General features: G+C 44.7%; 40 protein-coding genes and 1 CRISPR repeat array (1 of these 41 running past the window's edge). Of the genes, 27 read left to right on the top strand and 13 right to left on the bottom strand.

All coding sequences use genetic code 11. The features are described from left to right. Positions 1-2077 carry the final stretch of an nSTAND1 domain-containing NTPase gene (locus QUB04_RS09800; RefSeq protein ID WP_333283735.1) on the top strand. 3110 nt of this gene lie to the left of the window's left edge, so only the last 2077 of its 5187 coding nucleotides appear in the window; its start codon lies off the left edge, out of view; it ends in the stop codon at positions 2075-2077. A gap of 466 nt (positions 2078-2543) precedes the next feature. On the opposite strand, the gene QUB04_RS09795 is transcribed toward QUB04_RS09800, so the two are convergent. After that, positions 2544-2756, bottom strand: a complete 213-nt coding sequence (locus QUB04_RS09795; RefSeq protein ID WP_333102025.1) for a hypothetical protein — start codon at positions 2754-2756, stop codon at positions 2544-2546. A gap of 158 nt (positions 2757-2914) precedes the next feature. Between QUB04_RS09795 and QUB04_RS09790 the strand changes: the two genes are divergently transcribed. Further along, positions 2915-5257 carry an FdhF/YdeP family oxidoreductase gene (locus QUB04_RS09790; protein ID WP_333283732.1) on the top strand — a complete coding sequence of 781 codons (2343 nt, stop codon included), beginning with the start codon at positions 2915-2917 and terminating at the stop codon, positions 5255-5257. A gap of 43 nt (positions 5258-5300) precedes the next feature. Here QUB04_RS09790 and QUB04_RS09785 read toward each other — a convergent pair whose 3' ends face one another. Together QUB04_RS09785 and QUB04_RS09780 are read right to left on the bottom strand one after the other, a co-directional pair. After that, complete coding sequence (locus tag QUB04_RS09785) at positions 5301-6872, bottom strand: M10 family metallopeptidase (RefSeq protein WP_333283730.1); 1572 nt, start codon at positions 6870-6872, stop codon at positions 5301-5303. Positions 6873-7040: 168 nt separating this feature from the next. Further along, the gene (locus QUB04_RS09780; protein WP_333283728.1) at positions 7041-8159 is read right to left on the bottom strand and encodes a glycosyltransferase; all 1119 of its coding nucleotides are present in this window, start codon (positions 8157-8159) and stop codon (positions 7041-7043) included. A 124-nt stretch (positions 8160-8283) separates the two neighbouring features. On the opposite strand from QUB04_RS09780, the gene QUB04_RS09775 reads away from it, so the two are divergent. The 4 genes from QUB04_RS09775 to QUB04_RS09760 all read left to right on the top strand — a co-directional run bounded on the left by QUB04_RS09775 (position 8284) and on the right by QUB04_RS09760 (position 13365). Continuing rightward, positions 8284-9558 (top strand): transposase, encoded by a 1275-nt coding sequence (locus QUB04_RS09775; protein ID WP_333283726.1) that lies wholly within the window; start codon positions 8284-8286, stop codon positions 9556-9558. 707 nt (positions 9559-10265) lie between these two features. Then, a complete protein-coding gene (locus tag QUB04_RS09770; protein ID WP_333283724.1) occupies positions 10266-10658 on the top strand; it encodes a hypothetical protein in 393 nt (130 codons plus the stop codon). Further along, positions 10652-13195: a protein kinase domain-containing protein gene (locus QUB04_RS09765; protein ID WP_333283722.1), complete on the top strand. Its 2544-nt coding sequence runs from the start codon at positions 10652-10654 to the stop codon at positions 13193-13195. The genes QUB04_RS09770 and QUB04_RS09765 overlap by 7 nt, the downstream gene beginning before the upstream one ends. Then, the gene (locus QUB04_RS09760; RefSeq protein ID WP_333283719.1) at positions 13183-13365 is read left to right on the top strand and encodes a hypothetical protein; all 183 of its coding nucleotides are present in this window, start codon (positions 13183-13185) and stop codon (positions 13363-13365) included. The genes QUB04_RS09765 and QUB04_RS09760 overlap by 13 nt, the downstream gene beginning before the upstream one ends. A 129-nt stretch (positions 13366-13494) precedes the next feature. On the opposite strand, the gene QUB04_RS09755 is transcribed toward QUB04_RS09760, so the two are convergent. Beyond that, positions 13495-14907 (bottom strand): hypothetical protein, encoded by a 1413-nt coding sequence (locus tag QUB04_RS09755; RefSeq protein WP_333283717.1) that lies wholly within the window; start codon positions 14905-14907, stop codon positions 13495-13497. Between the two features lie 181 nt (positions 14908-15088). Here QUB04_RS09755 and QUB04_RS09750 point away from each other — a divergent pair, with 181 nt between their 5' ends. Next, complete coding sequence (locus QUB04_RS09750) at positions 15089-16114, top strand: hypothetical protein (RefSeq protein ID WP_333283715.1); 1026 nt, start codon at positions 15089-15091, stop codon at positions 16112-16114. A gap of 195 nt (positions 16115-16309) precedes the next feature. Here QUB04_RS09750 and QUB04_RS09745 read toward each other — a convergent pair whose 3' ends face one another. After that, on the bottom strand, positions 16310-16633 hold the full coding sequence (locus QUB04_RS09745) for a TMEM14 family protein (RefSeq protein ID WP_333283713.1): 324 nt from the start codon (positions 16631-16633) through the stop codon (positions 16310-16312). Positions 16634-16758: 125 nt separating this feature from the next. Here QUB04_RS09745 and QUB04_RS09740 point away from each other — a divergent pair, with 125 nt between their 5' ends. From QUB04_RS09740 to QUB04_RS09725, 4 genes are all read left to right on the top strand, one after another. After that, positions 16759-18063: an ATP-binding protein gene (locus QUB04_RS09740; RefSeq protein ID WP_333283711.1), complete on the top strand. Its 1305-nt coding sequence runs from the start codon at positions 16759-16761 to the stop codon at positions 18061-18063. Between the two features lie 369 nt (positions 18064-18432). Continuing rightward, positions 18433-18879 (top strand): tellurite resistance TerB family protein, encoded by a 447-nt coding sequence (locus QUB04_RS09735; RefSeq protein ID WP_190739853.1) that lies wholly within the window; start codon positions 18433-18435, stop codon positions 18877-18879. Positions 18880-19031: 152 nt separating this feature from the next. Beyond that, the gene (locus QUB04_RS09730) at positions 19032-19445 is read left to right on the top strand and encodes a thioesterase family protein (RefSeq protein WP_333283709.1); all 414 of its coding nucleotides are present in this window, start codon (positions 19032-19034) and stop codon (positions 19443-19445) included. Positions 19446-19534: 89 nt separating this feature from the next. Next, on the top strand, positions 19535-20506 hold the full coding sequence (locus QUB04_RS09725; protein WP_333283707.1) for a putative 2-dehydropantoate 2-reductase: 972 nt from the start codon (positions 19535-19537) through the stop codon (positions 20504-20506). A 143-nt stretch (positions 20507-20649) separates the two neighbouring features. Here QUB04_RS09725 and QUB04_RS09720 read toward each other — a convergent pair whose 3' ends face one another. The 6 genes from QUB04_RS09720 to menA all read right to left on the bottom strand — a co-directional run bounded on the left by QUB04_RS09720 (position 20650) and on the right by menA (position 26017). Beyond that, positions 20650-22068, bottom strand: a complete 1419-nt coding sequence (locus QUB04_RS09720) for a 2-succinylbenzoate--CoA ligase (RefSeq protein ID WP_333283705.1) — start codon at positions 22066-22068, stop codon at positions 20650-20652. Between the two features lie 147 nt (positions 22069-22215). Beyond that, the gene (locus QUB04_RS09715; RefSeq protein ID WP_333283703.1) at positions 22216-23469 is read right to left on the bottom strand and encodes an o-succinylbenzoate synthase; all 1254 of its coding nucleotides are present in this window, start codon (positions 23467-23469) and stop codon (positions 22216-22218) included. Between the two features lie 11 nt (positions 23470-23480). After that, positions 23481-24281 carry a 2-succinyl-6-hydroxy-2,4-cyclohexadiene-1-carboxylate synthase gene (menH, locus tag QUB04_RS09710; RefSeq protein ID WP_333283701.1) on the bottom strand — a complete coding sequence of 267 codons (801 nt, stop codon included), beginning with the start codon at positions 24279-24281 and terminating at the stop codon, positions 23481-23483. A gap of 17 nt (positions 24282-24298) precedes the next feature. Continuing rightward, entirely contained in the window at positions 24299-24718 is a 420-nt protein-coding gene (locus QUB04_RS09705; RefSeq protein WP_333283699.1) for a retropepsin-like aspartic protease, read from the bottom strand. Between the two features lie 5 nt (positions 24719-24723). Beyond that, positions 24724-24969: a hypothetical protein gene (locus tag QUB04_RS09700; protein ID WP_333283696.1), complete on the bottom strand. Its 246-nt coding sequence runs from the start codon at positions 24967-24969 to the stop codon at positions 24724-24726. A 151-nt stretch (positions 24970-25120) separates the two neighbouring features. Next, complete coding sequence (gene menA / locus QUB04_RS09695) at positions 25121-26017, bottom strand: 2-carboxy-1,4-naphthoquinone phytyltransferase (protein ID WP_333283694.1); 897 nt, start codon at positions 26015-26017, stop codon at positions 25121-25123. A gap of 448 nt (positions 26018-26465) precedes the next feature. Between menA and QUB04_RS09690 the strand changes: the two genes are divergently transcribed. Together QUB04_RS09690 and menD are read left to right on the top strand one after the other, a co-directional pair. Next, the gene (locus tag QUB04_RS09690) at positions 26466-27899 is read left to right on the top strand and encodes an isochorismate synthase (protein ID WP_333283692.1); all 1434 of its coding nucleotides are present in this window, start codon (positions 26466-26468) and stop codon (positions 27897-27899) included. Positions 27900-27914: 15 nt separating this feature from the next. After that, positions 27915-29960: a 2-succinyl-5-enolpyruvyl-6-hydroxy-3-cyclohexene-1-carboxylic-acid synthase gene (gene menD / locus QUB04_RS09685; RefSeq protein WP_333283690.1), complete on the top strand. Its 2046-nt coding sequence runs from the start codon at positions 27915-27917 to the stop codon at positions 29958-29960. Positions 29961-30090: 130 nt separating this feature from the next. Here the strand turns inward: menD and grxC are convergent, their stop codons facing one another. Next, positions 30091-30405, bottom strand: coding sequence for a glutaredoxin 3 (gene grxC / locus QUB04_RS09680; RefSeq protein ID WP_333283810.1), 315 nt, complete (start codon positions 30403-30405; stop codon positions 30091-30093). A gap of 251 nt (positions 30406-30656) precedes the next feature. Between grxC and QUB04_RS09675 the strand changes: the two genes are divergently transcribed. Beyond that, positions 30657-30872: a hypothetical protein gene (locus QUB04_RS09675; RefSeq protein WP_333165316.1), complete on the top strand. Its 216-nt coding sequence runs from the start codon at positions 30657-30659 to the stop codon at positions 30870-30872. Positions 30873-31046: 174 nt separating this feature from the next. On the opposite strand, the gene QUB04_RS09670 is transcribed toward QUB04_RS09675, so the two are convergent. Then, complete coding sequence (locus QUB04_RS09670) at positions 31047-31898, bottom strand: WYL domain-containing protein (protein WP_333283688.1); 852 nt, start codon at positions 31896-31898, stop codon at positions 31047-31049. A 423-nt stretch (positions 31899-32321) separates the two neighbouring features. Here QUB04_RS09670 and mntA point away from each other — a divergent pair, with 423 nt between their 5' ends. The 13 genes from mntA to QUB04_RS09605 all read left to right on the top strand — a co-directional run bounded on the left by mntA (position 32322) and on the right by QUB04_RS09605 (position 57467). After that, positions 32322-32774, top strand: coding sequence for a type VII toxin-antitoxin system MntA family adenylyltransferase antitoxin (gene mntA, locus QUB04_RS09665; protein ID WP_333283686.1), 453 nt, complete (start codon positions 32322-32324; stop codon positions 32772-32774). Beyond that, the gene (gene hepT, locus QUB04_RS09660; protein WP_333283684.1) at positions 32771-33226 is read left to right on the top strand and encodes a type VII toxin-antitoxin system HepT family RNase toxin; all 456 of its coding nucleotides are present in this window, start codon (positions 32771-32773) and stop codon (positions 33224-33226) included. Before mntA ends, hepT begins: the two co-directional genes overlap by 4 nt. 2 nt (positions 33227-33228) lie before the next feature. Then, on the top strand, positions 33229-35334 hold the full coding sequence (gene cas3 / locus QUB04_RS09655; protein ID WP_333283682.1) for a type I-D CRISPR-associated helicase Cas3': 2106 nt from the start codon (positions 33229-33231) through the stop codon (positions 35332-35334). A 35-nt stretch (positions 35335-35369) separates the two neighbouring features. Next, on the top strand, positions 35370-38678 hold the full coding sequence (gene cas10d / locus QUB04_RS09650) for a type I-D CRISPR-associated protein Cas10d/Csc3 (protein ID WP_333283680.1): 3309 nt from the start codon (positions 35370-35372) through the stop codon (positions 38676-38678). Between the two features lie 43 nt (positions 38679-38721). Then, positions 38722-39735: a type I-D CRISPR-associated protein Cas7/Csc2 gene (gene cas7d, locus QUB04_RS09645; protein WP_333283678.1), complete on the top strand. Its 1014-nt coding sequence runs from the start codon at positions 38722-38724 to the stop codon at positions 39733-39735. Between the two features lie 5 nt (positions 39736-39740). Then, a complete protein-coding gene (cas5d, locus tag QUB04_RS09640) occupies positions 39741-40448 on the top strand; it encodes a type I-D CRISPR-associated protein Cas5/Csc1 (protein ID WP_333283676.1) in 708 nt (235 codons plus the stop codon). A gap of 343 nt (positions 40449-40791) precedes the next feature. Then, the gene (cas6, locus tag QUB04_RS09635; protein ID WP_333283674.1) at positions 40792-41634 is read left to right on the top strand and encodes a CRISPR-associated endoribonuclease Cas6; all 843 of its coding nucleotides are present in this window, start codon (positions 40792-40794) and stop codon (positions 41632-41634) included. Positions 41635-42074: 440 nt separating this feature from the next. After that, positions 42075-42668, top strand: a complete 594-nt coding sequence (cas4, locus tag QUB04_RS09630) for a CRISPR-associated protein Cas4 (RefSeq protein WP_333283672.1) — start codon at positions 42075-42077, stop codon at positions 42666-42668. A 22-nt stretch (positions 42669-42690) separates the two neighbouring features. Further along, the gene (gene cas1d, locus QUB04_RS09625) at positions 42691-43695 is read left to right on the top strand and encodes a type I-D CRISPR-associated endonuclease Cas1d (protein ID WP_333283669.1); all 1005 of its coding nucleotides are present in this window, start codon (positions 42691-42693) and stop codon (positions 43693-43695) included. 15 nt (positions 43696-43710) lie between these two features. Beyond that, on the top strand, positions 43711-43983 hold the full coding sequence (cas2, locus tag QUB04_RS09620; protein WP_333283667.1) for a CRISPR-associated endonuclease Cas2: 273 nt from the start codon (positions 43711-43713) through the stop codon (positions 43981-43983). A gap of 302 nt (positions 43984-44285) precedes the next feature. Then, positions 44286-54335: direct repeats of the CRISPR family, unit length 37 nt; unit sequence GCCGAAAACAACCTAAAACCCTATCAGGGATTGAAAC. A gap of 71 nt (positions 54336-54406) precedes the next feature. Next, the gene (locus QUB04_RS09615) at positions 54407-54562 is read left to right on the top strand and encodes a transposase (RefSeq protein WP_333283665.1); all 156 of its coding nucleotides are present in this window, start codon (positions 54407-54409) and stop codon (positions 54560-54562) included. 124 nt (positions 54563-54686) lie between these two features. Beyond that, the gene (locus QUB04_RS09610; protein WP_333283663.1) at positions 54687-55805 is read left to right on the top strand and encodes an alkene reductase; all 1119 of its coding nucleotides are present in this window, start codon (positions 54687-54689) and stop codon (positions 55803-55805) included. A gap of 654 nt (positions 55806-56459) precedes the next feature. After that, on the top strand, positions 56460-57467 hold the full coding sequence (locus QUB04_RS09605) for a protochlorophyllide reductase (protein ID WP_333099251.1): 1008 nt from the start codon (positions 56460-56462) through the stop codon (positions 57465-57467). Positions 57468-57671 lie beyond the last annotated feature (204 nt).

The following is a 57671-nucleotide window of genomic DNA, read 5'->3' as shown; positions in this document are numbered from 1 at the left end:
AAATCAATTAGGAGTGTTGGAAAATAGTATCAAAATTGGTCGTGATTCTCTTAAAAGTACAGCGCTGCCTGTGGACACTAAAACTCAAATTGCTGAAAGACTCCGACAAGCAGTTTCCGGGGTGCAAGAACGCAACCGTTTCGAGCAGCATAGCAAGTTTGTTTTGGATGTGAGTGTCAGTCCCGACGGCAATTCAGTTGCTTCGGCAAGTGCTGACAAAACTGTTAAATTGTGGAGCAAAGAAGGTAAGTTATTAAAAACTTTCAATCACCCGGATAGCGTGACGAGTGTTAGTTTTAGTCCCGATGGGAAAACGATCGCTACTGGTTGTGCCGATCGTACAATTAGAATTTGGCAAGTAAATAACGACAAAAGTGCGATCGTAATTTTATCCGGCCACCGCGATATCGTCACCAGCGTCAGTTTCAGTCCAGACGGCAAAACCCTAGCTTCCGCCAGTCACGACAACACCGTCAAAATCTGGAACCTTGCGAACAAAAAATTGCTGCAAACCTTAACCGGACACAAAGACTGGGTACTCAGCGTCACTTTCAGTCCCGACGGCCAAACAATTGCCTCAGCAAGTGTTGACAAAACTGTCAAACTTTGGAACCGAGAAAGTAAAACCCAGAAATTTAGAATTAATCCCAAAACATTAACCAAACATTCTGACATTGTTTACAGCATTAAGTTCAGTCCAAACAGTCAAGAACTCGTCTCGGCAAGTGCCGACACCACAGCCAAAGTTTGGAACCGAAACGGTGAGGAAATCAGAACTCTCAAAGGACACAACGATGAAGTTGTCAGCGCGAGTTTCAGTCGCGACGGCAAACAAATTGTCACCGGCAGTGCAGACGATACGGTAAAAATTTGGAGTCGCAGCGGCACTTTGCTCAACACTTTTCGAGGACATCAAGACGACGTGAGGGCCGTAAGTTTCAGCGGCGACGGCACTATTGCTTCCGCAAGTAAGGACAAAATAGTGAAAATTTGGAAACCGGACAGCACTCCGCTGAATAAGATTTTATCGGGACACGGAGACTGGGTTTACAAAGTCAGTTTTAGTGCTGACAGTAAAACAATTGCCTCTGCTAGCGGCGACAAAACCGTGAGACTTTGGCGGGCTGACGGCAGTTTATTCAAAACCTTAGAAGGTCACAAAGATTCTGTTACTTGGGTTAGCATTTCGCCTGATGATAAAACTGTTGCTTCTGCCAGCGATGACCAAACCGTGAAAGTCTGGAGTTTAAACGGCAAACTGTTAGATACTCTCAGCCACAGCGGCATTGTTAAAAGCGTGAGTTTTAGTCCAGACGGAAAGATAATTGCCGCCGCTAGTGCGGATCGCAAATTGTACCTCTGGCGCTGGAACGGTTCTAAAGCAACTTTGTTTGCAAAACTCGATCACAGCAATCCAGTAATTAGCGTTAGCTTCAGTCCCGACGGCAAAACTATTGCTACTGCTACCGCTGCTGAGGACAAGGCAAGCGGGAAGAAAAAGGCTTTTGAAATTACCGGAGAAAAGAGAGTTTACCTGTGGCAATTTAACGGTTCGTCGGCGAAGATTATGAAAACTCTCGACCACGAGGACAGCGTTAAAAATGTGAGTTTTAGTCCAGACGGCAAGACTATTGCTGCTGCTTGCGCTGACAAAAAAGTTTACTTGTGGGAGTTTGATGGAAAGGTGGCGAATTTAACTGAAAAACTCGACCACAGCGATACTGTAGAAAGCGTGAGTTTTAGTCCCGACGGCAAGTTGATTGCGGCGGCGAGTGGGGGAAATACTGTTAAGCTGTGGGATTTTGGCGGCAAGAAGGCTATTCTATCTAAGACTTTGGAATCGAGCGATCGCGTGTTGAGCGTTACTTTTAGTTCGGACAGCAAAACTCTGGCTTTTGCTAGCAGGGATAGAAGTGTAATTTTGTGGCCTGTGGAGAATTTGCAACTGAATAATATCATTGCTCGCAGTTGCGAATGGTTGGGAGATTATTTGCAGAATGACCCGAATGTTGCTGAGGGCGATCGACTGCTTTGTCTTGGATTTGGGAAGCAGGCTTTAAATAAGGGGAAGCGGTGAAATTGACAGCGGTAAGTTGCGGGCTCCACACCCTACATAATTATATTTTGCTAATTCTCATCAACATAATTTTATGGAAAAATTCTGTATATGTCTCGGCGGTGCGCTACTCGCTGACAAATTAAAGTTTTTGTCGGTGCATCAAGTGTGAGTCCAATACGGTAGTCACCAACACGAATTTTATATTTATAGCAATCCTAAATCAGTTGTACAAATATGTAGGGGTAGTGCTACCCCTACTCCCCGTGCCTACCCCCCACGGATCGGGGCAACCACGGGGGGTTTGCCCCTACAACAATTACACAATTCATTTAGAATCGCTATATCTGGATAACCTTTCATTTTTTCCAGATATCCTAATGCAAAGGGATTGTCGGATTCTAAGAATTGAAAAACTATAGGTTCTATCCTACTTCTAATTTCAGCAGGTAAAGCAGCTAGTTCTTTGAGGAACCGATTTGTATATTCAACTTGCCACATTATTTTGTTTGATTGAGTTATAATACTTTAGTGCTTGTTCTTTTGATAATATCTCATCACCTTCAGTTTCTTCTATAAGTTTAGCCAGACCATAGTTTTCCAAAATCTCCTCGATTTTCTCAAATTGTTCAAGGGGGATTTGAACAGCAATCGGCTGCTGATTTTCGTCGATTACATAACTTTTATGTAGTTCTAGCATTGTGTAGTGTTTATATCTGAGTATATAAATTATTATAATAGATACATTTTTTTTGTCAAGAGGCCATCGCGTCTGCCTGTCGAGTTGCTCAACCGATAGGTTAAACAAATCTATCTACTGGCTAATTGTGTTGGCAGTAAAATTGCGCTAAAATTCGAGTGACAAGCTTAACCTTTTTGGCAATTCCCCACCGAATTAACCAGCAATCAAAACCCGAGGTAAACCACATGGATGTCAACTCCCAAAATGTCCAACCAATCCCGCCATTCAACGAGACAAACGAGGATACACCAGAGATAGGTGGCGGTTTACCCGTAATTGAATATTGGGCAAAACATACATTGTCCCCGGAAGGGCCGAAACTTTGGAAAACTTTGCTGCACAAAAGTGCTTGTTTGTCCTGTTCTTGGGGCACTGGCGGGCAGAAAGGAGGTTTTACAAATGAAGATGGCGAAAAACTTCAGCGGTGCATGAAAAGCGTCGAAGCAATCTCCGCTGAAATCAAGCCGGCTATCTCAACTCAATTTTTTGAACAGCAGAGTATTGCACAACTTCAGCAATTAACTTCAATGGAAGCCGATAGGTTGGGAAGGCTGAGTTTTCCGATGATTTTGCGGGCTGGTTCATCTCATTACGATCGCATTTCTTGGGAAGAAGTTTATCAAATTGCCGAAGCTGCCTTTCGCAAAACCCCCGAACGAGTGGCATCTTACAGTTCTGGTCGCTCTTCCAACGAAGCGGCTTTTCTGTTGCAATTGATGATGCGGGCGATGGGTTCTAATAACTTAGCAGATTGTTCCGATCTGTGCCACGCTCCCTCGACAATCGGGTTAAGCGAAATGTTTGCCACCCGCACCTCGGTAGTGAGTCTAGAAAACTTGAAGGAAGCAGATTGCGTCGTGCTCGCGGGGAGCAATTCTTCCTACAACCATCCCCGCTTGATGAACGAATTGATTAAAATTCGCGACAAAGGCGGTAAAATAATTGTAATCAATCCGGTGATGGAAATCGGGTTAGTCAAGTTTGGTTCTCCCGCATTTCCCGTCAAGTCGCTCATCCCCGGTTCCGATATTTCGTCGCTATACTTGCAACCAATTCCGGGCAGCGATACGGCGCTATTTGTCGGCATTCAAAAGTCTTTAATCGAACAAGGTTTGCTGGACGAAAGCTATTTGCAAGCTCATACAGAAAGCTGGGAAGCTGTAGTACAGCACGCCCGCGAAACCGATTGGGAAACTATTACTAAAACCTGCGGAGTTTCCCAAGTAGAAATTGAGGCTGCAGCCAGAATTATTGGCACGTCCCAGCGAGTAGTCTTTGGTTGGGCGATGGGAATTACCCAACAGAATAACGGTGTAGATAACGTTTTCAGCATTGCCAATACTGCCTTAATGACAGGAAATGTCGGCAAAGAAGGGGCGGGATTAATGCCCGTGAGAGGACACTCAAACGTCCAAGGATTCGGCTCTATGGGCGTCACTGTGAAGCTAAAAAAAGAAATTCAACAAGCTTTAGAAAAGTTATTGAATCGTCCCCTCAGTCCTGTTAAGGGCTACGACACTCGATCGCTCATTGAAGCAGCAGATGCAGGCAAAGTCGATACGCTGATCTGTCTGGGCGGTAATTTGTATGGGGCGAATCCAGATTCAACTCAGGCAAAACGGGCTTTAAGCAATGTTGAAACCGTTATCTACCTCGCAACCAAACCGAATTTAGGGCATTTTCACGGATTGGCAAAGCACAATACAATTGTGATCCCCGTCCTGAATCGCTTTGAAAACCCCCACAAAACAACAGTGGAATCTGGGAATAACTTTGTGCGTTTAAATGATGAGGGCGAAACTCATCTCCAGAATTCGGATTTGATTCCTGAAGTGTATTTTTTGACGGAATTAGCCAGCCGGATTCACGGCGATTTTCCTGTTGATTGGCGCAAACTTCAAGACACAAAATACGTTCGCCAATTGATTGCTAAAACTATTCCGGGCTATGAAAAGATGGCGACAATTGATGAAACACAAGAGGAATTTACCATCAGCGGTCGCATTTTTACAGAACCTAAATTCCCTACAGAGTCTGGGAAAGCGAAGATGTTTGTCACGCCTTTACCTAAGCTGAAATTACCGGAAGCGAAAGAGTTTGGAGTATCGGAATCCACACAGGGTATTGTTGTGGCATTGATGACGGGACGCAGCTATTCTCAGCACAATACTGTGGTTTACAAAATTGATGACAAGTACCGGGGAATGCCGCACCGCAACTGCATTTTGATGAATCGTGCGGATGCAGAAAGCGCTGGTTTGCATGAACATCAGCGGGTTACGGTGCAGGGAAATGTGGGGAAAATGGAAAATGTCGAGGTGATTTATGGGGCGGTTCGTGAGGGTGCTGCTTTGATGTTTTATCCTGAAGTTAATGTGATTTTTCACCCGGAGATTGAAAAGCGATCTGGCACGCCTGCTTACAAGCGCGTACCTGCTTTTGTTTATGCACAAGCGTAATCAGAGTGGAAACGGCATTACCGTGTCCTCCGTTTCTATCACTTTAAACAACTAAAAAATCAGATTCCCCGATCGAACTTACCGCTATTCCCGGTAACAGCGCCAAGACTTGTCCGGTGCTGCCGATCCGAATTTCAGTATCGTTGCCTGAAGGTACGATCGACAGTTGCTCGAATTTCAAACCATCAACTAACACCAACCAATCCACACCAGGAGCAAAATCAACAATCGTATCCGTACCCCCATCCGGCTGCAACACAATGTCATCGAAACCGACACCGGTGATAATAGTATCGTTTGCCCGACCGCCCTGCAGCCAATCCCCCCCGCCCCCGCCAGTTAACAAGTCCATGCCTTTGTCGCCGTAAATATAGTCACCGCCTTCGCCACCCTCCAAACTATCGCTTTGCCGCCCCCCACTAATCGTGTCGATCCCCGCACTGCCTAGAATACTGTTAGCTAATTCATTTCCAAGTACCTGGTCATTTCCGGGCGAACCTACCAGATTTTCGATATCCGCGCCAAAAGCAATGTACGTGCCAAAGGTTTCAGTTGTATAAATGCGATCGCGATCAGTACCTAGGGCCCCCTGCGAAGGTTGTATATAGTAGCCCAGATATCCCAGAGCGCTCTGTGCCGTCAGCGGCTTACCCTGATTCATGTCCAAAGAATAAACGTTGTTGGCAGGCAGTGCTGAAAAGTCCAAAGTATCGCTGCCGCCGCCGTCCCAGATAGTTTGAACGGTATTGAAATTAGTGCTGTCGAATTTGTAAACATTATTGTCACCGTTAAAATCGCTGCGGGCGCCGTAGAGATACTGCAATGCCCGGATGTCATAAGCCATCAAACTCCGGGGATTTTCGCCGTTGGAATCGTTAAATGTATATGCGGCATTGTAGGACATGATCGTATTTCTCGTATTGTCCTTGTCAAACGGAAGATACGGAGCGTCTCCGGGGTTTCCTGTTAAGCCGCTGCCGAAGCTGTTGTAGTTGCCGGGGTGCTTCAAACCCATCGCGTGAGCGATTTCGTGCATTAAAATATAGTAGCCAAAACTGCCGGGGCCTGAGGAAAAAGCTGTTGCCGGATCGTTTTCATAGAGCTTTTGGAGGTGGATGGCGCCCCCGCGCCACACACCCGGCTGATAAGTGTAGGCACTGCTGTCAGCACCCGGCCCGTCAGAAAACATAATTCTGATGTTGCTTTGGGCCGAGTCTGGAACTTCTACAAAGTTGAGCGGCAAGACTGTGGCATAATTGTCCCGCAAGATTTGGCGGACATTCTGTTTGATCCGATCGTTAACTTCCTCAATATTGGTTTCCTCTCTATATGCAAAATAACTGGCCGCGCTGTCAGCAGTCACAAAACTGTAGGTGATGGTGCCGCCGGGAGCGACGTTCCATTTGGCTAGCTGTCCGGGGTTCGCTCTACTTATTCGGAGCAGAGCATCAATATCGTTAGAGTTGCTGAAGGCGGAAGCTTGAGCTGCCGATCGTTCGGCGCCCGAATCTGAGGTTTGAGCGCGACTGCTACAGATCGGGCAGCTATGTTCTGAAGCACCTTGCAACAAATCTGAATTGTTATTAGTTAAATCACTCAGAGTGTAAACAGACATGAGGTTCCTTCCAATTGGAGGCAAGAGGATGTTGATTAATATTATTAAATAAGCAGCTCTTAAAGTCAACTCATAAAATTCATAAGCTTGACTTCATAAAAATCATATTTATCAATAAATGTTACCAACAAACGATCGGTTGTCACGAATGATTTGAGCTTGCTGCTATTAACTCTTAATTTGCAAAGCTCTACCCCGCCAAGTCCATCCCCAGCCGGTTTCTGTTTTAATCGCAGAGGCGATCGCCATCGCCGCCACGAACGCACCTCCGAAACCTCCCAACCACCAGTATTTCGTCGGACATTCAGAAATCTCGGCACCCAAGCGGCGCAAAGTGTAATGCTGCCAAATTACGATTACGGATAAACAGATAGTTAACCAGGTAATTGGCAATGGGTAATTGGTAATTGGTAATTGGTAATTGGTGATTGTCAGAATTTCTGCGAAGTCCCCGTTTGCCAGCAAAATAGCTAATGCCAACCACGGCATAGGATAAAGAAAAAACATAATTGCAGCCATGTAAACCATCATGCCCCAACTGCGATTAGCGCCGAGATACAAATTCTTTGTCCAGCCTTCCCACAATGCGTTCCAAGACCGATACATCCGCACGGATGCCAAATTTGACCCGGAATAAAGTCCGAGCTTTAAACTCGCACGTTTGATGCGTCTAGCTAATTCCACATCTTCCACAATAACGCTTGCAACTGCTTCGTGACCGCCGATTTTTTCGTAGGCCGATCGCCTAAATAACATGAACGGGCCGGCGGCAAAAGCACTGTCTGTTTTCGAGGGATCGTTGACGGCGGTGAAGTCGAAGCAAACTGCTAAGTTATTGAACATTATCGGCTGCACTAACCACTCGGCAAAACACTCACAAACCAGCGCTGGCATACAGGTGAACAAGTCTATTTTCTCGGTTTCTGCTGTGGCGATAGCGTTTTCTATCGCCCCTGGTTTGAGTCGCACGTCGGCATCGATAAATAATAAGAAGTCTCCGGTTGCTATTTGAACAGCTTGGGCGCAGGCCCAGTTTTTGCCCGCCCAATATTGGTTGGTTGGTCGCGGCTGACCTGCTAATATTTTAAGCCGGGGGTCGTTGAGATCCTGTTGCAGGGTTTGCCCGATCGCCTTGGTGTCGTCTGTCGAGCGATCGTCTACAATCAAAACCTCTAAGTTGTCCACAGACAGCGGTGTACTCTCCAAAATGGCGATCGCGCAATCCCGAATATTCTCTGCCTCGTTGTATTGTAAAACTTCATTAAGTTTATAAGCATTAGTGGACAAAAGTAGTATCCTGTGGTCAGGAAGACCAAATGATACTACCTGACTAGGCCAAGGCAATAGGCATCACTCTACACAACCGCATGGCGAGTCGTGGAAAGCAAAATTAAGGAACCCAGACTCAACCATGCAACTAACAGAAAGGCACATTATTAAGCATACAGAACACCGTTTTGCAGAACTCGATAACGCTTCGTGGCAATCCAAAAATCTCTACAACGCTGCTAACTACGTCCTTCGCCAAAACTTCCTCTACGGCTGGGGATATCTCACTTACAATCAGATGGCTAATTTGATGAAATCCCATCCAGCATATCAGGCACTACCTGCCAAAGTCAGCCAACAAATTTTGATGATATTGGACAAAAACTGGCAAGCTTTTTTCGAGGCTCTCAAAGCTTACAACAAAGAACCGACAAAATTTACAGGACGCCCAAAACTACCGAAGTACAAAGATAAAGTTAAGGGGCGAAATATTCTCGTTTATACAGTGCAAGCAATTAGCAGCAAACAATTAAAAAAAGGAATTATCAAACTTTCAGGGACAGAAATATCGATTCAAACAACTGTCAAGCCCGATCGAATTTGTCAAGTAAGAGTAGTTCCCAAATGCAATTGTTACGTAATCGAGGTAATTTACCATGAACAGGAGCCCGCCCGATATCGAGAGAACTCTGCATCGGTAGCCAGTATCGATCTCGGACTGAATAACTTAGTAGCGCTAACATCAAATCAACCAGGCTTTATCCCCCTACTGATTAACGGGCGACCGCTAAAATCCATCAATCAGTTCTACAACAAGCGCAAATCCCAATTACAATCTCAATTGAAAGGCAATCTTAAAACCTCATCAAGAATTGTGCGCCTCACTCGCTGTCGCAATCAAAAAGTCGATAACTACTTACATCATACTAGCAGGCTGATTATCGATATTTTGAGCGAGCGTCAGATTGGGACATTAGTAATTGGGAAAAATGTGCAGTGGAAAAACTGCATTAACTTAGGCAAGCAGAACAATCAAAACTTGGTCAGCATTCCGCACGCTCGATTAATTCAGATGTTGGAATACAAAGCTGTTTTGGCGGGGATTGAAGTAATAATACAGGAAGAATCCTATACTTCAGCCTCCAACTTCCTTTCTTTAGATCCGATTCCTGTTTACGGCGAGAGCGATGCCAACAGCGTGGAATTTACTGGCAAACGCATCCACAGAGGTTTGTACAAAACGGCAGAGGGTTTGTTAATTAATGCTGATGTTAATGGGTCTTACAATATCATGCGAAAAGCACTCCCAAAAGCGTTGAGCAATGGGATAGGGAGCTGCGTAGTTCAGCCCAGGCGGGTTAATCCGCTCAAAGTAAAAGCGAAAGGGGAGGGGCACGATGCCTCCCATGTCATGTAATAGATGACTATACTTTTACCAGCTATGCTGGTACGATTACCGAAACTTTGGGGAACTGCGCGGCGGGTTCCGGTGAGGGCCTGGCGGAACTTCTGTCGGTTCGAGGCGCATTTTCGACTGATCGGCGCAAATTCTTACTGTAAGCTGTACTTACGATTAGAGAAAAAATTAGCAGGGTTAACAATATCAAAGCGAACTGACCTCAAAATTTCGGTAGAGGATTTGTCTCCCTAAATATTAAAAAATATTAAAACAAAAAGCTAGTCGATCGCCCGAAAAGTTATTTTGACCGAAAGCATCCAGGATACAAGCCCCCGGATTCATCTCGCGCAAGTCAATGCTTCAATCTCAAATCTAAAATCTCAAATCTAAAATCGATTGACCGAAAGCATCCAGGATACAAGCCCCCGGATTCATCTCGCGCAAGTCAATGCTTCAATCTCAAATCTAAAATCTCAAATCTAAAATCGATTGACCCCCTCTTTTGCTATAATTTGTGAGCATCTTTCGGCTCGCCCGCAGCGAGGGGCAAGACCCCTCACCCAGACAGCGACCGAAAAGCCGAGGATAGATATCAGTTTTCAGAGGAGATTGCAATGGGCGAATTTGTGACAGTCGATGTGTTGGCGAACACGATAGCGGTACTCGGCGCTTTGGGTTTTTTCTTTTTGGGATATCAAGCTTTGCAGATGTTGAAAAAATAAAGTATGTCAGAACACAGATGTTGCACCATTGTCAAGAACGGGCAAGATGCCCGTTCCACAAAGAATGATTTTTCTTGTGGAACAGGCATCTTGCCTGTTCCTAAACAAGTAATTGAGAATGGTGCAATATCTCAGTCAGAAGTCAGAAGTCAGAAGTCAGAAGGAAAGAAGTCCGAGGGAAGAAGTCCGATGGAAGTCGGAATAAGGAAAGAAAGAAGAAGGAAAGAAACAACTATTCCGAATACCCAATGCCCTGTTTTGCCAATGCCCAATGCCCTGTTTTGCCAATGCCCCGGAACACCTAATTTACCTGAAAAAGGCTATACAACTGACTCAACAGTGCAACTGTTTCTTGCGAAAATCAACCAAAAAAAGGCTGCGTTATTATCATGGTGAGCCAACTTTTAGATGGACGCTATCAAATCATTGAAGTCATAGAAACAGGAGAATTTGGGCAAACCTATCTGGCCAAAGATATTCGCCGTCCCGGAGAACCGCAGTGCTTTGTCAAGCACCTGCGTCCCGGTACCACCGAACCGAAATTAATTAATACTACGCGCCGTCTTTTTCAAAAAGAAGCAGAAGTTCTAGAAAAGCTCGGTCAACACGACCAAATTCCTCAGCTATTCGCTTATTTTGAAGAAAATGAAGAATTTTTCTTAGTTGAATCCTTTGTTGCCGGTCACTCGCTATCAACCGAGATTGTACCCGGAAAGCCCCTAAGCGAAGAAAAAATGATTGCTTTGCTGAAGGAACTGTTAGAAATTTTAGTGTTTGTACACGGACAGGGAGTAATTCACCGAGATATTAAACCGGCCAATTTAATTCGCCGCTATTCCGACAACAAGTTAGTTTTGATTGACTTTGGCTCGGTGAAAGAAATTCACATCGCTCAAAGACAAGCGCCGGTAACGGTGCGGATTGGCACTCTGGAATATATGCCGATCGAACAATTTCAATACAACCCGCAACTCAACAGCGATATCTACGCTTTGGGAATGATTGGCATCCAAGCAATGACGGGTTTGCCGGCTTACGATTTGCCGAAACTGCGGGATTTGAAAAATTCTAATAAAGGCGAAATTGTTTGGCGGCATTTAGCTACGTGTTCCCAAGCGCTGGCTGATGTTTTGGACAATATGGTGCGCTACGATTTTCGGGAGAGGTACCAGTCGGCGGCGGAAGCTTTAGCCGATTTGAGGAAAATTGGCGATCGCTCGCGGGCGCGGATTCCCAAGCTAACAATATATCGCGAAGAAGTCGATCGGCGCAGCAGCAGCCGGGGCGATATTACAGTGGTCGGTCGGAGAATATTAGATGAACTGCGCGTCAGTTTGGAATTGCTGCCAGAAGAAGCAGAGGCGATCGAAGATGAGGTATTGAACCCTTACCGGAAATACAGGGAAAAAGGCGAACGCTACGAACAATCACTGCAAGAAGCAATGCAGCAAGAATATCCTTTTTCTGTGGAAACTCGCGAGGAGTTAAAACGCTTGCAGCAAGTTTTAGGGCTTACTGACGAAGATGCCGCGACAATCGAAGAATTAGTCATTCCTAAATCTTTATTCGCTAAATTGTACAAGGCGATTACCACAGTTTTGGAGGGACACCGCAACCCCAATGGGCTACCACCGAGTAGCGCCCCTCACCTCGAATTGCAGGCAAGTCCGGCGGTATCCCCGCAGGTAAATCTGAACGGAAAAACCGATTTATCGTTAGCGCAGCCCGCCCCTACGGGGGCTACGCCAACGGAGAGGATCGCCAGCCCAGCAGCGATTGTCCCCAAAGAAACTCGCAAATTCAATCCTTATCTTGCTGGGGCAACAATTGCGGCTATCTTAGCTGCGATCGGCGGAGTTTACGGATATCTCAAGTGGCAAGAATGGCAGCAGCGAGTCCAGAAAGAATCCCAACAGATCACTCAAATTGAAGCTCTTTATAAAGCCAGCAATTATGAAGGCTGCATCAGTCAAATACCAACAATTGCCGACACTTCCAGCAGCTATTCGTCCGCTCAGGAGTTACAAGAACAGTGCCAAGCAGGTCTGCGGTGGAAGAACGCCAAAGTCAAAAATTTCGCTCAGCATTCAGATGCAGTTGGGTCTGTTGCTTTCAGTCCAGACGGCTTAATGTTAGCCAGCGGTTCTAAAGACAAAAGCATCCAAATTTGGGATTTAGCTACAGGCAAGTCGATCCGCACTTTTCCAGGAGATTCATCCACCGTTTGGTCGGTTGCTTTTGACTCAAACGGTACAAGACTGGCGACTGGAACCGGTTTTTGGCGAGTCATGCTGTGGGATTTGAAAACAGGGCAAGTGATTCGTAGTCTCGACCACACTGCTTCTGTTTGGTCTGTCGCCCTCAGCCCCGACGGACAGCTTGTGGCTAGTGCCAGCGGAGACAAAACCACGAAGATTTCGGATGCAACAACTGGCCGTTTGATTTACAATTTGCCAGACCATACAGATTTTGTTTATTCTGTTGCTTTCACTCCAGATGGAAAAAGTTTGATTAGCGCTTCTAAGGATAACAAAATTACAGTTGTTGATGTAGCAACGGGGAGGTTGCTCACAACTCTTGAGGGACACGGCGACGCGGTGAGGTCGGTGGCTGTTAGCCCGGACGGGAAGACAATTGTTAGCGGTTCCTATGATGAAAGTATTAAAATCTGGAATCTCGAAACAGGAGATTTAATTCGCTCTATCAAGGGACATTCTGATGATATTGTCTCGGTTGCTATCAGCCCGGACGGGCAGTTTATTGCCAGCGGGAGCAAGGATAAAACTATTAAAATTTGGGATTTTGCTACCGGAGAACTGCTGAATACTTTGACGGGACATTCCGATGAAGTTTATGTGGTGACTTTTAGTCCCGATGGCAAAACTATTGCTAGCGGTTCTAAAGACAATACTATTAAGTTGTGGTTGAGGTAATCAGAAGGAAGAAGGAAGAAGGAAGTTCGGCAACGGATTATGTAACGGATGTAACGGATGTAACGGATGTAACGGATGTAAAGGATAGAAGGAAGAAGGAAGAAGGAAGAAGGAAGAAGGAAGAAGGAAGAAGGAAGAAGGAAGAAGGAAGAAGGAAAAATAGTCCTTGACGGACAGACTATACTTGTAGGGTGGGCAGTGCACACCTTACTACTACCGATAGTGTAACAATTGAAAAGTTGTGTCTACGACTGAAGAAGTCAGTCAACAGTCAACAGTCTCCATTAGTCATTCGTCATTTAATTGCTATAATTCAGCTCGTTTTTTAAGGTTTGGGGAAAGTGCCAATAAGGCGTTTCTAATTCGTCCTCAGTTGGAGAATTTTCAGTTGAGTTTTCTCGGATTTGAAAAAAGTGGTAGAGGTTAGCGACAGTTAAATCGGATATTTCTTGCCAATTCGAGGCAGCTAAACCTTGATAGCCAGTAGCGATCGCCTGCTGGCTGACATAAAATTCGTATCTCCGGCGGATTTCCGGCGACACAGCGAAGGTTAACTGGTCGCGCAAGGATAGAAAGTGAGACTTTTGCTTTAAAGTTTCATAAAGTGAAGGTTCCGCAGCTAATACCGCGAATGTAGTGTACACGCTGCTTTTTAAACTATCGCCGGTGAGTTTATCTAAACTAGCTAACTGGTGCTGCTCTTTTAGAGACAAAGTTTGCATCCAATCCACCTCATTTTGCCAAAATTCTATTACACTTAAATCATGACCCAGAATCCTAGTAACTTCGGGAAATAAAAAATCTAGTTCGGGTTCGGATTCACATCCTTTAACAACAGTTAGAATATCTTGACAAATTTTTGATTCGAGTTCCAGCAGGCGATCGCTCACCATATCGTAGGCCCGCTGCAAGTGAAACGTCACCCCGATCGCCTGCTCGATCGCCCAAACACATTCCATTTGCCTGAGCTTTCCGGCAGAACACAGCCCATCCAACAAACTGGGATTGTCATAAATTTTTAAAGCCTCAAACAGCATATCCCGCCCGCCATTAATTTCGGAATTCCGAAGTTTAAGATCGGGCACTGTTAGGGCTGACTGACAGCGTTTGACAGCCTTAGAAAAAATATCGTAACCGTTAACCCATTTCTGGCGGTGCATTTCAAAATTAGAGTCGTGAGCCACCTTAAAAATCTGCTGGATTACCTCTACTCCCCTATCTTTGAGGATGTGTCTGAGATCGATAAATCCGTCTTTAATTTTTAGCTTCTGGTGCTTTGCCTCTTCTCTGATTTTTAATACTTGGTTGAGGTTTACTGCTGACAAAACTGTGCTGGATACAGCGCCAATACCAATGACAGCAGCAGTTGCTTGCATCACTGCCAAATTAATTTTCAGACAGTTAAGCATTCTGTATATTTTTTGAAACCCCTGATGAGTTTGAGCAACCTGCAACGGCGCCACTGTCACGTACACGGGAGCTACCAGCGGCTGTATGGGGCCACCTCCGGTTAACTGTGCGAGCAATCCTAGAACTCCGCGCGAGGATGTAGTTCCAGTTGTTGATTGATAAAAGATTTTTGCAAGCTCCACAAACTCCCCTGTCACTGGATCTCTAGCTGCCGGGAGCAATTTTCCTGTTTTGGTAGTAGGCTGTACCAGTTTGCCAGTATTAAGTAGAGCCTGAGTTGCAGGGGTGAATATATAATCCATGTTGTGACACCAGTTTAAAAAAAATGCAACTGTAGGCAAGCTCCAAACCACGATAGTCACCAGTCATTCCCAATTCTTCAATTCTTTAATCTAAAATCTAAAATGGTATGACTTAGCTCGTATTCAAAAAGGCAGATGTTCTGTATTGTATGCTATTTAGGGAAACGAGGCATCAAAGGAAATGAATGAGTATCTCAAGGTATTCCAGGCTCTTACCCAGTTTAGCGATCGATTGCTGGCCGACGAACATCAATCCCTAGAGATCAAACAGTCAGCTACCCAACTCAGCTTAGATGTGGAACCTTGTATTCAGGAAATCAAGCAATCAGCCCTCAGACTCAAGGGGCTACTTCAGGTATGTTTCAAAGATGTATCTCACGCTGAGGATGTCTGGAATAGCAAGCCGAGAATTGCTGGAGCATCTCCTGTTGATGTCTGGGAGCAAATTGGCGAACTAAGCGGATGCGATGTGAGAATTCGCAGTTTAGGAAAACAGGGCCAATATGATGCTGTTTTTAAAGTTCGCAAATCGTGGAGCGACAAGGCTACCAAGTTAAAAAATCAGTGGTTTTTGTGGGATAAAAACCATCAAATATTTCAAAGAGATACTCTCGGTTTTTTTGAAAAAGATAATTTGCACAAAGAGTTACGGAATGAAGTTGATTACCAGGCAGAGCGAGTGATTTTAATTATGGAGAATGAACTCCATTTGATTTTTAAAGAATTACAATCTATTGATATAGAAAAAATTGAATTTTATATTGAATGCTTCGATCTCAACAGTCAATCGAGATTTAGAGAGAGACTGCAATCAATAGGCGGCGAGATTGTGTCGAAGTTTACGGAACCTCTGAAATATTTACCTGGCTCTTCTGTGAAGACTTTTAAAGAAACGCTGAAAGCCCCTGTAGAAGCTCTGGTTCATAAAAGCAAGATGGGAATCAGTTTGGTCGATTTTGAAGATTCCTGTAAAGTGATTGGGTCAATCATGGATAGTTTGATTGTAGCCATTTTTGAGGAGCGCATGAAACTGGCAACTCACACAGTTGAAAAAGCGATAAAGTTCTACAATGATTTTTTAGAGAAGCAGGCGCGGTATCAGCAAGAGACGCCGGAACAGCGAGCGGCGGAAAAAGATTGGATCGAATACCAGCGGCAGCAACTCAGGGAAGTTCAGCAGTATATTGATGCAGTCATTAGTCATTAGTCATTAGTCATTAGTCATTAGTCATTAGTCATTAGTTATTAGTCATTAGTCATTAGTCATTAGTTATTGGTCACTGGTTATTGGTTATTGGTTAGTAGTTATTGGTTATTGGTTATTAGAACGTACAACTAACAATTAACAAATAACCACTGACCACTAAAAACAGTCAACAGTCAACAGTCAACAGTCAACAAATTATTGATATTGACCGCTGATTTCGTAAACGATCGCGCCAAAAGACGCTAAGCTAGCTAGAATCAGCATCCCGGCCGGCATGAATTTGCGAGTTTTTACAAGCCGTAAAATAAAGACTATTACTAAAACAGCGGAGATGGCTGCTGCTAATGTTAAACCCCAACTTTGTCCCATGAGTTGTGCGGTGCCGGCAAAAATTAGCAGGGAACCGCTAATCAAGCCCGAAATGAGCGAGGCTTGGCTTTTGGCCTTGATATAACCCATGATGCCGCCAACGAGTGTTAAAATGCCGTAGCCGATCGCCGCTGCTGTACCTAAATTCATTTTTAATCCTCCCGATTTCACAAGTGCATCTAAATTTATACAGCGCGGCCTGCAATCAGTGTCACGAATTGTTAGAAAATTTATTAAAGCCAGTCAGGATATCTAACTGTTATACAATTGCCATTATGTCAGCCCTAACTTCTGGTGCGATCGCCCAAATCCGTTACCTCCAGCGCCAAGCAGCATCCCTGCTGCTGTATCAATCGGTTTTCAAAAGCCCTGTCGGTCAAGCCTTTCTCGACTTGCTGCAAGCCCTCCACCACAGCGAAGTCAGCGGTTTGGAATGTCAGGTAGCTTACGGGAACTGGTTCAAACTTCAGGCTGCTAAAAATTTAAGCTGGAAAGATTCTTTGATTTCCGAAATTCTCAAAAACGAAAACCCCTTTTCACGCCGAGCACAGCAAACAGATTTTGCAAGTTTGCCCCCCGCTTTGGTGGAGGCCGCCCGACATGATTTAGAAGTGCTGCAAAATATTTACGAATGCAGCAGCGAACAGTTGAGCAAGTGGGTGCGGGTAGCGGGTCAACTTGACGCAGTGCCTCCGATTTGGCATTCAGAAAGTGTAGCAGAACAGGGAGAGTTGCCCCTGCACGGGAAACTGGAAAAATGGTCGAGCGCTACGGAATCTTTGGCAGCTTATTACCGACAGTTTGGCACGGGTTTGTTTGCCGAATATCGCGCTTTTGCGTGGCGGGAAGGGCAGTTGGCGACTATTTCGCATCCCGATCGCATAACTTTAAAAGAGTTAGTTTGCTGCGATTGGCAGCGGGATGCTCTGGTGAAAAATACGGAGTTTTTGCTGGCAGGTTATCCGGCTTTGCACGTTTTGCTGTACGGAAGCCGCGGTTCGGGCAAGTCTTCTTTGGTGAAGTCGCTATTAAATGAATTTGGATCTCGCAATCTGCGCTTGATTGAAGTATCTAAATCGGATTTGCAAGATTTGCCGCTAATTGTCGAGCAGTTGCGGGGAGTTCCTCAAAAGTTTATTATTTTTGTGGACGACCTTTCCTTTGAAGAAGATGACGATGCTTTTAAAGCTCTGAAAGTTGTTTTGGAAGGAAATGTCACTGCTCGCTCTCAAAATGTAGTAGTTTACGCCACATCTAACAGGCGGCATTTAATTCGAGAGTTTTTTGACGACAGGCCTCGCCCCCGCGACGGAGATGAAGTTCACGCTTGGGATACTGTGCAGGAAAAACTTTCATTTAGCGATCGATTTGGCTTAACTTTAACTTTTGAACCGGCCGATCAAAACACTTATTTAACAATTGTCCGACATCTGGCAGAGCTTGCTGGAATTAAACTCGCTCCCGATGATTTGGAGCACCGAGCTAAAGAATGGGCAACTCGTCGCAACGGGCGATCGGGCAGGACTGCGCGGCAGTTTGTTGATTTCCTGAAAGCAGATTTAGCCATTTTTCACAAGTAGATCGTCTGCGCTGGGAGGGCGGGTTTTAACTGAGATGTTACATCCTTCTCAATAAGTTTTTTAGGAACAGGCTTTTCGGCCTGTTCCACAATAAAATTCACTCTTTGTGGAACAGGCCGAAAAGCCTGTTCTTGAGAATGGTGCAAGATGTCAGTTTTACCTGAAATATGGGAAGGCAATTCAGGATCTGAATAAACCCGCCATTGCAGCGCCGAAGGGCGAAATAAAAATTCTTAATTTTTTCATAATTTTATTGATAATAAATAACTAACAAAATTTGATATAATTATCAAAATCTCCAAAGAAACCTCCAGAGCCAGAACCCATCCTGACTCCCTAAATCCACCACTAAATAAAGAGGAAAATATCATGGGTTTATTTGATAAAGTATCGCAGACTCGCCAAGAAACGGACGTAACGTTAGGGCCTGCTGAAGCATTTGCGGCGATCGCGCTAATTGCAGTAGCAGCAGACGGTTACATCAATGACAGCGAAAGTAAAGCGATTAGCATGACGCTATCTCGGATGCAACTGTTCCGCAGTTATCCCGATGACGTGATGAGAAAAATGCTCGATCGCCTGCTGATGATTCTGCAACGGCAAGGAGTTGAGGTACTGTTTAATGCTGCTTTGGCAACGCTTCCCGACGAACTTAAAGAAACCGTTTTTGCTGTCACAACTGATATCGCTTTAGCAGATGGCGAGGTTTCAGAAGAAGAAGAACAACTTTTGAACGATCTTTACAGTGCATTGGGGCTTTCCGAAGATATTGCCCTTAAGATTATAGACGTGATGTTGATTAAGAACAAAGGTTAAGAAATCAGGGGAAGGAGTGAGGAGGGCGAGTTTTACAATATAAAAAATTAGCGCCTACTTACTTAACTAATAACTTCTCCAAAAGTGCGGGTTTACGGATATGATGGTTGGTAAAATTGCGATCGAATTTGCGATCGCCTGCTATTACCTCAATGTCTTTCACTTACACCCGTACTGTTCGCTTTCAAGATACCGATGCTGCTGGAGTCGTTTACTTTGCTAACGTTTTGGCGATGTGCCACGAAGCTTACGAGGCATCTCTAGCAGCATCGGGAATCAATCTCAAAGCATTTTTCAGCAATTCCGAGGTTGCCTTTCCCATAATTCATGCTAGTGTAGATTTTTATCGCCCAATGTTTGCGGGCGATATGCTGACGATTCAATTGACACCCAAACAAGTTACTGGCGATGAATTTGAAATTGCCTATCAAGTATTTTCTGAGGAAGTTGCAGGAAGAAGCGCTGCTAAAGCTCTGACTAAGCACGTCTGCATCGATGCAGTGGGCAGAACTAGAAAACAGCTATCGGAAGACTTGATGGAGTGGATGAGGAAATTTGAGAGTTGATATCTGTGATTAGCTCTATCTTTAAATAATAGCAGGGTATGACAGTTAAATTTCTGTTTTGTTGATATTATTTCTGACTTTTTGATAGTATGTCAAATCGCAATTATGCCATTGTGGGCACGGGAGCTTTAGGCGGATTCTACGGTGCTAGACTGCAACAAGCAGGTTTAGAAGTCAATTTTTTACTACGCAGCGATTACGATCGGGTCAAAAAACAGGGTTTGATTGTCGAGTCTCCCGAAGGCGACTTCACCCTCCCCCACGTCCGCGCCTACCACGACGCGCACAAAATGCCTCAGTGCGACGTAGTAATTGTAGCGCTGAAAACAACTCAAAATCACTTGTTGCCCAAAATTTTGCCTCCTTTATTAAAGGATAACGGCGCGGTTTTAGTATTGCAAAACGGATTGAATGTCGAACCGGAAGTAGCTAAAATTGTTGGTGCAGAACGAGTGGTTGGCGGGCTGTGTTTTTTGTGTTCTTATAAAGTTGGGCCCGGTCACATCTGCCACCTAGATTACGGCACTATCACGCTGGGAGAATATGCCCAAGACTACAAAGCAATTGGTATTACTGATAGATTGCACCAAATTGCTAAGGATTTTAAACGTGCTCATATTCCTATTAAAATGAGCGAAGATTTGCTCTTGTCAAGGTGGAAAAAGCTGGTTTGGAATATTCCTTATAACGGGCTGTCTGTAGTGTTGGATGCGAGAACTGACGAACTGATGGCTAATCCCGATACTCTGATTTTAGTTAAGGAAATCATGGGGGAAGTGGTAGCGGCAGCCAAAAGTTGCGATCGCATTATTCCCGATGACTTTATCCCACATATGCTCGACTACACTGAGAAAATGAAGCCTTACCGCACCAGCATGAAAATCGATTATGATGAATCGCGGCCCCTGGAAGTTGAGGCGATTTTTGGTAATCCGATACGGGTGGCGCAGCAAGCAGGTATTAAGTTGCGGCAAATAGAGGTACTTTACCGAATGTTAAAGTTTATGGATTTTCAAAGGCAAGAAGCGGAGAGGACGAGAAGGCTATTAGGTTTGTCGTAATTAGTCAGTTGACAGTTGACTGTTGACAGTTGACAGTTGACAGTTGACTGTTGACTGTTGACTGTTGACTGTTGACTGTTGTTAGGAGTCGGAAATAAGCATGAGAAATTTTGCCTTCTGCATTGATTGCGATCGCCTAATAATTATTGATATTTTATCGCAATTTCTTGCAATTGTTCTCGATTAACTTTGCCTTGAGAATTGCGCGGCAATTGTTCGACGATTACCCAATATTTCGGTCGCTTAAACTTGCTCAACTTATCTTCTATTGCCGCTTGCAGATTTTTGACAGTAACTTCGGAATTAGCGGGAACGTAGATAGCCGTAACGACTTGACCCCAATCTTTGTCTGGCAAGCCAATTACAGCAATATCCGCAACTAAATTAGTCGATCGCACAACGGCTTCGACTTCCGCCGGAAATACATTTTCTCCGCCTGTGATAATTTTGTCGCTGCTGCGTCCGACTATATTTAAGCAGTTATTTTTATCAAAAAATCCCAAATCATCTAGTTGGAAGTATTGGCGATCGCCAAATTGTTCAGGATAATAACCCAACGCCAAAGATTTAGCATTTACCGCAATATTGCCGATTTTATTATAACACAAAATATCGCCTTTTGCACTGCGAATCGTTATTTTAGCATGGGGTAAAGTTTGACCGGAACTGTTATTGCCAGCGAGAAAATCTTCGGGTTTTAGTGTAGCAACTTGCGAGGCTGTTTCTGTCATGCCATAACTGGGCGCTAATTTAATTTGATAGTTTCTAGCTGTTTCTAAAAGTTCCGGCCAAGCGGGAGCACCGCCCAAAAGTACGGCCCGAAACCGTCCCAGCCAATTAGCTGTATCTGGGTTTTGCAACAGCCGTTGCAGTTGAGTTGGGACTAAAGAAATGAAAAATTCTTCTGGTTCTATATCGCATTTTTTGCCTGCTTCCAGTGCTTTGAAAGACCCAATTGCCAGTTTTCCCGCCGTCGTAAACGATCGCATGAATTGCATTAAACCGCTGACGTGGTATAATGGCAAAACGCAGAACGAGTTGATTTTGTCAACTTGAAAATATTGTTGAAAACCTTGTACTGATGCGGTTAGTGTTTCCCAAGTGTGGATGGCAAAACGGATTTTTCCTGAAGAACCGCCGGTGGGAATCATGATCGTATCAAAACCGCTTTTTGTCGGCGAATGGAATTCGCGGCTATACAAACGAAGTCCGCCTTCGCCGACTGGGATATGGGGATTGTTGGGAAGCGGGTATTGTCCCAAAATTAAGTCGGGTTGGACTAAATCAAAGACTTGTTGCCATTCTGGTTTTACCCAGTTGGGATTGCAGAGAAAAATCGGGCATTTGGCGGCGCGGGCGGCGGTGAAACTGGCCAGAAATTGCACGGGTTCTGGTTCTGCGATGCAAATTTTTAGGGGTGTTTTTTGTGCGGGATTTTGGGTGATTTCTTGAAATAGCCGATCGACAATTCGGGCAAATTCGCGACTGTCACAACCGATCAGCCAATTATCGGACAAGCTAGCCGCGATATCCAGGATATTTACTGTTAGATTTGTTGCCATAGATGCTTTCACCAAGTTTCTCGATTCAAAACAATTACAGGAGTTACGCACTCCGACAAAGAAACCGGGTTTTTTACCGAATTTGTCGGCTGCAACGGGTCTTTTCGTAAAAAACCCGGTTTCTGAACCCCAGGAGTAATCTAAAATCTAAAATCTAAAATCCAAAATCGAATGGTTGTCATCGAACCAGGAATCGGTGCCGAAGCCGAGTGCTCTCTTATTTAAAGACAATTCGGTTGCTAAATTTAAGGCTGCTTGTCGGCCGATTTCGGTTTCAAATACTGATGAGAAAACTGCATCTATATTGTGAGTTTGACAAAATTTTCGCAGTTGGGATGGGGAACCGCAGATCGCAGGTTTAATGACGAAAATGCCCCGCCAGCCTTGGCTGTAGCACTCTTGGATGCGATCGAGGTTGGCTGCAGATTCGTCTAGGGCGAGATCAGTTGCATAAATAGCATTCAATTCTACCATTTCCTGAAACTGTGTTACTGGCAGCGGCTGTTCCAAAAATTCAATGTCTGCGGAAAAGTCGGGAGTTGCTTTTACCTTGTCGCAAGCTTCCAGCCATGTTTCAGCCTGCGAGTAACTGAGTCCCCCGTTGGCATCTAACCGCAAAAATGCTTTTTCGCGATCGCACAAATTGTGCATTACTTGGATTAGCTGCTGAAAAATCTTTAATTCTTCCTCAATTGCAGCAACACCAATTTTCCATTTAAACGTGCGATATCCCTCTAACCAAAGTATTGGTAAAGCCTGCAAAGCTGTTTCACCTGCTGGCAATAAACCGCTGAACCGATTTTTTTCTTCCTCATTCCCCGCCTGTATCCATTGGTGACTGCTTAAGACTGAACCCGCAATCAATGTCGATTTTATGCGAAGTCTAGATCCCCCTAAATCCCCCTTAATAAGGGGGACTTTGAGAATATTTCTCCCCCCCTTTCTCGATTGGTGACTTCTTAAGACTGAACCCGCAATCAATGTCGATTTTAGGCGAACTCTAGATCCCCCTAAATCCCCCTTAATAAGGGGGACTTTGAGAATATTTCTTGTCCCCCCCTTAGTAGGGGCGGTGCCCCCGTGCCCGCCCTTGTTTAGGGGGGATCGAGAGTTTGATAGTGCTGACTCAAAGCCAAATTGACAAGCCGGCCATTCACCGGAAATAGCAAAAATCATCTCTGATGAAATATTACCTGACAACGAGTTACAAAAATCTAAAGCTTGCTCAAAACTTTCGGAACCAAACCAAATCAAAGGGGCAATTTCTCCCCAACCAATTTGATTATTTTCGCCAACAAGTCGCAGGATAATTCCCGATCGAATATCCCAGATGCCGTGACTTGTTCGCAAGGGGCGCTTAAATTTTCGCTGATAAGTGCGAAACTCGAATTGATAAAGCATTAGTTTTTTAGTTAATCATAAAATTGTCTCACAACCGCTCCCAACTTATCAATATTTTCAAAATGGATATTGTGGCCAGCTTTTGGTACAATTTCCAGAGTAGCGGCCGGACACAATTTGGCAATTTCGGTATTGATAGTTGTAAATTTATCATCATATTCTCCCGCTAGCAAGAGGATGGGAATTTGATTTTGTGCGAGTTTTTCCCAGAGAGAGGGCTGGTTGCCTGTTCCCATGTTGCGGAGGGATTTGGCTAATTCTAAGGGATTGTTTGCTAAGCGGCTTTCTATGAGTTTGTCGAAGTTGGGAGAGTTTTTTAAAGATTTGAATAAAGGGAGCTCGTACCAGTTTAATAAAAAATCTTTAATATTGCTATTTTCCAGCTTTTGTGCTATCTGTAAATCGGCTTGCCGGCGGTGCGATCGCTCTTTTTCTGTCTTCAATCCCGGAGAAGCTGACTCTAACACTACTTTCTCGAATCTTTCTGGAAAATGTAATGTCATGTAAAGTGCCAATCGCCCGCCCATTGAATAGCCCAACAACAAACATTTGTCTATTTGTAAATTATCTAATAAGTGTATCAATGCTTGGGCTGTATTTGATATATTGTAGCAACTTTCGTCGCCGCTGACTCTAGTTTTTCCGTGGCCTGGAAGGTCAACTGCTAGACAGCCATAATTTTTAGATAGTAAGGAAATGACGCTGCTAAAATCTTGAAAATTTCCCGTGAATCCATGCAAAAATAAAATTTTTTGCTGATTATTGCGGTCAGTTAAAAAATAGTGAAAGTGATAATTATTAAAATTGGCCATTTCCAAAATTAGTGAATCTACGTTATTGACTGATATCTGATTTCCGCATCAGCAACAGAGATGATTGCCCCAAAACGAGTGAGAAAGTCCATACCAAGAAGACCATCTATACGAAGATTTGGCGGTATATCGTGGGCAAACACGTCAAAATTTTCTATTAGTTGACCCACGCAATTAAACCAAGATACATTAATTACAGGAACATAGATTCTTCCTTGACCTGTAAAGATTTCTTGCCTGCGTAGAGGATTGCGCGTATCGTAACCCAAATCCTCTAATGTTTTAACTGGCAATACTGTGTAGCTGGCTCCTGTATCTACCAATAAACGCACCCGATATTCAGTAGCGTCACCATTATTTCCACCAATGGTTGCTTGCACCGCGAGCAAATTTCGTCCGTGACGCAACAAGCGATAAGCTTTTTGATAATCTGGCATTTTTGTTACAACATAGCTGCTAAGTCTTCAGGGATAGGGCCGGTGTATTCTATTGCCACCGATTTTCCCTTCCTTGACAAAGCATTATTGTAAAGCAAATCGCGCTCCGGTGAGTGTGCTAAAACTTCACCTCGAATTACATTCAAATCCTCATCCAGTTCAGTGTAAGCAATTAGCACCCACTCGCTAGGATATAAGTGGATGATTTCTTCTAGGCTGAGGATTTTGTCAATTTCTACTTGCGTACTCATGCTTTGATTCTCCTTTTTTACGATTCAATGTGAGGTACGGATTGCTGAATTAAAGAAGATTTTGAGAAGTCGCCCAACTCTGCCAACTCCCCCAACTCCCTCAGCTTAGCAAACCATACCTCCAGTTTACCGGAATTCTCGATCGCCCGATCTACAAACCAAAGCCCAACGCCAGCAGCAATCCGCTCGAAAAATGCAGCGTAACTGCGATAAACTTAGAGTTGCTGACCTTTGCCGGTTGGTCGTGATAGTCTGTGACATGGCGGCAAAGGTCGATCGCAAATGGCAAACTCCCAAAAATCAACAGCGTCCAAATTTGGAACATTCCCAAAGCCACAAATAGCACCGTCAAAGCATAAACGCTCCCGCACAACCACTGCAACAACTGGGCACCTTTCTTTGTACCGAGTCGCACAATCGGCGATTTTTTACCCGCCGCCAAATCATCCGCAATTTGATGAAAGTGGGAACAAAATAAGATGATACTCGTAGTAATTCCCACGATAACCGAAGCCGCCAAATTAGTGGCAGACCAAGTTTGAGTCTGACTATAATAAGCAGCGGCGAAGGCTAGCGGCCCAAAAGTGAAAAAGCAGATTATTTCCCCCAAACCCTGATAGCCAAGACGAAACGGAGGCCCTTGATAAGTGTAGCCCAGAGCACAGCATAAAACTACTAGCAAAATTACTGTTGGGTCTTTTTGCCACCAGCTTATGGCGCAGATTCCAGACACTCCGACTGCTAAAAACAGATTGGCCAGCCCGAAAATTAAAGCTTTATTTCCGGTTAAATTAACTAGGGAATGCGCTTTGTTTTTATCGATGCCTGTTTCCGAGTCAAATACATCATTGCTGAGATTCAGCCATGCTATAATCAAAATGGCTGACATTAAAAAAGTCGAAAAAATTGACGAATTAATCGTTTGAGTTTCGGCAAAAGCAACTGCTGTTCCTACTGAAATAGGAATCACCGCAACGCTGTACATGGGCGGCTTGATGGCCGCCAGCCACAATTTACTATTTGGACGTTCAATTAACTTTGTTGTCATTACACAAACTTGATGCAATTGATAGCAGCGTAGTAATTTTACAATTTTATTGGTGAAGAAACTCTACTCTGTATCTGGTTGAGTGCGCGGCGGGCATCCCTTGAGAGGCTTTGCGGGCGATCCCGCGCCCGGTAATGCCCGTCTGCAAACCTCTGCGAGGTCGATCGCATGAGAGTCGAAATTGAGTCGCTCAATCTTAAAGTTTTATGTCTAAATGTTTCGATCGATCGCGCGTTGGCGAAAGCGTTGCGATCCGAAGGAAAGCCCGCCCCTACGGGGGCTACGCCAACGAAGACGATCGTCTGTTTTTTGCCCCCCGCTGAGCCCAAACTTTCCGGGAAACTCGAAAGGTCATGTTTTGCGATCGCCCTCCCGTGCTTAGATCGAAATAGGGGTTCTAGCGGGACAAAACCGCACTCTTTCTGACAAATCTGCTATTCTCGCTTTCATGACAGTAATACCGCACCGCGCTAATCTTTTACAAGACCGCAATCAACTGCATCAGTTTCTGTTAGATTGCCAGCAGTCTTTAACCGAAAAAGATCAAACAAAAATAGTTAGTATTTCTCAGGAGATTGCCCCCGTCGATCCGCTAGTTGTACTTCAAGAGATTTCCGAACCTTGCCAGCGGCACTTTTACTTTGAAAAAAGAGACCCTATTTCCGGCAACAGTTTTGCGATCGCCGCCCTAGATTCGGCCATCCATTTAACAGTAGCCGGAAGCGATCGATTTACCCTCGCTCAAAATTTTATTCAATCTTGTCTTGCCCGAACAATTACCATCGGTACAGAACGCTTGCCCTTCAGCGGGCCGCACTTTTTTTGTAGCTTTGCTTTTTTCGATGAGAATGTCGCCACCAATTCTTACTTTCCCCCTGGCACCGTATTTTTACCAAAATGGCAGATTACTCGCCTGAAAGATAGCTGCATCATTGTTGCAAATGCCATCATTCACCGAGATTTAAATATTAAGATTATTACGGATAATATTTGGCAAAATTTCGATAAAATTGCGTCGATTTCTTACACCAAAATAACTTCTATTAGAAACAGTTCGATCTTTTTAAAACAAATCCCTGTGAACGATGCCACTCACTTTAAAACATCAGTCAAATCTGCTTTAAAATTGATTGAGTCTCAATATTTTAGTAAGATTGTTTTGTCCCAAGCAATAAATGTCATTTCCCAAACCCCTTTCAGTTTAATAGATTCCTTAAATAACTTGCGCCTTACTTATCCCGGTTGCTACGTATTTTCCACCAGTAACGGCCAAGGTCAAAATTTTATCGGTGCCAGTCCAGAACGGTTAATCAGCATTCACAAAAATGAATTAGTAACAGATGCCTTAGCTGGTTCGGCACCGAGGGGGAAAAATGAAGCGGAAGATGCGAATTTAGGCAAAGGTTTACTCAACAGCGAAAAGGATATTCGAGAACACCGAGTTGTAATTGATTTTATAGTCGATCGCCTGTCGAGTCTCGGTATCAATCCCGACTTTTCCCCGGTTCCCAGGCTGCTGCAACTGTCAAACATTCAGCATTTGTGGACACCCATAAGGGCTAGAATTCCCCGTGATATTCATTTATTAAAGATTTTATCCCAACTGCATCCAACGCCAGCGGTGGCGGGCGTACCGAGAGACATTGCCCTACAGCAAATTCGCGGCTGCGAAAGCTGCGATCGCTCTTTGTATGCAGCGCCCCTCGGCTGGATCGATCGCACCGGCAACGGCGAATTTGCCGTCGGCATTCGCTCGGCTTTAATCGATGGCGATCGGGCTATACTTTATGCTGGTGCTGGTATTGTGGCGGGTTCGGAACCCGAAAAAGAACTAGCAGAAATTCAGCTCAAATTGCAGGCACTTTTAAATGCTTTAGTTTAGCAATATATTAGAAAAATGATTGATTTTCGCAACACAAACACTCTCTGGTGTTCAATATTAGCAGAGACATTGCAGCGGTTGGGATTAACTACCGCCGTGATTTGTCCCGGTTCGCGATCGGCACCATTAACAATAGCTTTTGCCCTGAACAACAAAATAGAAACTATTCCCATACTTGACGAACGTTCAGCCAGCTTTTTTGCATTAGGAATTGCCAAAAAATCCCGTTTACCAACAGCACTAATTTGTACATCAGGAACCGCTGCCGCCAACTTTTATCCTGCGATAATAGAAGCCAGAGAAAGTCGAATTCCGCTGCTAATATTTACCGCCGATCGACCTCCCGAACTGCGGGACTGTCACGCCGGACAAGCGATCGACCAAGTGAAAATATACGGCAATTATCCGAACTGGCAAGCCGAATTAGCTATACCTTCTGCGTCCACAGGAATGCTAGACTATCTGCGGCAGACGGTAATGTATGCTTGGGAGCGATCGATCTTTCCAACACCCGGCCCCGTCCACCTAAACATCCCCTTTCGTGACCCGCTGGTACCCGTTCCAGACATAGCTGTAGAAGCTTTAGAAACACAATTTAATCCCGAAGATTTCTTTGCAGGATTAGAACCAATTTTTGCAGGAGAAAGCTCTATTGTGGGGCAGGCATCTTGCCTGCCAATTTCCAGAGACGGGCAAGATGCCCGTACCACAACAAGAGACGGGCAAGATGCCCGTACCACAATACAAGTTATTGACTCCATAATTCAAAAATGGCAACAATGCAGCAGAGGGATTATTATTGCAGGCGTTGCACAGCCTCAATTTGCCGAAAAATACTGTAGTGCGATCGGCCAAATTTCCAAATCCTTAAACTGGCCAGTTTTAGCAGAAGGACTATCCCCAGTCAGAAACCACGCCCAACTAAACCCCCATCTAATTTCCACCTACGATTTAATCCTGCGAAACCGCGAACTAGCAGATAAATTAACCCCAGAAATCGCCATTCAACTCGGAGACTTACCCACAAGCAAAGAACTGCGAAACTGGCTAGACAAAACCCAACCAAAACGCTACATAATCGACCCCAGCCACCACAACTTCGATCCCCTACACGGCCGAACAATTCACCTGCGAACCTCCCTAGAAAACCTCGCAACTAATCTCGCAACTATATTAACTCAAGTCCCCCCCCTGAACAAAGGCGAGTCAACTCTTGTCCCCCCCCTTATTAAGGGGGGGTTAGGGGGGGATCGAGCCCCTGCTACCACTAATATCCCCCCTCAAATCCCCCCCCTTAGCAAGGGCGAGTCAACTCAAATCCCCCCCCTAAACAAGGGCGAGTCAACTCTTGTCCCCCCCCTTAGCAAGGGGGGGTTAGGGGGGGTTCAAACCTCTCCCTCAAACGAATACCTCCAACTTTGGCACAACACCGAAATCCAAGTCAGACAAACAATAGACCAAAAAATAGCAACAATTAACAACATAATCGAGCCCAAAGTTTCCTGGCTGCTTTCCCAAATTTTGCCACCTGGAACACCGATATTTATTGCCAACAGTATGCCCGTCAGAGATGTAGAGTTTTTCTGGAAGCCGAACAACTTAGAAATCAAACCCTTTTTCAATCGCGGCGCTAACGGTATAGACGGCATATTATCAACAGCTTTGGGAGTTGCTCACCGCAATCAAAGCAGCATCATGCTAACAGGCGATTTAACACTTTTGCACGATACAAACGGTTTTTTAATTAAAAATAAATTTGTCGGTCATCTGACAATCATATTAATTAATAACAACGGCGGCGGAATTTTTGAAATGTTGCCCGTTGCCAAATTTGACCCGCCCTTTGAAGAGTTTTTTGCCACGCCGCAGCAGATAAATTTTGCTCAGTTGTGTGCAACTTATGGCGTGGAACACGAGGTAATTGAGGATTGGGAACAGTTCAAACAAAAATTAAGTTTGCTGCCAAATAGCGGGATTCGCGTCTTAGAATTGCAAACAGACAGGCGATCGGATGCTAAATGGCGGCAAGATAATTTAGGTAAATTTGCCAAAGGTTCGTAGTAAGGACTTTTGTCAATAAGCCTTTCGGGGGCGGGCTCTTCGGCCCAACCCCTACTCCCCACAAGCAGAAAATTCACACTTTGTGGAACAGGCATCTTGCCTGTTCTTGGGAATGCTGCAATATCTCAGTTTAGACGACGGGTTGAGCTAGCAGCGGATCTAACTGTCCTTCTGCATCGAGTTTGTGAATGTCATCGCAGCCGCCTACGTGTTGGTTATTAATGAAAATTTGGGGTACGCTGCGGCGTCCGTTAGCGCGATCGGCCATTGCCTTTCTAGCTGCTTCGTCGCCATCAATTTTGTATTCCGTGAAATTTACGCCTTTCCACCACAGCAATGTTTTGGCGCGGATGCAGTAGGGACAGGTTTGCCAAGTATAGATTTCCACATTGGCTTTGATGCGATCGGGCTTGCGGCCCAAGATGGGATTGAGAAAATCAAGCATTTTCAGTACGGGGGTAAGGGTGGAACTCATTTAGAAATCATACCCAATGTATAAATGCCGCTGGTATGGGCGCATCTGCCAGAGGTGGGTTTTAAGCTGTCGGGCGATCGCCCTGTGACCGAAATCACAACTTGACTCTACTCGGATCACTTGCTTTCACCCCTGACAATCACCTTCGCGCCCTCATTAATATCACCGATCTTTTGAGGAAACCAGAAGATGATAAATATATCGAATTCAACCGCACTGCCATGAACCCCTCACAACTCCTGCCCGGCGCTATCTCTGAAATCCTCGCTTCTGTAACGGATACAGGCGTTTTGACTCTGGCGGATCGCTACGGTTTGATGGCCGCCACCTTCGACGACTCTCTGAATGATGAAGACAGAGGCTGTGTCAACCGCTTGTTGCGGGCGGTGCTCAGAGGCCGAGTCCAAGTAGTCAACGAACTTTCAGCAGCATTCTAATCGGGGTTTGAAGTTTTGTTCTGAAGGCAAGGTGAGTCAGCGGTAGATAAAAATAGTGGAAACTCAGGCAGGAGTTGAAACAGCAGTAATTTGAATTCGATTTAAAGTTTTCTCCTCTAACTCAACAACGGTTTTTTTGTCAAAGCAGCCTTTACAGGCTGCTTTTTTTTTGATTTAATCGCGGATTTCCAGGTTGTACTGGCGGCAGAGGTCGATCAGTTCTTGTTGGAATCGATCGCGCACATTCTGGGGCGAGACAATCACGCAGTCTTTGCCGTACCGCAGCACATCTCGGAACAGCCAGAATCGGCTGGATACCCGCTTCACTACATGGCGCACGTCTCCCACCATTTCATTTTCCACATCTTCATCCGGTTTGAATTCATAGTTTCCAGCCAATCCCCTTGAAAAGTGTAAGTGTACTTCCAGATAGTCTATGGTTTCGCGCCAATTTTCACTGGCAGGTAGCAAGTTAACAATCTTGTCCAAACGCAAACACCGATTGTGAGCTAATTCCGGGATTTCTCTGGGATCGGCATCGTCGCACCAGATTTCTAGGTACAGGCGCTTGTCGTAGAGGCGAATTTTGGCACTGCGGGCAGTAAATTCGCTCAATTTGTCTTTGCCTGACTGGTAAAACAGCCTGAACGGTTGGCGATCGTCAATCAGTTGATTGAGTCGAAGCCGCCACGCTTCGGCAGTTTGGTTGACTTGTTCGAGCAACTTTTGCCGGAAAGGGGTTTCCAGATTGGCTTTGTCCAAAAGTAATGCCATGACGATCTGGGCGGCTTCGACTTCGCCAGAGTCGTTGAGGAATTTGACGGCTTTGTTCAAGGATTGTACCTGCACTGAATTGAGGGTAAAGGGTTCGCCCACTTCGATTTTTTGTTGGGCGATCGCGACCAGTAACCCAGACACGCTGGGACTTTTGCCCCATTTGATACCGAGGCGAAGGGCGATCGCCTCTAGCTGTTCCTTGGTTCCGGTCGGAATTGAAAGTGTAATTGTCTCTTTTTTGCGGGGCATTAAATAAATTGTAATTGCACACTTGACAGATTGGGTTTTCAATGTAAATATTATTTTAGTGCAAGTACAAACATCCCAGAGATAACGAAGGCTATAAATTTCAGTCCTGGACGCATGGTAGTCAGAAACCGGGTTTTTTTACGAAAAGACGCGTTCTACCCGACAGTTCGAGTATAAAAACCCGGTTTCTTTGGTTTTATGCGTTCAGGACTGAATTTGAGAAACGTCGCCTGAGCCTGCAGTAGCACGAAACCGATTGTTGCTGAACGTCAATAATAGGGTGTAAGGCTATTTTGTCAGGGGATTGGAGGGAATTTTTCTCCTTCTACCCCTGTAAAGATAGAGTGCTAGAGACAATTTATTATGACTAGAAAAATTTATCTGTCCTAGTCGTCGAATTTGTTTACCCTACAAAAGTTAACCATGCTCCAAATTTCCCCAACGCTGACTGAACTTCAGGAAATTGCTTCACAACTTCCCGAACAAATTCCTTACCTCAAAATGCTAATTCTCTTTGGTTCTCGTGCCAGATGCGATACTCACCCAAAAAGTGATTGGGATTTTGCCGCACTTTACGATGAAAAGCTTAGGGAAGAATATTGCCAAGACCGGGGATTTTCTTGGTTTGAAGTTCCAGGAATTTTGGGTCAAGTTTTTGGAATCAATAGTGATGAAATTGATGTTGTGGAATTACATCGCTGTTCGTCGCTAATTGCTCATTTTGTGGCGCGAGATGGAATTTTAATCTACGAAAGAGAATCAGATCAATTTGAAGCTTTTAAACAACAATGTTTGATGACTGATGCAGAATTAGAAGTGCTGCGTCAGAATCTGCGACAAAAAATCGAGATTGCATTGCAAAGGAGGGGAGTATGAAGGAGATTGAGCCTGCGATCGTCTTAGCTAAGCTGGATTTTATGACAGACTATCTAGAGAGTTTAAGTTCTTTTGAGTCAATTTCTTTAGAAGAATATCTTAGCGATCGGGGAAAGCAGTTAATTATAGAACGATTGTTGCAACTGATTATTCAAGTTGCAATTGATGTCAATCGATATTTGCTCAAGCGATTAGAAGTCCAGCAACCGAATAGCAACTTTGATGTTTTTATAGAAGTTAGCAACTGTGGCATTATAACAGCGGAGTTAGCTAAAATCCTATCTCAATCCGGTGTTTTGCGTAACCGCTTGGTACATCTGTATGATGCAATCGATCCTGTAAAAGTGCATCAATCGATCGATATTGTATTGCATAAATACCCGATTTATCAACGGCAAGTCACTACTTATCTAGATTCTATTCGAGACAATAATAGATCGGGAATAGATTAAAAATGGCAAATTATTCTATAACTCTTAAACCCGTGTACTCATGTCCCGCCCAAACGCTTCCATCAGGCATTACCTTACCTAGGGGCTGGGACGGACTCTCGCGACATCAAGTCGAAACCTACGAAGCATTGAAAGACCCAACTATTGATGTTGTCTTCAATACAGCGATGACAGGGGACGGTAAAAGTTTAGCAGCTTTTCTGGCAGCCGTGACTAATCGCACGTACACTTTAGCAATGTACCCGACAAACGAACTGGCGCGCGATCAGGAAAAACAGGTAAGAGGCTACAAAGCACTGTTTAAACCGGAAAACGACCCGCAAATTTATCGTTTGAATGCAGCGATTCTTGAGGATTTTATTGCCACAAACAAACTTTCTTCAAAATTAGCAGGATTGTGCGATCGCGCCGACAACTCAGAAATTTTGCTGACAAATCCCGACATCTTCCACTACATCCACGATTTCCGCTACTTGCGGCGAAACCAAAAAGGCCAAGGAGATAACCCCGATCGCCTGTTTGCCAAGATTGACGACAACTACAAACTATTTATCTTTGACGAATTCCACGTTTTTTCATCTCCCCAAATTGCCAGCGTCATCAATGCCATCCTGTTAATTAAACACACATTTCCAGGCAAAAAGTTTTTATTCCTCTCTGCTACACCGAACGATTTGTTGGAGGAGTTTTTATCCAAAGCTGGATTAAAGTATCGCATCATCGATCCAGTCAAGCAGGGAGGTTATCGGTTTGCAGCCGGCGACAACTGGCGGCAGATTAGTTATCCGATTAACTTGAGTTTTCCGCAAAAGTTAGAACCAAACCTGCGTTCCAGCTATAATTGGATTGTCGAAAATGCCGAAACAACAATTTTCAAATTTTTTCAAGATAATCCTGGGAGTAAAGGTGCAATTATCCTTAACTCGATCGCCGCTGTAAAAACCTTAGTCCCCAAATTCAAGGCGATTTTTGAACCGCTGGGATTGAAAGTTAGAGAAAATACTGGATTGACTGGTGAGACAGAGAAGTCTAAATCTGTTGAAGACGCTGACTTACTTTTGGGAACATCGACAATTGATGTGGGAGTTGACTTTCGGATTAATTTTTTAGTATTTGAAGCGGCGGATGCGGGGAATTTTATTCAGCGTTTCGGTAGGTTGGGGAGACATCCAGGCTTTGACATTTATCAAGCTTATGCTTTGCTACCCAACTTTATTGTAGAGAGGCTGTTTGAGGCTGAAAATCACCCGCTGCAAGATGGCGAAACGCGCGAGCGCATTAGTTTGTCCGACGCTATCCGCCAGCATTACGGCTATGTCAACGAGTTTCGACAGTATCCCAAACGCTGGGGCGGAATTCAGTCAGCTTGCGTATATTCTGAGTTGCTGAGGCTGTCTCGTTATTACCCTAATGCTGCCCAAGGTTTCGGCACTGATATCCAAAAAACTCTAGATATTAGTGTCAAGAAAAAGTTTGGACAGATTAAGCACTGTCAGAGTGAAGGCAAGCAAAAAGTTATTGATGATGCCCGGAGTTTTCGCGGCATCAGCCAGTTAGATTGTGCGATTTATGATATGACTAATCCCAACGAGCCTGAGAAAGAACGGTTTAAAACTTATAATCTCCCCAGTTTACTCAGTAACTTTCATTTGGCTCCTGAGTTAATAGAAAAAGACGATTTTCTGAAGCGAGCTAAAAAGGCGGGCTTAGCAGCCAATCGGTTTGAGAAAGCTTTGTGTTATTTGACATTGACTGGATATCGGGAATTGCGAGAAGATTGGCAGTTTTATTGTTCGCGAGACGATTTGAGTGCAATTGCCAAGTCTGGTAAGGTTCAAGTTTTGAAAGGCTTGGAGGTGACAGCAGGTATTAACAAAATTAGTAGTGCTTTATCTACACGAGGTCTAGTGTGCTATATCTCAGATCGTGATCGCATGACTTTACGAGCCAAGTGTGGATTGCCGATTCATTTTCAGGCTTATGCTTTAAGCGACCAGCCAGAGGATAGAAGACCACCTTACACGATCGCATTTGGGCGATCGGCACTTTTGTTAGAGACGCTGATTTGGCACTTGAAGCCAAAAGAGGATGAAGGCTGGATATGCTAGAAAATTTCGGCAATATTTAAACAATAGGAGAAAAAATGATGGTCGGGAAACAACTATCTTTATTTGACGATAACTTTGATGAATTGCCACTCGAACCATTAGAGTTAAATTCTACAGCCAATGATGACAGTGAAACTCCTGCAAAATACGAACTTTTGACAGTTCGACTGTTTAAAGAAGCCATTCTAGAAGCTGAAGGAAATGAGGGCGATCGCCTTTTAGCATCCTTCGCCGAAAACGTCTTGCCAAAGCTGATCCAAGGACTCGCAGGAACTACAGCCAAAGGCGGTCAATTTACCGAAGACAGGCGCGCCGAAGGCAAAAATATTGATCGCAGCAAACACGACCAATCCTTTACTTCTCACCTGCTTAACGGCTTATTCCCAACTTACCGAATTCTCAAGAAACTCAAGACAGAGACACCTGAAACCAATCCAGTTAAACGCAACTGCGGTGAAACAGAAATAGCTTTGTTCATAGCATCGTACATCCTGCACGACTTCGACAAATTTCCAGATTATTGTGAATGGCTGAAAACTAACGATTCAGAGGAAAAATTTTCCAACCGAGAGTGGCGAGACAAACCACCTCATAAAGACGAAGCCCCCAATTTTGGACGCGATTATGTGGCTCTCAAAATTCAACAACTTGGATTAGATAGTTTATTAGGGGAAAATTGGCGCTCGCACATCGATGATCTTGTGTGGATGAGCAACAATGCCGGAGTCAAATATGATAGCGATCGCGGTCTTGAAATTCGCGGATTGCAGCCTAAACTCGATGGTAGAATCCGAGGAACTATAGCCAATTTAGTCAGACTTTCCGACTTATTTGCCTCAGTTATCAAACATCCCAGCGATGCGGAAGCTAACGGTTTATCTGAAGTTTTGACTTGCCTCAGCAACGGACAACTTAAATTTAGCTATCACTCGCTTTCAGACAATCGCGGAGTATTGACAAATATCATTAACAATGCTCTGATGGACGCTCATCCCAAAGAGTTTTATACGCCGCTGCTTTACTTGCCAGACGGTGCTGTTTATCTAGCTAAAACCAATGCACCTGCCATCGAAACTGCTGAAATTCCTAACCAAGTTATCGCCAAAATCAAGAACCTTTGTGCCGAGAGATTGAAGCTCAAAACAATAGGATTTAGCCGAGATGGAAAAGGCTTTAAATTTGGGGAATTCTACTGGCTGTTTTTTGATATAATCGAACTCATGGGAGTTAGCATCGAAGCAGCTTGCAAACTCATTACCAGCACCAAAGCATCCTCTGCTAAAAAGCGCAGCGACAGCTTGCTAAGTTTCCAAAAAGATGGAGATTTGCCGGGTGAATTGAAGCTTGAATTTCCCGAAGATTATCGAATAGACAGGCTAGCAGAATTTGGCGATATCCTGTGTCGGGGCATTTGGAATAAATGGCAGGAACGCTTGAGTGATTCTCAGAAAGAATTGCCCAAAGCTAAACGGCAAAGCCCGCCGGAATTAGATTTGACTCAAAAACTTGCGGAACATTTAGGTTTATCCGACCAAATTCCCGCTTTAAAAGCAATCCAATCTCTCAAAAAAACAGGCGGCGTTCCTCTGGATTGGTATTACTTAGCTGCACAGTATTTTGAACGAAATAAAGGATTAGATGAAACTCAAGTGCGCGCCGTCTTAACCGATATGGTTGAATGTGCAGTCACTCTCATCAAACCCATCGCCGAAAAGTTTGAAATTCCCGACGGCTGGAACGATTTGCGGACGTATGTCAGTCGCATTGTTTCCTTGCCGACGGGGGCAGTTGTCAAACCTGAAACCGATCCGTTTTTACTAGAATTGGCGCGGTACAGTGCAGCAAAAATCACAGGGAGAGGACGCGAAAATGTTTGTGCGATGTCGAGTTCGGCTTACACTGTGACAGAACAAATGGAGGCGGCGACTTTATTTACTCCCCAAGTTTACAGCAACCGCCAAATTTTGTTTAACGCGCAAGCTGCCAAGCGTCAAATTTGCTCAATTTGGTCTATCGAAATCATGCTGAGACAAATTTTGATGAATCAAACCAATGCCACAGGAGGAGACTTTGAAGGGCGCAAATATCGCTATCTCTATCTTTACCCCGCTTACTTCTTTACTCCAGAAACCAACAATTTTCTTCAGAAAGCTTACAGTTGGATTGCTAGGACGCGATTTGATGCTGATATCCGCAAGCATTTAATTACTGACAAACAAATTGCCAATTTTACCCTTGACAATTATCAACAAGTTGATTCATTATTGATTCAGGAGAATTTGCAAGCAGAAGACGCTCGCACTTTCAAGATAAGCTATCCAGACAATCAACCGCTGACCTTTTTCTTCCTAGCATTGCCACCAGGAAAAGATGCCACAGATACGGAATCTTGGGTAATGCCAGCTTGGTTAGCCTTTGCTTTACCGCTAATTCTCGATGTCAAAACAGTGGCATCCGAGTCGCCAGTACCGCCATTCATTAGCGGTGCAGATTTTGAAAAAACCGTTGTGATTGATGGCGAACATCAAGCAATTCGTTCTCTAATTAAGCAAGATGAATATCGCTTAGACGGCATTTTGCCTCCGCCATCAAATCCGCCTAAAATTTCACCGCTAAATGCTCTAAGTGCCGCTTACTGCATTCACTTAGAAGTCAACCGCAAAAAAGATGGCAATCCCGACTGGGGGAAATTGTCAGATTTAGCACGCGATTTAGAAACCAGTCCTCTTTATGTCTTTCACTACCTGAATAAATGGCTGCGAAAACAAGACAAACTTGAGTCCGTACCCATTGCCAAAATCCGCCTGTACCTAAATTTTTACTACTACTTTGAACCGGAGGGAAAAACCGTGAATCAAATGCGAGAACTGACCGAACTGTACCGCCGCTTTTATCGGGCAAAAAGTCAATATGCGAAAGCTAATGCGGTGCTGAAACCTATTGACGAAGCTGCTGACGTTATTCTGAAATTTGATAAATCTTTAGCCAACAATACTGAATCTTTAACAGATATTGTGGGGGGACGTTTATCAAGGCTGATGAATAATGTGCGGCGGCGGGCGGCGGAAGGAAAACCGACACTTGCTTTTGTTGATGGGAAGTGGAAACCTGCTTTAAATTCTGAGGAAGAACGGCAAGCAATTTATGATTTTGCTAAGTATTTTGTGGAGGTGATTTTTGATGGGAGTTTGAAGGGCGATCGCGCGCGTTTAGCAGGCACTCAACTCAACTTAATCCGGGATACTTGCGATTACCTTTATCGCTTGGAAGACGACAAAGAACGCAAGGAACGCAAGCAGGAAGAACCTGATGAAGTTCCCGAAACAGAAACAGAGTCAGCCTAAATAGTCCCCATTTTTGCAATCAAATTGTACTGGAGAAACAACCATGAAATTTCTGAAAACCCTTGATTCTAAGTTTTTTCACGATGAAATTCCCGCAAAACCGATGGGAAAATATGCTCATTTCATCACCGTTCGCGTCACCGAATCTTATCCGCTGTTTCAGACAGACGGGGAATTGAATAAGGCAAGAGTAAGTGCTGGAATTGAAGACAAAACGCAGATCAGCCGTTTAGCAATGTTTAAGCGGAAACAATCTACACCAGAACGTTTAACTGGACGGGAGTTGCTGCGAAATTACAAAATTGGCGACTGGGAAAAGTGCGACTACAACGTTGATTTCAGCAAAACTACTCCTGATTGTATTTTGTACGGTTTTGCGATCGGCGATTCCGGTTCTGAGAAATCCAAGGTTGTTGTAGACACTGCTTATTCCATCACTCCCTTCGACGATTCTCACCTCAATTTCACCCTCAATGCACCGTTTGAAAGTGGAACAATGAGCCGTCAGGGGGAAGTAACCAGTCGCATTAACAGTCAAGACCACATTTTGCCTCAAGTCTTTTTTCCCAGCATTGTAACCTTGAAAGACCCGACAGAAACAGGTTTTATCTACGTTTTTAACAACATTCTCCGAACGCGGCACTACGGAGCGCAAACTACTCGCACGGGTCGAGTTCGCAATGAATTGATCGGAGTGATTTTTGGTGATGGAGAGATTGTTAGCAATCTGCGATGGACGCAAAAAATCTACGATTTGATGAGTGCTGCTGGCAAAATTAATCCCCCAGATCCGCTCAATGAAGATGATGTTTTGACTCATGCAAATCAAGCAATTTCTGAACTGATGGATGGAGAGTGCATCTCGCACCGCGATTTTCTAGGGGAATCTTTTAATAGCCTTTTGACCGAAATAAAATCGATTGCCAGCGATGAAACTAAACTGCAAGCAATGCTGACTCAAGCTAATACCGAATCAACAACTTATGCTCAGAAACATATCTTAAAGAGTTCTGAAAAAGGCAAGAAAGGTAAGAAAGCAGTTGCAGCGACGGAGTAACAACAATGGCTTTTATTTACCGCTGTCAAATCGAGTTGCACGATAGCCTTTATTTTGCAACTCGCGAGATAGGGAGACTTTACGAAACAGAGCCGGTAATTCACAATTACGCGCTTTGTTACGCCCTCGGTTTGGTGGATAGCGAAATCTATTCCACCACCGTTTCTGAAGAAGATTCCTATCGCTATTTCTGTCCCGAACAAGTTCCTAAATACGAGACGCATTTAACGGCGCTCAACCAACAGGGGATTTATGTTACTCCGGGGCGATCTATTTCTCACTCCTCTACCCTCAACACTTGGAAATATGCCAACAACAACTATCACGTTGAGATGGAGAAAACTCAGAAAAATATCCCTAGTTTTGGCAGAACCAAAGAAATTGCGCCGGAAAGCAAATTTGAGTTTTTCATAATCTCAGAGAAGTCTCTCAAACTGGCAAAGTGGATACGGTTGGGAAAGTGGATGAGCAAAGCAGCAGTCGAAATCGTAGAACAGAAGGAAGTGAAGCGCTCGACTTCTGAAGCTAACTTAAATTTTCCCTATCTGCTAAATCCTTTAGATGTGATGTTTTCCCATCAAGTGATTAGCTACGATGTGGTTAATATGCCTCCGGTTAGCCTCATCCAAAATGTCAAAATCCTAGGGCGATATTACGAGTTTGACAAACTCAAAATTCCGGCGTGTATGGAATACCGCTTTCGGGCCGATTAATAGGAGGCAGAGCCTCTAGAAATGCGTTCCCAGGTAGAACCTGGGAACGAGCAATTTACCATAATTACTGTAGGGGCGGGTTCACCAATATCTGTAATAAAAACGAGAGATTCTGTAAACCCGCCCCGATCTTCAATTATGGTCGATCGTTCCCATATCCTATCATATGATATCCCTTGGCTTGACCGTAATACCCCGACCGGGGCGGGTTTTTGAGATTGTCAATTATTGGCAGATATTGTTGGTAAACCCGCCCCTACAATATTATCGGTAATCGATCGCAAATCATATCATTTCCTGGTGGTCTGCAATGCTTTCAACAATCACCAACCATTAACCAAATATGCCGCACAGCCTAGTCCTCAACATCCTTCCCCTGGCCCCAATTCCCCCCGGATACCTCACCGGAAGACACCTGCACGCCCTCTTCCTCACCCTCGTGAGCTCCGTTGACAAAAAACTCGGCGATCGCCTCCACGAAGCCACCGCCCAAAAATCCTTCACTCTCAGCCCTTTGCAAACTAAAAAATGCCCTTTCAAAAAACACCATTTCCTGCAATGGGAACACACAGAACCGATTCCAGAACACACCCTCTGTTGGTGGCGAATTACTCTCCTTGATGACACTTTATTCGGCAAATTAACTCAGCTTTGGCTGAATCTCAATCCCTCGAAGCCGTGGCATTTGGGGCCAGCCGATTTGATGATTACCAAGATTCTCGGAACGCCCCAAGTAGATCAGCCTTGGGCTAATGCTTGCGATTACTCTCAACTGTACGAACAAGCTTCTGAAACTAATCGTTTAATTGCCTTCAGTTTTGCGACTCCTACAACTTTTCGACAGGGGAAATTTGATTCAGTGATTCCTACTAGAGACTGCGTTTTTAATAGTATCCTCAGTCGCTGGAATAAGTACAGCCCGATCGCAATTCCCGATCTTTCCTTCGATGCACTTTTTTCGACATTTGTCAATATCCGAAGTGAAAAATTGACAAACTATCAAAGCGATTTTGTTGGCATGGTTGGGGAGGTTAGTTATCGGATTTTGGGAGATGTCGAGCCCTTAGTGATTAAGCAAATTAATGCTTTGGCTGATTTTGCTGTTTACTGCGGGGTGGGGAGGAAAACTCCGATGGGGATGGGAATGACTAGGCGAATAGTTGTTAAAAAAGTTCTTGATAACTAAACGTAAAACCCATAGTCCGCCAGGGGTTGAAACCCCTGCCTCAAAGCTAAAGTCCTCTGAAGAGGACTGCAAGAATGAATGATTAAATTACTGCTTCAGTCGGTTTCAACCTTGGCGCTTACTGTTACCGATAAGCTCAAAATATCATCAATGATTCAATTACTTCTTCAGTCGGTTTCAACCGACTTTAGCTATGAGACAGGGGTTTCAACCCCTGGCGGACTGGCGGCTCACTAATTCCTCAAATAACTGGTTCCTAGGCTCTGCCTGGGAACCGATATCCAGAGGCTCTGCCTCGCTTGCTCAGGGAGGAAAATTGGAGGCAGAGCCTCCGGATCTGTGTTACCAGGCAGAGCCTGGGAACGAGTAGACTCTTGTGGAACAGGCATCTTGCCTGTTGCTAATTCTCAATTACTAATCTCCTACAAACCATCAAAATTATGAACGATTCTGATTACATTTCGATCGCAACTCTCAACCAATACTCCTATTGCGCTCACCGCTGCTGGCGAATGTCTTGTGCGGGAGAATTCACCGATAATCAGTATACCATAGAAGGGACAAGTTTGCACGATCGCGTTCACACGATGGGCGAAATTAACCGCAATGAAACTTGGCAGGTGCGGGCGATTTGGCTGAAATCCGAGCGCTACAAACTGATTGGTAAATCGGATTTGATTGAGTCGGCTGAGGGTGAGATTTACCCCGTTGAATATAAGCGGGGACGGAAGGGGGAATGGGATAACGATGAGTTGCAAGTTTGCGCCCAAGCGCTTTGTTTAGAGGAGATGACGGGGAAAACTATTGCGGCTGGATATGTGTATTACGCGCAATCGCATCAGCGGCAATTAGTGGAGATTTCTGAGCAATTGAGACAGGATGCGATCGCAACTATTGAAAAAGTCGGTGCTCTTTGGCGATCGGGAAATATCCCTTTACCAGTTTACACCGCTCGGTGTACCGGATGCAGTCTTTTTCCCCAATGTCTGCCCCAAGCTGCCGCCAAAGTCAACCGCTATCAAGAAGCAAGTTAACCTGCAAATAGGAGAATTCACAATGGGAACAGTTTATATTACTCAAGAAGATGCTTTTATCGGCAAAGTCGATGAACGTCTGACAGTTAAAGCTGACAAAAAAAATCTGTTGGACGTGCCATTAATTAAGATTGATGGTGTTGTTGCATTGGGACGCGCTACAGTTTCGCCGGCTGTGGTTGTGGAACTGTTGGAACGTCACATTCCTTTAAGTTTTTTGACTGTAAACGGACGTTATTTGGGGAGGTTGGAACCGGAGATGACGAAAAATATCTTTGTGCGAAAAGCTCAGTGGCAAGCGGCTGGGGAATCGGAAAAATCGGTGCATTTAGTTAGAGGTTTTGTACGGGGAAAGCTCAAGAATTACCGCAATACTTTGTTAGAATGTCAGCGCAAATATTCTCCACAGGATTTTGAAAAACCCATTGCCCAATTGAAACAAGTCATCGCGTCTATTGACAAAACTTCGAGTATTAATTCTCTGCGAGGATTAGAGGGGGCGGGTAGTGCGACTTATTTTGGCTGCTTCAATCAACTGATTCGCGTGCCGGAATTTAGCTTTGAAGTTCGCCGCCGCCGTCCGCCTACTGACCCGATAAATTCTCTGTTAAGTTTGGGATATTCTCTGCTGCGGCACGATGTTCAAAGTGCGGTGAATATTGTGGGGTTTGATCCGTATTTGGGATATTTGCATTTTGAGCGCTATGGTCGTCCTTCGTTAGCGCTGGATTTGATGGAAGAATTTCGACCTTTGGTTGTTGATGCTGTAGTGTTGAAGGCGATTAATTTGCAGAAAGTTTCCCCTAATGATTTTACGGCAGAACCGTTGAGCGGGGCGGTTTCTTTAACAAAAGAAGCGCTGCACAATTTTTTGCGACTTTACGAAGAAAAGAAGCAGTCAAAGTTCAAGCATCCTGTGATGGGCAAGTTGTGTACTTATCAAGAAGCTTTTGAAATTCAAGGGCGGCTGATGGCTAAGTATTTGATGGGTGAAGTTGATAAGTATCCACCTCTGATTTTGAGATAGGGAGGCAATTAAGTTATGTTTGTTTTGGTTTGCTACGATATATCTGAGGACAAGCGCCGCACTAAGATTCACAACATTCTCAAGTCTTATGGGGAATGGAAGCAGTATTCGGTGTTTCATTGCGAGGTGACGGATACTCAGTATGCCCGGATGCGCCAACGTCTGAGTAGGGTGATTAAGTCGGAAGAAGACAGCATCCTGTTTCACTATTTGTGCGCTTGCTGTCAGGGCAAGATCGAGCGGATTGGCGGCCGGGCACCGATCGATACTACGATCTTTATGGTTTGATTTTGCGTCTGGCTGTAGGTGTTAAACTGAGGGGGTGAATTTTAATGGCTGAGAGCTTTACTAGGACTGGGTTTGCAGTGGTTTGTACCTCATGCTGGTCAGACGCAAATGCTGAAAGCTTTACTGGGAGAGAGTTTGAGGTCTATTTGAATTTTGCCCCCTTGACAGGGCGATCGCTGAAACGGTATATTGATTGCAGTCAGACGCAACTGAACCTTGAAAACCTTATATTTCAAGCCTCCCAGACCCCGGCGGCCGAAAACAACCTAAAACCCTATCAGGGATTGAAACGTAATTGCGCGGCCGAAAACAACCTAAAACCCTATCAGGGATTGAAACCAAGTTGTTGCTAGTCTCAACTCCAAACTGACATTTAAGGGCCGAAAACAACCTAAAACCCTATCAGGGATTGAAACAGTTTCTTAACTCCGGCCACGGGTGGCATTCAAGCCGAAAACAACCTAAAACCCTATCAGGGATTGAAACGCAAAAATGCACCGCTTCTGATTTATGCCATCAAGCCGAAAACAACCTAAAACCCTATCAGGGATTGAAACGTGATGCGAGCCTCCATTAGCCCAACCGCAGTCAAGCCGAAAACAACCTAAAACCCTATCAGGGATTGAAACGAAAGCAATACTTCTGTTGTAGGGTTTCCACTAGAGCCGAAAACAACCTAAAACCCTATCAGGGATTGAAACAACTTCTAATCCACCGGGTGCGATATTTTCAAGTGCCGAAAACAACCTAAAACCCTATCAGGGATTGAAACCAGCGAGCCTAGAAAATCCAAGCGCATGATTGGTGCCGAAAACAACCTAAAACCCTATCAGGGATTGAAACTGGATGCTATTGCCTCAATGTACGAGGCTACCCGAAGCCGAAAACAACCTAAAACCCTATCAGGGATTGAAACGTGAAGTGCGATCAGCTACTAGACAGACACTAGACAAGCCGAAAACAACCTAAAACCCTATCAGGGATTGAAACCCAAAGACTTGTCCGCTAAGGACTTATCGGTCTCCGCCGAAAACAACCTAAAACCCTATCAGGGATTGAAACTATTAGCGACTTTAGCAACTTGTGGTAGCTGAGTAGCCGAAAACAACCTAAAACCCTATCAGGGATTGAAACACTTTTTCCGAGAGGTTTCTCGCTCGCTATTCCCCACCGCCGAAAACAACCTAAAACCCTATCAGGGATTGAAACACAACTTTGTGATTAAGAGGCCAAAAACTGCGGGGCCGAAAACAACCTAAAACCCTATCAGGGATTGAAACCTACATATAACGTCTAGCACCTTTTCGCTAGGAACCCAGCTGCCGAAAACAACCTAAAACCCTATCAGGGATTGAAACTCTTCCAAAGAAGTATGTGGGTTTTTCCGCAAGAGCCGAAAACAACCTAAAACCCTATCAGGGATTGAAACATCGATCGCCCGGTGGATAGAATCGCTCCATGAGCCGCGCCGAAAACAACCTAAAACCCTATCAGGGATTGAAACACTTGGGAGATCGAATCCCAAATTCCTCCAAAAACCGCCGAAAACAACCTAAAACCCTATCAGGGATTGAAACAAAAAGCGCCACAAATAAAGCTGATAGCGGTCGCCGAAAACAACCTAAAACCCTATCAGGGATTGAAACAAACTGGGTGCACACCACGGGGGCGATCGACGTTTGCCGAAAACAACCTAAAACCCTATCAGGGATTGAAACATCACATTTCATGATTGACTTGGTTGCTCCAGAGGCCGAAAACAACCTAAAACCCTATCAGGGATTGAAACCAGACTCAATTGCACTTCTAATTTGCTGATGTCGGACATTGCCGAAAACAACCTAAAACCCTATCAGGGATTGAAACATGACACTTGCTTGAGTATCTTGGCGCTTTGTCTTGCAAGCCGAAAACAACCTAAAACCCTATCAGGGATTGAAACGAGCACTGAGCAATTATCAGCACGGGAGAAATTGCGCCGAAAACAACCTAAAACCCTATCAGGGATTGAAACCCAACACTTCGGGACTTTCTTGAGTCCAAACTGCCGAAAACAACCTAAAACCCTATCAGGGATTGAAACAAACCGGAGAACTCAACTACTCTTACCATCGCTAGCCGAAAACAACCTAAAACCCTATCAGGGATTGAAACGAAATGGTAGAGCGCATCTATATATTGCTCGTTCCAAGCCGAAAACAACCTAAAACCCTATCAGGGATTGAAACTTTATGGCTAGCCCTGCTGAAAAGTTTTTTAACGGATTAGCCGAAAACAACCTAAAACCCTATCAGGGATTGAAACAATGTCTTTGACCACCACTAAGCTGTCGTTCTTAGCCGAAAACAACCTAAAACCCTATCAGGGATTGAAACCATTGTCTTTGATGTATTCGGAGAGCTTAGAAAATTCAGCCGAAAACAACCTAAAACCCTATCAGGGATTGAAACTCTCAAAACCCTGTTGCAGAGTGTGGGGAAATATTGAGCCGAAAACAACCTAAAACCCTATCAGGGATTGAAACTTGATGAAACGACTGTAGCACTCGGCCGACGCAAAGCCGAAAACAACCTAAAACCCTATCAGGGATTGAAACTTTGCTACTTTTTGGGGTGTTTTGGCGACGTTGATTCGCCGAAAACAACCTAAAACCCTATCAGGGATTGAAACTAAATATCATCTCCATCAGCAGAAGGCCGGATGCGGGCCGAAAACAACCTAAAACCCTATCAGGGATTGAAACTTGTTGTACAATTAGCTACCGTAGGTAGGTATGGCCGAAAACAACCTAAAACCCTATCAGGGATTGAAACGGCACAAATACGACTCAGGCAGCAAGTACCGCTTTCGCCGAAAACAACCTAAAACCCTATCAGGGATTGAAACATTTACACCCCAGTTGCCGAAGTTGAAGCGCAACAAGAGCCGAAAACAACCTAAAACCCTATCAGGGATTGAAACAATAGCTTTTTCAAAAGCTTCGTTAGTCGGCTCAGGCCGAAAACAACCTAAAACCCTATCAGGGATTGAAACATGGAACAAGAGGCTGAAGCTTGCGGCTTAAATAGCCGAAAACAACCTAAAACCCTATCAGGGATTGAAACTTAACGATAAATTCGCTTTGTATTATATAATTATTGCCGAAAACAACCTAAAACCCTATCAGGGATTGAAACTTTATGGAAATAGGACTTTTAGCTATTCGACTAACACGAGCCGAAAACAACCTAAAACCCTATCAGGGATTGAAACAACCCCTAAGACTACCTCGCGGTAGAAAACCTGGGAAGCCGAAAACAACCTAAAACCCTATCAGGGATTGAAACGAAAGGTTGCGGTGTTCGGCAGCGAAACGGCGCGCCGGCCGAAAACAACCTAAAACCCTATCAGGGATTGAAACGAGCGAAAGGGGCGGAAATGGCAAAATGACTTCAAGCCGAAAACAACCTAAAACCCTATCAGGGATTGAAACAGCTAATAAACCAGCAGTTGCGATGCCGAAAAGCCGAAAACAACCTAAAACCCTATCAGGGATTGAAACTAATTTGACGGGAACATAGGTAGGAGCAACACTTGCCGAAAACAACCTAAAACCCTATCAGGGATTGAAACAACTTTGATGACGGGCAAAGCTTCACTTCTCCTGGCCGAAAACAACCTAAAACCCTATCAGGGATTGAAACTTTAGCAAAGAGGATGTGTGCAGGGAAAATGACTAGCCGAAAACAACCTAAAACCCTATCAGGGATTGAAACGAAATTGGCCCGCCTTGCCTGCATCTCGATCGCGCCGAAAACAACCTAAAACCCTATCAGGGATTGAAACGATGACTCTAAGCGAAGTGCAAGGCCTGTACCGGGCCGAAAACAACCTAAAACCCTATCAGGGATTGAAACTTTGAGCCGGCTATCCAATATTTCCTCCGACAAAGCCGAAAACAACCTAAAACCCTATCAGGGATTGAAACATCAGACTACGAGAAAGAGCAAAGAGAACGCGATTATGCCGAAAACAACCTAAAACCCTATCAGGGATTGAAACTGATGCAGCAACGGTTTCAGACGGCGAATCGGAGCCGAAAACAACCTAAAACCCTATCAGGGATTGAAACTTCAATTCGGGCGATCGAACCCTCATAGTGTCGCCGCCGAAAACAACCTAAAACCCTATCAGGGATTGAAACCCAGTTGCTGCATTGTTCGATGTTGTATAAGTTGGCCGAAAACAACCTAAAACCCTATCAGGGATTGAAACAATGCTCCCATGATCTGCAGGAAGGTGGGAACCACGAGCCGAAAACAACCTAAAACCCTATCAGGGATTGAAACAGTTTACTGCTGAATCTTTGAATCTAAGAAGCGGCGCCGAAAACAACCTAAAACCCTATCAGGGATTGAAACCTGAATAATCTTTTGGGCGATCGCCCCTATCCGAGGCCGAAAACAACCTAAAACCCTATCAGGGATTGAAACGCTAAAGCACTCATTGCCAGTGCCAAACATGACCAAGCCGAAAACAACCTAAAACCCTATCAGGGATTGAAACTCCGGGCCAGTATCTCCAACGCGAAGAATGCTCGAAAGCCGAAAACAACCTAAAACCCTATCAGGGATTGAAACTCATGCCGGAAACCGGGACACGGAATGCTATTAATTGCAGCGCCGAAAACAACCTAAAACCCTATCAGGGATTGAAACTTTTCTTCATAGACTTGCAGGATTACAAAATTTTAGGCCGAAAACAACCTAAAACCCTATCAGGGATTGAAACTAGTAGTCATATAATCTCTAAGCTCCGCGCTGAGGCCGAAAACAACCTAAAACCCTATCAGGGATTGAAACCTGCTAGATGGATTGGATAGAAATAGTAGAAGAGCCGAAAACAACCTAAAACCCTATCAGGGATTGAAACCTCAATTCTCTTCATTATTGTCAAGGGCCGGCGCCCTCGCGCCGAAAACAACCTAAAACCCTATCAGGGATTGAAACCGGCATATTCGGGGCTATAGTCTCCTTTCATCCGGCCGAAAACAACCTAAAACCCTATCAGGGATTGAAACCATCACCCCGCTCTTCCATCACTCGCAAAGCCTGCCGAAAACAACCTAAAACCCTATCAGGGATTGAAACATACCTGTTTCCGGTGACATGGAAATTCCTCCAAGAGCCGAAAACAACCTAAAACCCTATCAGGGATTGAAACTGAAGAAAATCCAAGAATGCTCCTTCAAAATTGGCAGGCCGAAAACAACCTAAAACCCTATCAGGGATTGAAACCCTACTCTATCTAGGAACCCATGAACAATCTTATGCCGAAAACAACCTAAAACCCTATCAGGGATTGAAACCGCTGTCTGGAACCATCAACAGGTCAAGCTCTTGGCCGAAAACAACCTAAAACCCTATCAGGGATTGAAACTTCGGATGTGCCCAGGGGAACGACGGAGAATAACTGAAGCCGAAAACAACCTAAAACCCTATCAGGGATTGAAACCTGATTTAACTTGCTCTGTTACGGGCTGTTCCAGCCGAAAACAACCTAAAACCCTATCAGGGATTGAAACGATATATTCCGGCTTCTCTTTGGTTACGCCTTAGAATGCCGAAAACAACCTAAAACCCTATCAGGGATTGAAACATTTTATGCTGGGCTCGTTGGGGTGGTTCGGAGTTGAATGGCCGAAAACAACCTAAAACCCTATCAGGGATTGAAACTTATGAGACTAAGCGAGCTTGCGAAAACACTAAACAGCCGAAAACAACCTAAAACCCTATCAGGGATTGAAACAAAATATTTGGCTAGAAAAAACACCTGAACATAGCCGAAAACAACCTAAAACCCTATCAGGGATTGAAACGATGGAGATTGATTTGACGGACATCCACCAAGTAATGCCGAAAACAACCTAAAACCCTATCAGGGATTGAAACAAAAAGGAATGGCGCAAAAGGGAGAATATATAGCGCCCTGCCGAAAACAACCTAAAACCCTATCAGGGATTGAAACAATCCAGCAGTACCAGGCAAATCAGAAGCTTCTATCAATGCCGAAAACAACCTAAAACCCTATCAGGGATTGAAACCTCTGGCAGCTTTACTTAAAGGCGCTAATGCCATACAAGCCGAAAACAACCTAAAACCCTATCAGGGATTGAAACAACCTCATCGACTAGACCAACATCATCACAGACAGCCGAAAACAACCTAAAACCCTATCAGGGATTGAAACCTACTTACTGCTCTAACCTCGCTTAACAGTGCGAGCCGAAAACAACCTAAAACCCTATCAGGGATTGAAACATAACCAACTTAAACGGGCCTGTACCTACTATCATAGCCGAAAACAACCTAAAACCCTATCAGGGATTGAAACAATTTGTCGCCACATCGAGATAGCCAAAGCAAAGAGCCGAAAACAACCTAAAACCCTATCAGGGATTGAAACGCTTGTGCAGTCGGCGCGGGTAATATTGCTCGTGCCGAAAACAACCTAAAACCCTATCAGGGATTGAAACTGAAAAACGCCGTTTTGAGCAACAGGTCGCAGAAGCCGAAAACAACCTAAAACCCTATCAGGGATTGAAACATCAATGAAAAAAAGAACTCTAAATACGTCGTTACGCCGAAAACAACCTAAAACCCTATCAGGGATTGAAACTTTTTTATCTCATTTGAGATGACTACTTTTGAAGAGCCGAAAACAACCTAAAACCCTATCAGGGATTGAAACCCAATCCTTCCTCCGTTAGCCAATCTCCATCTAGCCGAAAACAACCTAAAACCCTATCAGGGATTGAAACTGTCATCTCTCCACTGTTGGTAGTAATCTGGGTGAGCCGAAAACAACCTAAAACCCTATCAGGGATTGAAACTGAGCGTAGGGTGTATGACTTGTCTCTGTCAGTGCCGAAAACAACCTAAAACCCTATCAGGGATTGAAACTCTCTTCTTTCACCTTAGAGAAAAGGAATTCAGCGGCCGAAAACAACCTAAAACCCTATCAGGGATTGAAACTGATCAATTTGCTAATAGCCGCTGCAAGACAAGCGCCGAAAACAACCTAAAACCCTATCAGGGATTGAAACATCCTGCACATAACTTATTCGCCAGGCAAAGGCAAAGCCGAAAACAACCTAAAACCCTATCAGGGATTGAAACTAAAGCCTCTAGAGGTTACTTCTATCTATCCCTAGCCCTTGCCGAAAACAACCTAAAACCCTATCAGGGATTGAAACGCAGAGGCCTTTGATATTGGAGAACGCAATGTCAGGCCGAAAACAACCTAAAACCCTATCAGGGATTGAAACAAAGAAAACGACTACAACAGCGGGTACACTTCTTGCCGAAAACAACCTAAAACCCTATCAGGGATTGAAACTCGTTGGGACTAGGGAATAGAGCTATAATGTATCAAGCCGAAAACAACCTAAAACCCTATCAGGGATTGAAACGCTTCTCGGTAGCTTCCGAGCGCAGTTCGTAATAGCCGAAAACAACCTAAAACCCTATCAGGGATTGAAACTCATGCCTTTATCGCGCTCCAAAACCCCTTTGAGCCGAAAACAACCTAAAACCCTATCAGGGATTGAAACAGCTGGTGCTACTTAAACCGAAAAGGTTACTAGGCCGAAAAGCCGAAAACAACCTAAAACCCTATCAGGGATTGAAACATTGCAGTAAAATCTCTTCCATAGTGGGCGAAAGCATGCCGAAAACAACCTAAAACCCTATCAGGGATTGAAACTTTCCCAGACTCCCATACGAGCTCTGATTGCCAATCTGCCGAAAACAACCTAAAACCCTATCAGGGATTGAAACAACTTTTCTCCGGCGTGGATGAAAAAGTTTTTTACGCCGAAAACAACCTAAAACCCTATCAGGGATTGAAACCGCAAGGGAAAAAGGGGACCATTTATTCTTGGAGCCGAAAACAACCTAAAACCCTATCAGGGATTGAAACCAAAGTTCAAGCGATAGGTTTCGGGGTCAATACCAGCCGAAAACAACCTAAAACCCTATCAGGGATTGAAACCTTTGATATGCCTGTGAAACATAGAGTTCCTGAAGCCGAAAACAACCTAAAACCCTATCAGGGATTGAAACTAATATCTAGCTCGTTTTCGTATTGTATTGTTACACGCCGAAAACAACCTAAAACCCTATCAGGGATTGAAACGCTAGTAGTGCGACTTTTCGATACAGAATTCGATCGGCCGAAAACAACCTAAAACCCTATCAGGGATTGAAACAACTTCGATCGCAGCATCTTTAGCATGCGCCTCAGCCGAAAACAACCTAAAACCCTATCAGGGATTGAAACAGAATCGGAGATTAGTTTTCGCCTAATGGATCAAGGCCGAAAACAACCTAAAACCCTATCAGGGATTGAAACGGCGTAAATTCCTACATCGAACAAATGGAGCCAGAGCCGAAAACAACCTAAAACCCTATCAGGGATTGAAACCTGATAGTGAAAGTGCGATCGCAATAAATGCTGGGCCGAAAACAACCTAAAACCCTATCAGGGATTGAAACGGGGAATAAAATAGTAAGTGTTTTTCCCAGACTGCCGAAAACAACCTAAAACCCTATCAGGGATTGAAACTCACAAGCCTTAGCGTAAGTTAGTTTCGTTAGGTGTGCCGAAAACAACCTAAAACCCTATCAGGGATTGAAACACCTACTAAACCTACTCAAACTTACTCACCCTCGGAAGCCGAGCCGAAAACAACCTAAAACCCTATCAGGGATTGAAACAAATACCTGCGAGACCGCAAAGTAATAGCACACCGGCCGAAAACAACCTAAAACCCTATCAGGGATTGAAACCCCCACACGATGTGCTTGGGATATAGAGGTGAAGCCGAAAACAACCTAAAACCCTATCAGGGATTGAAACCTTGATGTATTCGGAAAGCCTGGAAATTCCCAGCGCCGAAAACAACCTAAAACCCTATCAGGGATTGAAACATTCCCAAAGTTACAGAGCCAACTCCAGTACCCCGCCGAAAACAACCTAAAACCCTATCAGGGATTGAAACTAAAAGGTCAGCAATCATCAATGAGAGTAAAGAAAAGCCGAAAACAACCTAAAACCCTATCAGGGATTGAAACAGCCCAAATTGGCAGTGCCACTGCCGAAACAATTTAAAGCCGAAAACAACCTAAAACCCTATCAGGGATTGAAACTGGTGTGATGTGCCGGCATACTATTCCCCCGTCAAGCCGAAAACAACCTAAAACCCTATCAGGGATTGAAACGCGCGGTAGCCAGTGTATCCACCACTGAACTAACCAGCCGAAAACAACCTAAAACCCTATCAGGGATTGAAACAATGTCAACGATTATGGATACGTCATCCACAACGCGCGCCGAAAACAACCTAAAACCCTATCAGGGATTGAAACCCGTTTGTTGCCCGGTTTAGCAATTCTTGACGTTTGGCCGAAAACAACCTAAAACCCTATCAGGGATTGAAACCGCTTATTCGCAAGCTAAAACCGATGGAAAATTGCCGAAAACAACCTAAAACCCTACCAGGGATTGAAACTTCTATCCGTAGAAACGGTACTTCCGTATAGAGCCGAAAACAACCTAAAACCCTACCAGGGATTGAAACTACTCTATTCATCAAAATAGACCAAGGAGTAAGTAGCCGAAAACAACCTAAAACCCTACCAGGGATTGAAACTTTTGCAGTGACACTAACTATTCCCGAATTCCCATTAGGCCGAAAACAACCTAAAACCCTACCAGGGATTGAAACGAGTTGGTGATTGACACGCAAACCGGAGAAGCATTGCCGAAAACAACCTAAAACCCTACCAGGGATTGAAACCAAATTATCAGGATCTGCCAGGTAATTACGCCGCTAAGCCGAAAACAACCTAAAACCCTACCAGGGATTGAAACTAGCTGCCAGGGCCGGAGTACCCGATCGCCTCAAGCCGAAAACAACCTAAAACCCTACCAGGGATTGAAACTGAAACCTTGAAGAATCCTCAGATTGCCGAAAAACTGAGCCGAAAACAACCTAAAACCCTACCAGGGATTGAAACATATATTCCTGGAAAGAGGGCAAAACTGCACTGGTAAGCCGAAAACAACCTAAAACCCTACCAGGGATTGAAACCATAATTCCTGCGACCGTAACCACATTCCATCAGCCGAAAACAACCTAAAACCCTACCAGGGATTGAAACTTCATTCTCAATAAAGCCCGATCTTAACAGCGCTTTTTGCCGAAAACAACCTAAAACCCTACCAGGGATTGAAACTGAATATGCCAACCTCTCAATGTGCCGTCAACAGTTGAGCCGAAAACAACCTAAAACCCTACCAGGGATTGAAACCTCGCAGCTATCCATCTCCTTACTCATCTCCTTGGCCTTAAACAAATTTACTTCCAACACTCACTGCAGCGGTGGTGCTCATCGATAATCTCACATTTGATAAAAGTGGTCGGATTCAGGAATTGATTCAAACAACACGGTGTAGACTATTATATTTACCCCCATACTCTCCAGAGTTTAACAAAATTGAACAAAGAAGAGTCTTGGCTAAAAAGTCAAATTCGTAAACAGCTTGATGAGTTTGATTGCTTACATTTTGGCGACCCTTGGATGTCTTGCGCCTGGGAGCATAACACCGGCCGTTGCTAAATGTAATTTCCCAGATTCTTCAGTTGACAAAACCTCAAAATTATGACCACTCAAACAACTTCTCCACTCCTACTCAGTCCCTTCAAAATCGGAGATTTATCCTTAAAAAACCGGGTACTCATGGCACCCATGACGAGAGCCAGAGCCGGTGAAGCGCGGATGCCCAACGCCTTGATGGCAGAGTATTACACTCAGCGAGCCTCCGCTGGTTTAATCATTACAGAAGCCACAGTGGTTTCTACTCAAGCTAATGGTTGGCTCAATACCCCCGGTATTTATTCAGACGAGCAAGGCGAAGCTTGGAAACAAGTTGTGAGTGCGGTTCATGCCCGCGAAACGCCGATTTTCATGCAGCTTTGGCACTGCGGACGAGCTTCCCACAGCAGTTTTCATCAAAACAATCAATTGCCAGTTGCAGCCTCTGCCATCAAAATAAACGGAGAAGGCATTCATACCCCTGTAGGCAAACAACCCTACGAAACTCCCCGTGCTCTAGAAACCGATGAAATCTCCCTGGTTGTAGAAGATTATCGCAAGGCGGCGGAACGGGCAAAAATGGCAGGTTTTGACGGTGTAGAAATTCACGCGGCAAACGGCTATCTCATTGACACATTCCTGCAAACCAAAACCAATCACCGCACTGATTCCTATGGCGGATCAGTTGAAAATCGCTACCGTTTTCTTAAGGAAATTGTCGAGGCAATAATCACAGTATATCCGGCAAACAGAGTGGGAGTTAGACTTTCTCCCAACGGTGTTTACAATGACATGGGTTCTCCCAGTTACCGCGAAGATTTTCTGTATTTCGCGAAGCAGTTAAATGCCTATGATTTAGCTTACCTGCACTTGGTAGACGGTCTGGCATTTGGCTTTCACGAATTGGGAACGCCGATGATGATAGGAGAGTTTCGCGATGTGTTTGCAGGGCCGCTCGTCGGCAACTGCGGATATACTCAAGAACAGGCTGAAACGGCCCTGAGCAGCAAACTTGCCGATTTAATAGCTTTTGGTCGGGATTTTATCAGCAATCCTGACTTGGTAGAGCGTTTTACTAATGGTTGGCCGCTCAATCCGCCTGCTGAAGTCGGCGTCTGGTATTCTTTTGGGCCTGAAGGTTATATCGATTTTCCTACCTATAGCAATCCTAAATCATTTGCATAATTATTGTAGGGGCAATCCCACGCCCGGTTGCCCGATAGATAGGGGGTAGGCACGGGGAGTAGGGGTAGCACTACCCCTACAAATGTATCTGAATCATTTAGGATTGCTATATCAGGAACCAGCAGCTATTTCTTAGTTGAGTTTTTAGGGGCGGGTTTATCAATAAATACCGAGTAAGTGCATCATAGAGAATGGTCAACCCGCCCCTAATATCATGTCCGGTCAATTAACCATGATTCCTGTATGGGCGGGTTCACCAAGATATTGAATACAAACGGGAAAATCTGTAAACCCGCCCCGGTCTTTAATCGCGGTCAATCGATTGGACATGATATAAAAGATGTATGGTTAATTTCTCCAAATAAGAGTCGGAGTTGGACTCATATTTAATTTTCATCCCCCGTTGAAAACGAGTATTTATTATTTGTAAAAACACTTCTTATGGCTCCTGCCTCCCGTCCCCTGCCTCCTGCCCCCTGCCTCCCCTCTCCTGCCTCCAATTTCTAGCTTGGCTGCAAAAGTGAGAGGCTCCCAGTTGAGATCGAGAACGTTTCCCCATATCCTAATAACCATAGGGTACTTCAAAACATCCAAGCTGCTAGCTCAGCGTTTGAGTGCCTGAAAAAAATCCATAGCGGAAGCGCTTTTAACAAGATGGCACAAAATCACAAATCAACGGTTATCATTACCGGCGCTTCCTCCGGCGTCGGTTTGTACGGCGCGAAAGCTCTCGCAGACAAGGGATGGCACGTAGTCATGGCCTGTCGGGACGTGCGGAAAGCCGGAGACGCCGCGCGAGAGTTGGGCATACCTGAAGGCAGTTTCTCCATCATGGAGATTGACTTGGGCGATTTGGAGAGCGTGCGCCGGTTTGCTCGCGCATTTAAAGCCAGCGGCCGGCCTCTGGACGCTTTGGTGTGCAACGCCGCCATTTATATGCCTTTGATTAAGGAACCGCTGCGGAGCCCGGAGGGTTACGAGTTGACGATGACTACCAATCACTTGGGTCATTTCCTGCTGTGCAACCTGATGATGGAAAATATGAAGCCTTCCTATTATTCCGATGCCAGAATCGTGATTTTGGGAACCGTGACTCACAATCCAGACGAGTTGGGCGGGAAGATTCCGCCGCGCCCGGATTTGGGCAAGTTTGAGGGTTTTGAAGCGGGTTTCAAAGACCCGATTTCGATGGTTGATGGCAAGAAGTTTGAACCGGTCAAGGCTTACAAAGATAGCAAAGTTTGCAACGTGCTGACGATGCGGGAATTGCACCGCCGCTTTCACGAATCCACGGGGATTACTTTCACTTCGCTGTATCCGGGATGCGTCGCGGATACGCCACTTTTCCGCAACCACTATCCCCTATTTCAGAAGCTGTTCCCGCTGTTTCAGAAGAATATCACCGGGGGTTACGTGTCGCAGGAGTTGGCGGGAGAAAGGCTGGCGATGGTGGTTGCTGATCCAGAATACAAGCAATCTGGGGCTTATTGGAGTTGGGGAAATCGCCAGAAAAAAGATGGTAAGTCTTTTGTGCAAAAGGTTTCTCCCCAGGCCCGCGATGATGAAAAAGGCGAGCGGATGTGGGAGTTGAGCGCTAAGTTGGTGGGATTGACTGACGGCGCTCAAATGGGTGCTGCGGCTGGTGCGGGCCGCTCTGCATAATTCAAAGTTACAAACCCCCTTTATAAGACTTGGCTGTTGAAACCGCGTCTACGCACAGGATGTGGGTAGACGCGGACTCAATAATAAAGGGGCGATTCAAGTCGGATTTGGGATGATGCACCACAATCAAAGAAACCGGCTTTTTTAGTGGCTATGCCCGTTGTAACTCACATCTTGCACCATTCTCAAGAACGGGCAAGATGC

The sequence above is a fragment of the Microcoleus sp. D2_18a_B4 genome (assembly GCF_036702475.1).
In the GTDB taxonomy this organism is placed as follows: domain Bacteria; phylum Cyanobacteriota; class Cyanobacteriia; order Cyanobacteriales; family Microcoleaceae; genus Microcoleus.
Note: the sequence above shows the minus strand (reverse complement) of the source record. Positions and strands in the feature narration are given on the sequence as shown.

Coding starts and splice junctions, on each gene's coding strand:
- cas2 (WP_333283667.1), top strand. CDS start 43,711: ATGTTTGTTTTGGTTTGCTACGATATATCTGAGGACAAGCGCCGCACT.
- QUB04_RS09785 (WP_333283730.1), bottom strand. CDS start 6,872: ATGTCTGTTTACACTCTGAGTGATTTAACTAATAACAATTCAGATTTG.
- QUB04_RS09740 (WP_333283711.1), top strand. CDS start 16,759: ATGTCAGCCCTAACTTCTGGTGCGATCGCCCAAATCCGTTACCTCCAG.
- QUB04_RS09670 (WP_333283688.1), bottom strand. CDS start 31,898: ATGCCCCGCAAAAAAGAGACAATTACACTTTCAATTCCGACCGGAACC.
- cas7d (WP_333283678.1), top strand. CDS start 38,722: ATGAAATTTCTGAAAACCCTTGATTCTAAGTTTTTTCACGATGAAATT.
- cas6 (WP_333283674.1), top strand. CDS start 40,792: ATGCCGCACAGCCTAGTCCTCAACATCCTTCCCCTGGCCCCAATTCCC.
- QUB04_RS09745 (WP_333283713.1), bottom strand. CDS start 16,633: ATGAATTTAGGTACAGCAGCGGCGATCGGCTACGGCATTTTAACACTC.
- mntA (WP_333283686.1), top strand. CDS start 32,322: ATGCTCCAAATTTCCCCAACGCTGACTGAACTTCAGGAAATTGCTTCA.
- QUB04_RS09675 (WP_333165316.1), top strand. CDS start 30,657: ATGAACCCCTCACAACTCCTGCCCGGCGCTATCTCTGAAATCCTCGCT.
- QUB04_RS09725 (WP_333283707.1), top strand. CDS start 19,535: ATGTCAAATCGCAATTATGCCATTGTGGGCACGGGAGCTTTAGGCGGA.
- cas1d (WP_333283669.1), top strand. CDS start 42,691: ATGGGAACAGTTTATATTACTCAAGAAGATGCTTTTATCGGCAAAGTC.
- QUB04_RS09610 (WP_333283663.1), top strand. CDS start 54,687: ATGACCACTCAAACAACTTCTCCACTCCTACTCAGTCCCTTCAAAATC.
- menA (WP_333283694.1), bottom strand. CDS start 26,017: ATGACAACAAAGTTAATTGAACGTCCAAATAGTAAATTGTGGCTGGCG.
- cas4 (WP_333283672.1), top strand. CDS start 42,075: ATGAACGATTCTGATTACATTTCGATCGCAACTCTCAACCAATACTCC.
- menH (WP_333283701.1), bottom strand. CDS start 24,281: ATGGCCAATTTTAATAATTATCACTTTCACTATTTTTTAACTGACCGC.
- QUB04_RS09605 (WP_333099251.1), top strand. CDS start 56,460: ATGGCACAAAATCACAAATCAACGGTTATCATTACCGGCGCTTCCTCC.
- QUB04_RS09715 (WP_333283703.1), bottom strand. CDS start 23,469: ATGCTTTATCAATTCGAGTTTCGCACTTATCAGCGAAAATTTAAGCGC.
- hepT (WP_333283684.1), top strand. CDS start 32,771: ATGAAGGAGATTGAGCCTGCGATCGTCTTAGCTAAGCTGGATTTTATG.
- QUB04_RS09730 (WP_333283709.1), top strand. CDS start 19,032: ATGTCTTTCACTTACACCCGTACTGTTCGCTTTCAAGATACCGATGCT.
- QUB04_RS09795 (WP_333102025.1), bottom strand. CDS start 2,756: ATGCTAGAACTACATAAAAGTTATGTAATCGACGAAAATCAGCAGCCG.
- QUB04_RS09775 (WP_333283726.1), top strand. CDS start 8,284: ATGCAACTAACAGAAAGGCACATTATTAAGCATACAGAACACCGTTTT.
- QUB04_RS09720 (WP_333283705.1), bottom strand. CDS start 22,068: ATGGCAACAAATCTAACAGTAAATATCCTGGATATCGCGGCTAGCTTG.
- cas3 (WP_333283682.1), top strand. CDS start 33,229: ATGGCAAATTATTCTATAACTCTTAAACCCGTGTACTCATGTCCCGCC.
- cas10d (WP_333283680.1), top strand. CDS start 35,370: ATGATGGTCGGGAAACAACTATCTTTATTTGACGATAACTTTGATGAA.
- QUB04_RS09765 (WP_333283722.1), top strand. CDS start 10,652: ATGGTGAGCCAACTTTTAGATGGACGCTATCAAATCATTGAAGTCATA.
- QUB04_RS09705 (WP_333283699.1), bottom strand. CDS start 24,718: ATGCCAGATTATCAAAAAGCTTATCGCTTGTTGCGTCACGGACGAAAT.
- QUB04_RS09750 (WP_333283715.1), top strand. CDS start 15,089: ATGAATGAGTATCTCAAGGTATTCCAGGCTCTTACCCAGTTTAGCGAT.
- QUB04_RS09755 (WP_333283717.1), bottom strand. CDS start 14,907: ATGGATTATATATTCACCCCTGCAACTCAGGCTCTACTTAATACTGGC.
- QUB04_RS09690 (WP_333283692.1), top strand. CDS start 26,466: ATGACAGTAATACCGCACCGCGCTAATCTTTTACAAGACCGCAATCAA.
- QUB04_RS09735 (WP_190739853.1), top strand. CDS start 18,433: ATGGGTTTATTTGATAAAGTATCGCAGACTCGCCAAGAAACGGACGTA.
- QUB04_RS09700 (WP_333283696.1), bottom strand. CDS start 24,969: ATGAGTACGCAAGTAGAAATTGACAAAATCCTCAGCCTAGAAGAAATC.
- grxC (WP_333283810.1), bottom strand. CDS start 30,405: ATGCTTGATTTTCTCAATCCCATCTTGGGCCGCAAGCCCGATCGCATC.
- cas5d (WP_333283676.1), top strand. CDS start 39,741: ATGGCTTTTATTTACCGCTGTCAAATCGAGTTGCACGATAGCCTTTAT.
- QUB04_RS09770 (WP_333283724.1), top strand. CDS start 10,266: ATGTCAGAACACAGATGTTGCACCATTGTCAAGAACGGGCAAGATGCC.
- menD (WP_333283690.1), top strand. CDS start 27,915: ATGATTGATTTTCGCAACACAAACACTCTCTGGTGTTCAATATTAGCA.